This window comes from Paramixta manurensis, from assembly GCF_013285385.1.
In the GTDB taxonomy this organism is placed as follows: Bacteria; Pseudomonadota; Gammaproteobacteria; order Enterobacterales; family Enterobacteriaceae; genus Paramixta; species Paramixta manurensis.
Map to the genome: position 1 here is coordinate 1950939 of NZ_CP054212.1, position 56619 is coordinate 2007557.

At 54.9% G+C, this 56619-nt stretch carries 54 protein-coding genes (2 of these 54 running past the window's edge); 32 read left to right on the forward strand and 22 right to left on the reverse strand.

Annotation, left to right across the window (positions count from 1 at the left end; translation table 11 throughout):
* Together PMPD1_RS09555 and ldcA are read right to left on the reverse strand one after the other, a co-directional pair.
* Positions 1-645, reverse strand: partial view of an MBL fold metallo-hydrolase gene (locus PMPD1_RS09555; RefSeq protein WP_173633816.1) — the 5' portion only. Its footprint begins 39 nt before the window's first position; only the first 645 of its 684 coding nucleotides appear in the window; its start codon is at positions 643-645; the stop codon falls past the left edge of the window.
* 24 nt (positions 646-669) lie between these two features.
* Positions 670-1593: a muramoyltetrapeptide carboxypeptidase gene (gene ldcA / locus PMPD1_RS09560; RefSeq protein WP_173633817.1), complete on the reverse strand. Its 924-nt coding sequence runs from the start codon at positions 1591-1593 to the stop codon at positions 670-672.
* 327 nt (positions 1594-1920) lie between these two features.
* Here ldcA and emtA point away from each other — a divergent pair, with 327 nt between their 5' ends.
* Positions 1921-2547: a membrane-bound lytic murein transglycosylase EmtA gene (emtA, locus tag PMPD1_RS09565; RefSeq protein WP_173633818.1), complete on the forward strand. Its 627-nt coding sequence runs from the start codon at positions 1921-1923 to the stop codon at positions 2545-2547.
* Positions 2548-2585: 38 nt separating this feature from the next.
* Here emtA and PMPD1_RS09570 read toward each other — a convergent pair whose 3' ends face one another.
* Entirely contained in the window at positions 2586-3320 is a 735-nt protein-coding gene (locus tag PMPD1_RS09570) for a flagellar brake protein (protein ID WP_173633819.1), read from the reverse strand.
* A gap of 212 nt (positions 3321-3532) precedes the next feature.
* On the opposite strand from PMPD1_RS09570, the gene PMPD1_RS09575 reads away from it, so the two are divergent.
* Complete coding sequence (locus PMPD1_RS09575) at positions 3533-3730, forward strand: ElaB/YgaM/YqjD family protein (RefSeq protein WP_173633820.1); 198 nt, start codon at positions 3533-3535, stop codon at positions 3728-3730.
* A gap of 10 nt (positions 3731-3740) precedes the next feature.
* A complete protein-coding gene (locus PMPD1_RS09580) occupies positions 3741-3989 on the forward strand; it encodes a GlsB/YeaQ/YmgE family stress response membrane protein (RefSeq protein ID WP_173633821.1) in 249 nt (82 codons plus the stop codon).
* A 50-nt stretch (positions 3990-4039) separates the two neighbouring features.
* Here PMPD1_RS09580 and PMPD1_RS09585 read toward each other — a convergent pair whose 3' ends face one another.
* The 3 genes from PMPD1_RS09585 to PMPD1_RS09595 all read right to left on the reverse strand — a co-directional run bounded on the left by PMPD1_RS09585 (position 4040) and on the right by PMPD1_RS09595 (position 9373).
* A complete protein-coding gene (locus PMPD1_RS09585) occupies positions 4040-6178 on the reverse strand; it encodes a TonB-dependent siderophore receptor (protein ID WP_173633822.1) in 2139 nt (712 codons plus the stop codon).
* Between the two features lie 304 nt (positions 6179-6482).
* A complete protein-coding gene (treA, locus tag PMPD1_RS09590) occupies positions 6483-8159 on the reverse strand; it encodes an alpha,alpha-trehalase TreA (RefSeq protein WP_173633823.1) in 1677 nt (558 codons plus the stop codon).
* Positions 8160-8710: 551 nt separating this feature from the next.
* Positions 8711-9373 (reverse strand): GntR family transcriptional regulator, encoded by a 663-nt coding sequence (locus PMPD1_RS09595; RefSeq protein WP_173636173.1) that lies wholly within the window; start codon positions 9371-9373, stop codon positions 8711-8713.
* Positions 9374-9502: 129 nt separating this feature from the next.
* On the opposite strand from PMPD1_RS09595, the gene PMPD1_RS09600 reads away from it, so the two are divergent.
* The 7 genes from PMPD1_RS09600 (at position 9503) to PMPD1_RS09630 (ending at position 16528) form a co-directional block, all read left to right on the forward strand.
* Positions 9503-10186, forward strand: coding sequence for a DUF2848 domain-containing protein (locus PMPD1_RS09600; protein WP_173633824.1), 684 nt, complete (start codon positions 9503-9505; stop codon positions 10184-10186).
* Positions 10187-10196: 10 nt separating this feature from the next.
* Positions 10197-11564, forward strand: coding sequence for an amidase (locus tag PMPD1_RS09605; RefSeq protein WP_173633825.1), 1368 nt, complete (start codon positions 10197-10199; stop codon positions 11562-11564).
* On the forward strand, positions 11561-12193 hold the full coding sequence (locus tag PMPD1_RS09610; protein ID WP_173633826.1) for a DUF4286 family protein: 633 nt from the start codon (positions 11561-11563) through the stop codon (positions 12191-12193). The genes PMPD1_RS09605 and PMPD1_RS09610 overlap by 4 nt, the downstream gene beginning before the upstream one ends.
* Positions 12193-13518 (forward strand): MFS transporter, encoded by a 1326-nt coding sequence (locus PMPD1_RS09615; RefSeq protein ID WP_173636174.1) that lies wholly within the window; start codon positions 12193-12195, stop codon positions 13516-13518. Before PMPD1_RS09610 ends, PMPD1_RS09615 begins: the two co-directional genes overlap by 1 nt.
* 439 nt (positions 13519-13957) lie before the next feature.
* Positions 13958-14854 carry an ABC transporter substrate-binding protein gene (locus PMPD1_RS09620; protein WP_173636175.1) on the forward strand — a complete coding sequence of 299 codons (897 nt, stop codon included), beginning with the start codon at positions 13958-13960 and terminating at the stop codon, positions 14852-14854.
* Positions 14851-15774, forward strand: a complete 924-nt coding sequence (locus tag PMPD1_RS09625) for an amino acid ABC transporter permease (RefSeq protein WP_173633827.1) — start codon at positions 14851-14853, stop codon at positions 15772-15774. The genes PMPD1_RS09620 and PMPD1_RS09625 overlap by 4 nt, the downstream gene beginning before the upstream one ends.
* Positions 15767-16528 (forward strand): amino acid ABC transporter ATP-binding protein, encoded by a 762-nt coding sequence (locus PMPD1_RS09630; RefSeq protein ID WP_173633828.1) that lies wholly within the window; start codon positions 15767-15769, stop codon positions 16526-16528. Before PMPD1_RS09625 ends, PMPD1_RS09630 begins: the two co-directional genes overlap by 8 nt.
* 81 nt (positions 16529-16609) lie before the next feature.
* Here PMPD1_RS09630 and PMPD1_RS09635 read toward each other — a convergent pair whose 3' ends face one another.
* The 5 genes from PMPD1_RS09635 to PMPD1_RS09655 form a co-directional block, all read right to left on the reverse strand.
* Positions 16610-17044, reverse strand: coding sequence for a hypothetical protein (locus tag PMPD1_RS09635; protein WP_173633829.1), 435 nt, complete (start codon positions 17042-17044; stop codon positions 16610-16612).
* Complete coding sequence (locus PMPD1_RS09640; protein WP_173633830.1) at positions 17022-17411, reverse strand: polymorphic toxin type 44 domain-containing protein; 390 nt, start codon at positions 17409-17411, stop codon at positions 17022-17024. Before PMPD1_RS09640 ends, PMPD1_RS09635 begins: the two co-directional genes overlap by 23 nt.
* A gap of 177 nt (positions 17412-17588) precedes the next feature.
* Positions 17589-18905, reverse strand: a complete 1317-nt coding sequence (locus PMPD1_RS09645; RefSeq protein WP_173633831.1) for an MmgE/PrpD family protein — start codon at positions 18903-18905, stop codon at positions 17589-17591.
* Positions 18902-20059 carry an amidohydrolase gene (locus PMPD1_RS09650; protein WP_173633832.1) on the reverse strand — a complete coding sequence of 386 codons (1158 nt, stop codon included), beginning with the start codon at positions 20057-20059 and terminating at the stop codon, positions 18902-18904. Before PMPD1_RS09650 ends, PMPD1_RS09645 begins: the two co-directional genes overlap by 4 nt.
* An 11-nt stretch (positions 20060-20070) precedes the next feature.
* Complete coding sequence (locus PMPD1_RS09655) at positions 20071-20601, reverse strand: GNAT family N-acetyltransferase (RefSeq protein ID WP_173633833.1); 531 nt, start codon at positions 20599-20601, stop codon at positions 20071-20073.
* 270 nt (positions 20602-20871) lie between these two features.
* On the opposite strand from PMPD1_RS09655, the gene PMPD1_RS09660 reads away from it, so the two are divergent.
* The 3 genes from PMPD1_RS09660 to PMPD1_RS09670 are packed head-to-tail and all read left to right on the forward strand — an operon-like array spanning position 20872 to position 24508.
* A complete protein-coding gene (locus tag PMPD1_RS09660; RefSeq protein ID WP_173633834.1) occupies positions 20872-21942 on the forward strand; it encodes an iron-containing alcohol dehydrogenase family protein in 1071 nt (356 codons plus the stop codon).
* A 47-nt stretch (positions 21943-21989) separates the two neighbouring features.
* Entirely contained in the window at positions 21990-23291 is a 1302-nt protein-coding gene (locus PMPD1_RS09665; RefSeq protein WP_173633835.1) for an LLM class flavin-dependent oxidoreductase, read from the forward strand.
* Positions 23292-23308: 17 nt separating this feature from the next.
* Positions 23309-24508: an aminotransferase class I/II-fold pyridoxal phosphate-dependent enzyme gene (locus tag PMPD1_RS09670; RefSeq protein ID WP_173633836.1), complete on the forward strand. Its 1200-nt coding sequence runs from the start codon at positions 23309-23311 to the stop codon at positions 24506-24508.
* A 78-nt stretch (positions 24509-24586) separates the two neighbouring features.
* On the opposite strand, the gene PMPD1_RS09675 is transcribed toward PMPD1_RS09670, so the two are convergent.
* Both PMPD1_RS09675 and PMPD1_RS09680 read right to left on the reverse strand, forming a co-directional pair.
* The gene (locus tag PMPD1_RS09675; RefSeq protein ID WP_173633837.1) at positions 24587-25891 is read right to left on the reverse strand and encodes a PQQ-dependent sugar dehydrogenase; all 1305 of its coding nucleotides are present in this window, start codon (positions 25889-25891) and stop codon (positions 24587-24589) included.
* Complete coding sequence (locus PMPD1_RS09680; protein ID WP_173633838.1) at positions 25884-26327, reverse strand: DUF2231 domain-containing protein; 444 nt, start codon at positions 26325-26327, stop codon at positions 25884-25886. Before PMPD1_RS09680 ends, PMPD1_RS09675 begins: the two co-directional genes overlap by 8 nt.
* 339 nt (positions 26328-26666) lie before the next feature.
* On the opposite strand from PMPD1_RS09680, the gene PMPD1_RS09685 reads away from it, so the two are divergent.
* Together PMPD1_RS09685 and PMPD1_RS09690 are read left to right on the forward strand one after the other, a co-directional pair.
* Entirely contained in the window at positions 26667-27062 is a 396-nt protein-coding gene (locus PMPD1_RS09685) for a CidA/LrgA family protein (RefSeq protein WP_173633839.1), read from the forward strand.
* Positions 27062-27778 carry an LrgB family protein gene (locus PMPD1_RS09690; protein ID WP_173633840.1) on the forward strand — a complete coding sequence of 239 codons (717 nt, stop codon included), beginning with the start codon at positions 27062-27064 and terminating at the stop codon, positions 27776-27778. Before PMPD1_RS09685 ends, PMPD1_RS09690 begins: the two co-directional genes overlap by 1 nt.
* A 39-nt stretch (positions 27779-27817) precedes the next feature.
* Here PMPD1_RS09690 and cynR read toward each other — a convergent pair whose 3' ends face one another.
* The gene (cynR, locus tag PMPD1_RS09695) at positions 27818-28705 is read right to left on the reverse strand and encodes a transcriptional regulator CynR (protein ID WP_173633841.1); all 888 of its coding nucleotides are present in this window, start codon (positions 28703-28705) and stop codon (positions 27818-27820) included.
* Between the two features lie 250 nt (positions 28706-28955).
* On the opposite strand from cynR, the gene cynS reads away from it, so the two are divergent.
* The 5 genes from cynS to PMPD1_RS09720 all read left to right on the forward strand — a co-directional run bounded on the left by cynS (position 28956) and on the right by PMPD1_RS09720 (position 33488).
* Positions 28956-29426: a cyanase gene (gene cynS / locus PMPD1_RS09700; protein ID WP_173633842.1), complete on the forward strand. Its 471-nt coding sequence runs from the start codon at positions 28956-28958 to the stop codon at positions 29424-29426.
* A gap of 177 nt (positions 29427-29603) precedes the next feature.
* Complete coding sequence (locus PMPD1_RS09705; RefSeq protein ID WP_173633843.1) at positions 29604-31073, forward strand: peptide MFS transporter; 1470 nt, start codon at positions 29604-29606, stop codon at positions 31071-31073.
* An 85-nt stretch (positions 31074-31158) separates the two neighbouring features.
* Positions 31159-32100, forward strand: a complete 942-nt coding sequence (gene ghrA, locus PMPD1_RS09710; protein WP_173633844.1) for a glyoxylate/hydroxypyruvate reductase GhrA — start codon at positions 31159-31161, stop codon at positions 32098-32100.
* Between the two features lie 57 nt (positions 32101-32157).
* Positions 32158-32895, forward strand: a complete 738-nt coding sequence (locus tag PMPD1_RS09715; RefSeq protein WP_173633845.1) for a phosphatase — start codon at positions 32158-32160, stop codon at positions 32893-32895.
* 32 nt (positions 32896-32927) lie between these two features.
* Positions 32928-33488, forward strand: coding sequence for a TorD/DmsD family molecular chaperone (locus PMPD1_RS09720; RefSeq protein ID WP_173633846.1), 561 nt, complete (start codon positions 32928-32930; stop codon positions 33486-33488).
* Between the two features lie 6 nt (positions 33489-33494).
* Here PMPD1_RS09720 and PMPD1_RS09725 read toward each other — a convergent pair whose 3' ends face one another.
* A complete protein-coding gene (locus PMPD1_RS09725; protein WP_173633847.1) occupies positions 33495-34868 on the reverse strand; it encodes a CoA transferase in 1374 nt (457 codons plus the stop codon).
* A 196-nt stretch (positions 34869-35064) separates the two neighbouring features.
* Here PMPD1_RS09725 and PMPD1_RS09730 point away from each other — a divergent pair, with 196 nt between their 5' ends.
* Both PMPD1_RS09730 and exaC read left to right on the forward strand, forming a co-directional pair.
* Complete coding sequence (locus tag PMPD1_RS09730) at positions 35065-35778, forward strand: glutamine amidotransferase (protein ID WP_173633848.1); 714 nt, start codon at positions 35065-35067, stop codon at positions 35776-35778.
* Positions 35779-35966: 188 nt separating this feature from the next.
* A complete protein-coding gene (exaC, locus tag PMPD1_RS09735) occupies positions 35967-37487 on the forward strand; it encodes an acetaldehyde dehydrogenase ExaC (RefSeq protein WP_173633849.1) in 1521 nt (506 codons plus the stop codon).
* Positions 37488-37550: 63 nt separating this feature from the next.
* On the opposite strand, the gene PMPD1_RS09740 is transcribed toward exaC, so the two are convergent.
* The 5 genes from PMPD1_RS09740 to PMPD1_RS09760 form a co-directional block, all read right to left on the reverse strand.
* Positions 37551-38861: an MFS transporter gene (locus PMPD1_RS09740; RefSeq protein ID WP_173633850.1), complete on the reverse strand. Its 1311-nt coding sequence runs from the start codon at positions 38859-38861 to the stop codon at positions 37551-37553.
* A 96-nt stretch (positions 38862-38957) separates the two neighbouring features.
* On the reverse strand, positions 38958-39599 hold the full coding sequence (locus PMPD1_RS09745) for an N-carbamoylsarcosine amidohydrolase (protein ID WP_173633851.1): 642 nt from the start codon (positions 39597-39599) through the stop codon (positions 38958-38960).
* A 9-nt stretch (positions 39600-39608) separates the two neighbouring features.
* Positions 39609-40361: a maleate cis-trans isomerase family protein gene (locus PMPD1_RS09750; protein WP_494338257.1), complete on the reverse strand. Its 753-nt coding sequence runs from the start codon at positions 40359-40361 to the stop codon at positions 39609-39611.
* Positions 40358-41179 carry an alpha/beta fold hydrolase gene (locus tag PMPD1_RS09755; RefSeq protein ID WP_173633852.1) on the reverse strand — a complete coding sequence of 274 codons (822 nt, stop codon included), beginning with the start codon at positions 41177-41179 and terminating at the stop codon, positions 40358-40360. Before PMPD1_RS09755 ends, PMPD1_RS09750 begins: the two co-directional genes overlap by 4 nt.
* Positions 41176-42324: an FAD-dependent monooxygenase gene (locus PMPD1_RS09760; protein ID WP_173633853.1), complete on the reverse strand. Its 1149-nt coding sequence runs from the start codon at positions 42322-42324 to the stop codon at positions 41176-41178. Before PMPD1_RS09760 ends, PMPD1_RS09755 begins: the two co-directional genes overlap by 4 nt.
* A gap of 337 nt (positions 42325-42661) precedes the next feature.
* Between PMPD1_RS09760 and PMPD1_RS09765 the strand changes: the two genes are divergently transcribed.
* From PMPD1_RS09765 to PMPD1_RS09790, 6 genes are all read left to right on the forward strand, one after another.
* A complete protein-coding gene (locus tag PMPD1_RS09765; RefSeq protein WP_173633854.1) occupies positions 42662-43714 on the forward strand; it encodes a 2,5-dihydroxypyridine 5,6-dioxygenase in 1053 nt (350 codons plus the stop codon).
* 85 nt (positions 43715-43799) lie between these two features.
* Positions 43800-44270 carry a MarR family winged helix-turn-helix transcriptional regulator gene (locus PMPD1_RS09770; RefSeq protein ID WP_173633855.1) on the forward strand — a complete coding sequence of 157 codons (471 nt, stop codon included), beginning with the start codon at positions 43800-43802 and terminating at the stop codon, positions 44268-44270.
* A 46-nt stretch (positions 44271-44316) separates the two neighbouring features.
* Positions 44317-44850 (forward strand): (2Fe-2S)-binding protein, encoded by a 534-nt coding sequence (locus PMPD1_RS09775; RefSeq protein ID WP_173633856.1) that lies wholly within the window; start codon positions 44317-44319, stop codon positions 44848-44850.
* Entirely contained in the window at positions 44840-48409 is a 3570-nt protein-coding gene (locus tag PMPD1_RS09780) for a molybdopterin cofactor-binding domain-containing protein (protein WP_173633857.1), read from the forward strand. Before PMPD1_RS09775 ends, PMPD1_RS09780 begins: the two co-directional genes overlap by 11 nt.
* Entirely contained in the window at positions 48409-48966 is a 558-nt protein-coding gene (locus PMPD1_RS09785; RefSeq protein ID WP_173633858.1) for a nucleotidyltransferase family protein, read from the forward strand. The genes PMPD1_RS09780 and PMPD1_RS09785 overlap by 1 nt, the downstream gene beginning before the upstream one ends.
* A complete protein-coding gene (locus PMPD1_RS09790) occupies positions 48966-49940 on the forward strand; it encodes an XdhC family protein (protein ID WP_173633859.1) in 975 nt (324 codons plus the stop codon). The genes PMPD1_RS09785 and PMPD1_RS09790 overlap by 1 nt, the downstream gene beginning before the upstream one ends.
* Before the next feature lie 30 nt (positions 49941-49970).
* Here PMPD1_RS09790 and PMPD1_RS09795 read toward each other — a convergent pair whose 3' ends face one another.
* Positions 49971-51044: an iron-containing alcohol dehydrogenase family protein gene (locus PMPD1_RS09795; RefSeq protein ID WP_173633860.1), complete on the reverse strand. Its 1074-nt coding sequence runs from the start codon at positions 51042-51044 to the stop codon at positions 49971-49973.
* A gap of 312 nt (positions 51045-51356) precedes the next feature.
* On the opposite strand from PMPD1_RS09795, the gene PMPD1_RS09800 reads away from it, so the two are divergent.
* From PMPD1_RS09800 to PMPD1_RS09815, 4 genes are all read left to right on the forward strand, one after another.
* A complete protein-coding gene (locus PMPD1_RS09800) occupies positions 51357-52784 on the forward strand; it encodes a purine-cytosine permease family protein (protein WP_173633861.1) in 1428 nt (475 codons plus the stop codon).
* Positions 52785-53009: 225 nt separating this feature from the next.
* A complete protein-coding gene (locus tag PMPD1_RS09805) occupies positions 53010-53984 on the forward strand; it encodes a LysR family transcriptional regulator (protein WP_354292836.1) in 975 nt (324 codons plus the stop codon).
* A 125-nt stretch (positions 53985-54109) separates the two neighbouring features.
* Positions 54110-55402: an MFS transporter gene (locus PMPD1_RS09810; protein WP_354292838.1), complete on the forward strand. Its 1293-nt coding sequence runs from the start codon at positions 54110-54112 to the stop codon at positions 55400-55402.
* A gap of 58 nt (positions 55403-55460) precedes the next feature.
* Positions 55461-56489: a 4-hydroxythreonine-4-phosphate dehydrogenase PdxA gene (locus PMPD1_RS09815; RefSeq protein WP_354292840.1), complete on the forward strand. Its 1029-nt coding sequence runs from the start codon at positions 55461-55463 to the stop codon at positions 56487-56489.
* A gap of 52 nt (positions 56490-56541) precedes the next feature.
* Here PMPD1_RS09815 and PMPD1_RS09820 read toward each other — a convergent pair whose 3' ends face one another.
* Positions 56542-56619 carry the final stretch of a nucleoside deaminase gene (locus PMPD1_RS09820; RefSeq protein WP_173633862.1) on the reverse strand. 393 nt of this gene lie beyond the right edge of the window, so only the last 78 of its 471 coding nucleotides appear in the window; its start codon lies beyond the right edge, outside the window — the gene reads right to left on this strand; its stop codon occupies positions 56542-56544.

A 56619-nucleotide genomic window follows, 5' to 3' on the forward strand; every position in this document is an offset into this window, starting at 1 on the left:
TCGCTCATCAAGCGTGAATTGTTCCGCATCATCAATTGCCGCCAGCCACTGCTCCAGCGTAACTTCTTGCCAGGAAAGATGACCCCACGTGTGACTCATCAGCACCACGTCCGGGCGTAAGGTACGGTAATGGCTCAGCGTCTGTGCTAAATCCGCCTGGTTACTCTCCTCACTGCGCACCGTTGCCCAACGGCCATGCGCTCGCGTCAACGTCGCGCCGACGAACAGATAGGTTTTCCCATAAGGTGAACGGTAGAGAAAACTGGTACTCCCCGGCGTATGTCCGGGCGAGGGCAACACATCAAAGTCGCCAAAATGTTGCTCGGCAAAGTTAAAGGTCGCGTCCGGCTCCAGTACCCGGCTCACCGGCCCGAGCGCACGCGTATGACAATAGAGTGCGCTATTAAAACGTTGCTGAAGTGTGAGCCCGATGGGAGAGGCTTCGTGCCAATGCGTGAGGTAATGGCGCATCACACCGCCGAGCTCTGCCAATGCCTCCAAATCTTGTGGGTGCCCAAGGCGAGAAATCACCAAATTGCCACGTGGATGACGCAACATAAAGCCATGCATCATGCGTTGTTGGTCTGGCGTTTCCTCAATAAATTCCGGCGTGGAGATCCACAAATCGTCATATAACGCTTTCATTGTTCTCTCCCGGCCTTGAAAAAATTAGCGCAAAATTGGATGCCCGGTGAGCGTTAATTGCGCCATGCCCTGATTTACCTGTACCTCGCCCTTGGCGCCAAGCGGTAGGGTGACCGTATCGTGGTCATGGCCGAAATCAAGCCCGCTAATCACCGGTAATCCGGTGATGTCCCGTACGGTTTGCCATACCGTATCGAAATTGAAACCATTGTCGTAATCAGTTAAGTTCGCCCCGGTGAAACTGCCAGTGACGATGGCGCGTTGCCGGGCCAATATGCCACTGTGATGGAGCTGCAGTAGCATGCGTTCGGTACGGAACGGGTGCTCATTCACATCTTCAATCACCAAAATGCCGTTATCCGGCGTGGGTAACCAAGGTGTGCCAACCAGCGTCATAATCATCGCCAGGTTACCGCCCCATACGGTGCCTTGTATCGGCGAAACATCCGGTGTTGCGCTTTGCCATTGCAAGGTTACTGTAGGCGATGTAATGGCGCGCCAAAAGTGTTCCAGCGTGAAATCAGATAAAGTCTCAGCGCCGAAGTTGCCGCTTAACATTGGGCCGCTAAAGGTGACTAAGCCGCTCTTCGCCAGCAGCGCCAGTTGTAAAGCGGTAAAGTCACTGTGGCCGCAAATGATCGGCATCTTTGAAGAAAATCGTTGCCGTAAGCCCGCAAAATCAACCTGATCCAATAGGCGCGTGACACCGTAACCGCCACGAATCGCCAAAATAATATCCGGCAAATGATCGAGCCGCGCCAGACCATTAATATCCTGTAAACGCTCGGCGTCGTTACCGGCAAAGCGCTGAAAGCGGCGCGTTATCGCCTCGGTATTTTCTACCGTATGACCCCATTCACGCAGACGTGTGACCGCACGTTCTGCGGCAATTTGGTTGTGGCAATAACCAGAAGGCGCAATCAATCGGATAAGGTGCGAAGTAGACATAAGCGTAAATTTTCTCCGTTAATGCGTGCAATCCCGACGAAGTGCGTGAAGATCCGCAGTAAGGTGGTGAAACGGCTTTCCCGCGTGGTGTCGCAGACAGAACTGTGACACGGCATCCATTTTTTGAGCAATGTCGGCTTTTTAAGCGCCGCGTCAGGAATCCTTTTTCCCTCTTTGCGGTCCAATTAACCCGATAATGACGAAAAGTGGGCGCTAAGTCATCATTGCCCGCTGTTTTCTAAGCAATTCAGATAAACGGTAATAGTTAAAAGCGGGTCGCCAGGTAACATTGGCGAGGACTATACAAGCTCCGGGGAACAACACAGCGTGAAAATCCGTTCGCTTATTCTATCTGCGCTTTTGCTGGCAGGCTGCGCCAGTGAGCCTCCAAGGCAAACACCACCTGAACCACAGACGCCGTTAACCAAGGCGCCGCCGCAAAAAGTTTCCCAGGCATGGTCGTTATTTACTGAAAATGCCGCCAGCCACTATGGCGTTGATGAGCGATTAATTAACGCCATTATTAGCGTTGAGTCTGGCGGTAATCCTACGGTAGTGAGCCGTTCTAATGCGGTGGGTTTAATGCAGATTAAAGCCTCAACGGCAGGGCGAGAAGTGTACCGCGCGCAGGGGCTCAGAGGTCAGCCTTCCAGCGCCGAATTGCGCGACCCGGCGCGGAATATTGATATTGGCACTGCCTATATTCGCTTATTACAACAACAGGCGCTGGCCGGTATCCACAACCCTGAAACGATGCGTTATGCCACTATCGTCTCCTATGCAAATGGCGCTGGCGCATTACTGCGCACTTTCTCATCGAATCGCGATCGCGCTATTGCGATGATTAATGCCATGTCGCCGGATGAGTTTTACCATCATGTGCAGGAGAAACATCCGGCCGCGCAGGCGCCACGCTATTTGTGGAAGGTCACCACCGCTTATCGCACAATTTAAGCGTCGAAGCGTCAGCGTGGCCGGTCAGCGCATGAAGGTTACTGAAAGCGGTTTGCTTTGTCGCGCGCGAGGCGTTCCAGTGCAAAAATCACCTGCTGTAGTTGGCGTTCCTGGCCGGGCGCCAGGCGGGTAAAGCGGAAACTCAGGCGCGGTATGCTCAGGGTTTCATTTTTACTGCTTACCGTCGTGCGTTGACCAATTTGTAATAACTGGGCATCCACCTCGAAATGTCCATATTCCCCCAGTTCGACACGTAACTGCTTCAGGGTTTCTCCCAGGCGAAGGTTTTCCGGCAACTGGCCATCAACCAGTACGCCGATACCGCCGAGGGATAAATCTTGTAAACGAAAACGGGCCGGCGTGCCGTCAGGCCATTGCGTATGGCAATAAAATACCGGGTCGAGCGGCGCGTGAACACGGAAAAACTCGCGGCGCTGAATTTGCCATAGCACGTCCGGCAGCGGCGCGCTGAAAGCCGGTAGCCCTTCGTAGGTATCTGCGTGCAGAGTGGGTAGGGCGAATTCTACTTTCGCGCCCTGTGTTTCCGCGCTGATATGCAAATTCTCTGCGTCCAGCGCAACCTGGTTATCATAGGTATTGCTGCCGTAGTCAATCATCAATTGTTCACGATCGACAAACAACAGGCGGCTAATAAACTGGCCGCGGGTATGTGAAACCATGACCGGCGTTTGGTCACGTAAAATATCGCGCAACACACCTAATACGGCTAATGTACCACGCTTAAGGTACTGTTCTTTATCGACCTCTTTCACTTCCTGCTCCAGTTGGATTATTCAGCCATGATGTAGAGACACGGTTATCGCTTTGTTATCGGCCATTGTGCGGCAGACTTTAGCCTGAAAAGGTTGATCTGCTTAAAATACGCTCGAAAAGAACGTCGTAAATCACACGGTTAGAAACTTCGCCTATACTTACCCTCAGCAAGTTGAGCACAACACGAGTAGGAATCGACAGGAGACGCGGAATGTTTTCAAAACGAGACGTTCGTAAAGGTCTGGACACTGTCCAGACACGTTCACGTGATATCGGCGGCGATATTCGTGATGAGTTACAACAGGCAGCAGGGTGCTCTTGCACTTATTTAAAGAATAACCCATGGGCAGGGGTCGGGCTTGGCGCCGCGCTTGGGTTAGTCGTTGGCGTGTTAATTAGTAAAAAATAAGGAGCAGGATATGGGAATCCTTTCATGGATTATTTTTGGGCTGATCGCCGGTATTATCGCAAAATGGATTATGCCCGGTAGGGACGGCGGCGGGTTTATCATCACCGTGGTTCTGGGGATTATCGGTGCGGTCGTCGGCGGTTGGATCAGTACCTTCTTTGGCTTTGGTAAAGTCGATGGTTTTAACTTCGGTAGCTTCGTGGTCGCGGTAATTGGTGCGATTGTGGTGCTGTGGATTTACCGTAAAGTCAGAAGTTAACGTTACGCTAACTGAATCCAAAAGGGAGGCTAATGCCTCCCTTTTTACGTTTAGAAATCGTAGCCAATCGTGGCAACAATCGAACGTTCCGCGCCCCAGTAACAGTAGCCGGTGCCGTAGCAGGCGGCGACATACTGACGGTCAGTAAGGTTATTCGCATTCACCTGCACAAATGCCCCTTTTAGTTTACTGTTCCAGGCACCTAAATCGGCGCGTACTGAAGCGTCAAACAGGGTGGTGGAGGGCAGACGGCGGGTATTTTCGTTATCAGCCCACTGCTTACCAATGTAGCGAACGCCAGTGCCGACGCTGATACCGTAATCAAACTGATAACGCGCCCACGCGGTAGCAATCGAACTTGGCGTTACATACGGCGTATTACCACTATTGCCATCCACCGCATCTTTAAAGCGCACCCGGTTCCAGGTATAGCCCGCAAGGGTGCTCAAACGAGGCGTCAACTGAGTATGCGCCTCCAGTTCAACGCCCTGAGAGTGCACCTTACCGGCGGGGACATAGGTGGCAGTGATAATATCGCGGTTAGCGACATTTTTTTGCGTCAGATCGTAAACCGCCGCGGAGTACATATTATTAGTGCCAGGCGGTTGATATTTAACCCCGGCTTCATATTGTTCGGCGGTGGTGGGTTTCAGCAAGTTACCGTCAGGGCCGGAGAGCGCAGCCGGGGTAATCGCCTGGCTGTAGCTGACATAAGGCGAGATACCACTGTCGAAAGCATACAGCAACGCGGCGCGTCCGCTCACATGATCGTCGGAACGGCGGTAATGGGTATGGTCGGTATCATTGGTGTTTTGCGACACAATCCGATCGTAGCGCCCGGACAGATCAAGGTGCCATTTATCCAGTGTCATCTCATCTTGCAGATAAGCGCCGGTCTGGTAATAACGGCGCGTTGATTGATGCGCACTGATACCCGGAATGCTCAGGCCCGCATCGGTCCAGAGATGATTGCCGCCGATGCCGGTTACCGCGTTCAGCGGGTCGGCAAACGCGCTGGCATCCCACAATTTATTGCGATACTGATGATATTCACCGCCGAGCACCACTTTATGCTCCAGCCTGCCGGTGGCGAAATCTGCCTCCAACTGGTTATCTATCGCCACCGCATCCAACGAAGAGCGTTCCCCGGAATAATAGCGACTGAGTGAGTTACTATTACCGATCCAACCAATTTGATACACCTGATCCTGATTGACATTGGAGTGGGTATAACTGGCATTAGAGCGAAACGCCCAAGTGTCATTAAAACGGTGAGAGAACTGGTAACTATAGATCTGCTCGCGACGTTTAAACTGGTCGAGCGAGCTTTCGCCATCGTAAAACCCATTGCTTAACTTATAGCCGTTATGGCGGATGATACTGCCTTCGCCGGGTACCGCACTATGATAGCCGCCAGAGGGATCTTTTTGCAGATAGGCTTTTAACTCAAGCGAAGTGTCTTCATCCGGTTGCCACAGTAATGATGGAGAGATGGCATAACGCTCTTCGCGTGTATGGTCATATTGTGTATCGCTATCACGCGTCACGCCGGTTAGACGAAATGCCCATTGATCATTAATCGCATTGGTATAATCGAACGCGCTACCGGTGGTGTTATTGGTTCCGCCCATCAGACGGAAATGCCCCTCTTCGCTAAATTGTGGACGTTTAGAGGTCATCATTACCAGCCCGCCGGGAACGGTCTGACCATAGAGCGCGGAAGAGGGGCCTTTAACCACATCCAGTCGCTCCAGGAACCAGGGATCGATTTGTAGCGCGTTATAACTGCCGCCATCGCTCATCAACCGCAGGCCATCAAGGAAGGTATTATCGACATCGCCGCCATGGAAGCCACGCAGTGCAATGGTTTCATAACGGTTGGCGCCCCCGGCGAAATTGGTAAATACGCCGGGGGTATAGTTTAGCGCCTGGTTAACGTTAAGCGCGCCTTGATCTTCCATTTGCTGGCGCGTGACCACTGAAACCGACTGACCGGTAGTGATTAACGGCTCGTCGGTTTTGGTCGCGCCTTTACTGGTTTTTGCCGTATAGCCTGAAGTGGGAGAATCCGCCGTTTCAGTTGGTTGTGCGCTAACAACCAGTGTCCCTTCAGCGAAAGAAAGCGCGGGCATCGCCAGCGCAAATGAGCAAAGTAGAGCAGAACGCTTTACTGTAAAAGCCATTCTCATGGTTTATTCCTAATCTGACCTGTGTGATAAAAGCCGGAAACGCAGAGGTTTTTGACGGCGCGAACCGAAAGATAAATACTTATTACTCGTCTATCTATAACTCTAATGATAATTATTATCTTTCTCGTTTACCGATTCAAGCATTGATTTTATTAATATATTCTCTTGTAAACAGCAGGGGTATGCAGGCGAGATGCGCAAGATAGAGAAGAGAAAGTTGTGGTGGAGGGGTAACATTCTGCCGGAAGAGCAGGAGGTCCACAGAGGGGCGAGGCTCAACCCGCCCCTCTAAGCTAATGAAAAATCACGGAGCGGATGGTTTTAAATCGCCAACATTATTACAGGTAACGTCTTTCGGACAGTACATATCCATCAGTTTCAGCGTCACGCCATTTGTCCAGCCAAAACCGTCCTGCAATGGATATTCACCGCCGCCCCCGCCGCCTAAACCTTTCCCTTCAACCACGTATTTTTCCACCAGTTTATGTTCCCGGTCATAAGTGGTTTGTACGTTGTTGAGGAAACGCAGCCCAATCTCTTTAGCCAGCGTTTGCTTGCCGTAGTGGTTCAGACCTTCAACCGCGACCCATTGCAACGGTGCCCAGCCGTTTGGCGCATCCCATTGCTGGCCGTTATTCACATTGGTGGTGACTAAACCGCCTTCTTTAACCAACTGTTTTTCAACCGCGGCGCTGGTTTTATCGGCCTGGTCAGGCGTGGCAACCTGTAGATAGAGCGGGAACAAGGCTGCGGCGGTCAATTGAGGCCTTATGCGCGCTGTTTTCCAGTCATAATCGGCATACCAGCCCGCCTGCGCATTCCATAAATAGCGATTAATTGCCGCCTGACGTTTTTCCGCCAGGGCGGCAAACCGTTGGCTGGCATCCGCTTGTCCGGCGACTTTACTGGCATGAGAAAGCGTCTGTTCGAGGTGGAACAACAACGCATTGAGGTCAACCGGTACAATTTGCGTGGTATGAATGGTCGAAAGGTCGTTAGCTTTCTCAAACCAGCGTGAGCTAAAGTCCCAGCCAGACGCAGCGCCGGAGCGTAAATCACGATATAGCTCAGCTTTATTACGGTTTGGCGCTTTCTGCGCGGTCGCAATATCGTCCATGTAAGATTCGGTACGCGGAACATCGCGTGCATCCCAATAGCGGTTCAGCAGCGTGCCATCTTTCAGCTTAACCACACGCTTATCGGCGTCGCCAGCTTTCACCTTGTCGGCATCGGCCATCCAATAGTTGTACTCCTTTTGCAACTGCGGCAAATACTTGCTGTAGACGCTCTCTCCATCATGCTGCGCCAACAAATCAACCATCAAGCTAAAGAACGGCGGCTGCGAGCGGCTGAGGTAATAGCTACGGTTACCATTTGGAATGTGGCCATATTTATCCAGTTCGTACGCGAAGTTATCCACCATATCCTGTACGCGATCCCAATGGCCGCTCTCCGCCAACCCTAGCATGGTGAAATAACTATCCCAGTAATAAACCTCGCGGAAACGACCGCCGGGAACCACATACGGTTTCGGTAACGGCAGCAGTGAATCATGCGGGCTGGCTTTATCGGTGGTACGAGTCAGCACCGGCCACAGGCCATTGATATGTTCGCGCAGACTTTGACCGGCAGGCGGGACATATTTTTCGCCGGCGCCGGGCAGAATAAAGTTACCGGCAACAAAATGCTTAAGGTCGAAATTCCGTTGATTCTTCTGCATCCGCCAGTCTGCGAGGATCGAAGCGGGATCATATTTAGGTACCGCATCGGCAAAGGTTTTTTGGTCAGGATAAAATTTCGCGGCCTGAACCGCATAGTAGAGCGGGCCTAGCACAATGTCTGGCGGTTGTGGCGCGTTGCTCAACATATGCTGACTTTGGTCGGCTTGCGCCCAGGCATTTGCGCCCGCTAAAGCGGCGCTGATAAATAAAGGTAGTAGCAGAGCACCTTTCCATTGACGGTTAGCGACGGTTTTCATCATGGGTTCTTCTCCTTGTCCAGACCAAGCATGGTCTGTAAGTTATTGACCATGCTAAAAACTTTAGACGAGATTTTATTTTTTTCCTGCAAGCGGCGCGGGAAGTGTGAGGTGGGTACGGCTTTTTGGTGGGATGCTGGCTGAAAAGAACCTTCAGCCAGGCTGACCTTTTGGCTGCGGGTAATAGGGTGCTCACCTTAACCTGGTGCAGCGGTGTGGGTGTTGACCTTCCCGAGGCATTAGCGCCGCTGAGACTGAACCGGTTTCCAGGACGAGGCGACACGACGTCGCCGAGAGCAAGCGCCGCGTCGGGAACGCGTCGCGCCCGGTCCGTCGGAAAATGGTGAAGGCGAAGGTACCCGCGCCGCGGGCGAAGCGCCTGCCGGTAGCGCGGATTGTTAAGGGCCACGCTTATGGCCCTTGACTCGCTCGCCCTTCAGGCGAGAGAAACGCCGTTGATTTTTCAGATTTCAGCAACCGCTAGAAACCAACCCCCCGTTAAGGTCAACGGCGTTCCGGCCACCGCTCCGCGCCAGACGGCGAGAGAAACGCCGTTAGCGTGCCACCAACGCTTGTTTAAACGACATAATATGCGCGCGCGTTGCGCTATCAGCCGCAGTTGCATCGCCCGCCGCTAACGCCTCAATTATCGCGTTATGCTCATCAATAACCTCATGCATATGCACTTCATTCGATAAGGTTGTCGCCCAAAAGCGCTGCGCCTGGGCGTGAATCACACTGAGAATATCAATTAAACGACGATTGGCGGCGACGGTGGCTAAATGGTGATGAAATTGCCGATCCAATAACATCATATTGATACGGTCACGCTGCTGACGCGCCCGATCAATTTGCAGATTCAACTGACGCAAATAGCGAATATCTTCTTCACTGATGCGTTGCACGGCGAGACGAATACACAGTGCCTCATTCGCCAGGCGAACCTCGATCAGTTCCAACGCATCATCAATCGATAATGGGGAAACCATCACCCCTTTGCGCGGAATCACCTGAAGCAATCCTTCGGCTGCCAAACGATGAATCGCCTGATTAATTGGCGTGCGGCCCATCTCCAGATCGGCCATGACCTGCGCGGTATTTAAATAGTCTCCGGGCTTATAAACCAAGGTAATGAGGGCCTGTTTAAAGCGTAAATAAGCCAATTCGTTTAGCGATAGCGTGCGCGTATTTTCCGGGAATTCAGTTCCGCTCTCCATAACTTCGCTTCTCACTTTTTACTCCCGCAATTTGAACTCTTCCACATTCTACACAAAAGATGGCACAAAAATCGCCTGTTTTAAGCTAGAGTGAAATTTCACAGTGATTTTTAACAAAGGTTTTACACGATGAAACTGCATTTTAGCCGTGACAATGCTGCAAATGATTTGATTGAAGTTGATATTAATCAATTAATTATAGCAGGATGGACTGGAAGGGATCGTGAAGCCATCATGCACCACATTAGTGAGCTGGAAGCGCTGGGTGTGCACCAACCTAGTGCAGTGCCACTGTTTTATCGCGTGGCAACCAATCAACTTTCACAACAACAACAGATTGAAGTCGTCGGCGGTAATACCTCCGGAGAAGCGGAACCGTTTGTGTTTACCCATCAAGGCGAACTGTATGTTTCGTTGGCGTCTGACCACACTGACCGCCAGCTGGAAACCCATAGCGTGGCGTTATCCAAACAGATTTGCGTTAAACCTGTTGCGCATCAAGCGTGGCGGATGCGTGAGGTCGCTGCGCATTGGGACCAGCTAATACTGCGTGCCTGGATCCGCGAGCAGGGCGAGTGGGTGCTGTATCAAGAGGGCACGCTCTGTGCATTACGTACCCCGTTTGATTTGCTGGAGAACTATCTCGCCGGTCAGCCGCTACCGGAAAACGGCCTGGCGATGACTTGCGGCACGCTGGCGGCGATTGGCGGCATTCGGCCCGCGACCGAGTTTCGTATGGCGCTGGTTGATGAGCAACGCGGATGCAGTATTACGCACCACTATCGCAGTGTTGAACTGCCGATTATTGCCTGAGGAGGAGCCGATGACACGTTCTCTGTTGCAGGTAACCCGCGCGCTGGCGGCGGGTGAAGTGGATGCCGCCACGTTGACCGAACAGGCGTTAAGCGCAATCGGAGATACGCAAGGTGAGGGGCAGTTAACCTTTACCCGGCTGTATGCGCAAGAGGCGCGGGCGGCAGCGGCGCAGGCGGATAAACGTCGCCTTGAGCAGCGTCCGCGCAGCCCGCTGGATGGCGTGCCCATTTCGATTAAGGATTTGTTCGACGTTGCCGGGGAGCCGACAACCGCCGGTTCGCGTGTGCTATGTCATGCAACGGCGGCATCAAAAGATGCGGCGGTGGTTGCTCGCCTACGGCAGGCTGGCGCGGTGATTGTCGGTAAAACCAATATGACCGAGTTTGCCTATTCCGGATTGGGCGTGAATCCGCACTACGGAACGCCCGCCAATGCCTTCGATCGCGCACAACGCCGTATTCCCGGCGGCTCCTCTTCCGGCGCGGCCGTTTCCGTTAGCGACGGGATGTGTTTTGGCGCAGTCGGTACCGATACCGGCGGGTCGGTACGTATTCCGGCGGCACTGAGCGGCCTGACCGGCTATAAACCGACTGCCCGCCGTATTGATCGTGCCGGGGTCCTGCCGCTTTCTCCGGCACTGGATGCCGTAGGCGTGATTGCGCATGACGTGCGTAGTTGTTTACTGCTGGATAGCGTCATTGCCGATACTCCATTGTTAACCCAAGAAAAATCCTTACGTCATGCACGTTTTGCCTTACCACAAAGCGTGGTGCTGGAGGGGCTAGACGCCGGGGTAGAAACCGCCTGGCACGCGGCACTCGACACCCTGCGTCAGGCGGGGGCCACGCTGGAGTGGTTGCCGATGGAGGAGTTTAACGAGGTCGCGGGCTTCAACGCGGGCGGCGGTTTTACCGCGCTGGAGTCCTGGCAGTGGCACCGCACATTAATTGAGCAGAATGCCGCGCAGTATGACCAACGGGTACTTTCGCGTATCCGTCGCGGCGCGGAGTTAACCGCAAATGATCGCCAACTACTCGAGCGGCAGCGTGCCGACTGGCAGTGCCGGGTGGCGCAAAGGCTGAACGGCTATGATGCGATGCTGATGCCAACGGTACCGGTTATTGCACCGACTATCGCTGAACTGGAGGCTGACGAAGCACACTACTTTGCCCTCAATGGCGCGATGCTGCGCAATCCCTCGTTGATTAACTTCCTTGACGGCTGTGCCGTCTCTTTACCTTGCCATACCGCAGGTCAGGCACCGGTCGGGCTGATGTTGGCCGGTTTACCGCTGCACGATAACGCCGTAATGAGCTGGGCGCTCTGCATTGAACACGCGCTGGCACACTCACACACCACGGGAGACACCCCATGAATACTGCTGCTCAGGGAATGCTTTTTGTTGCGACGGATGTAGCACCGGCCGAAGAAGCCGATTTTAACCAATGGTATGACCGCGAACATGTCGAGGAGCGCGTCGCGATTGAAGGGTTTCTCAGCGGAACGCGCTATCAAGCGCTCGACGCCACGCGAAAATATTTAGGGCTGTATAAAACGCGCACGTTGGCAACCTTTCGCAGTGCAGCCTATCACGCGGCCTTTACCCGACAAACTCAGTGGTCGGTCACTCACCTGAATAACATGGTCAACCCGATGCGCCGGGTGTGTGCCATTGAGGGGCGAGTCGGGATCGGCACCGGCAGTCATCTCAGTATCCTGACCTGTCATACACCACTGTCCAGTGAAGAGGCTCGTCATTTAGGTGAACGGATGCTACGTGAGAACGGTTTTATCACCTCAAGCCTCCTGTTACCGGACGCCGAACTCAGCACGCCGCTGCCAAAAGAGGCTGCCGCGCCGCGCGCAATGAACGCCATGCTGCTGATTGAGAGCCGAGAAGCCGCATGTGGCGAGCGGCTTGCAGAACTGGCGTGCCGGGAGATTAATGCCGAGGCGCAATTTTACGCGCTGAGCTGGCAACTCACCCACCAGGAGAGAACATGATGAGCCTGTCAAACACCGACCATCCGACGCATAAGACGCGCGCCGAAGAGGCGACCAGCCAGCCGCCAAAAACCGGTCGCCTGGCGGCGGCCAGCGCAATCGGCACCGCGCTCGAATGGTATGACTTCACGGTCTATAACATCATGGCGGCGCTGATCTTTAACCATGTGTTCTTTCCTTCGTTCGACCCGCTGGTGGGAACTATCCTCGCCTTTTCAACGTATGCGGTAGGCTATGTCTCGCGCCCGATTGGCGGCATGCTATTCGGCCATCTCGGTGATGTGCTGGGGCGACGTTTTGTACTGGTTACTACGTTAGTGATTATGGGCGTGACCACTGGCTTAATGGGCCTGCTGCCGGGCTACGCCGCTTGGGGAATTTGGAGCCCACTGCTACTGGTTTCCTTACGGTTTATACAAGGTATCGCCTTGGGCGGAGAGTGGGCCGGCGCGGTACTGCTGGCGATGGAGCATGGCAAAGCGCACCAACGTGGACGCAATGCCTCATTCGCCCAGGTTGGGCCATCGTGCGGGACATTGCTGGGCACCATTTTTATTACGCTTATCACCGTCGCGCTTTCCACTGAACAGTTTCAGCTATGGGGCTGGCGCATTCCCTTCCTGTTGAGCCTGGCGCTGGTGATCTTTGGATTATGGCTGCGCCGTGGCGTAGGCGAAACGCCGGCCTTTTTGCAACTGGAAAAGAACCACAGCACCACCCACACGCCGATAAAAGAGGTGTTTTTACACCATCCGCGCGCCTTGCTGATTGCCGGTGGCTCGCGGATTGGTTCCGATGTGTTGTATGCGCTGGTGGTGGTATTTACGCTGACCTATGTCACCACGGTACTGCACCTGCCACGTCCGTTAGCCTTAACCGCTACCATGCTGGGGGCGATCGGGAATGCGATTACCGTACCGCTGTTTGGCGCGTTATCGGATCGGCTGGGACGTCGCCCGGTATATATTGCCGGGGTGCTGTTGGCGATGGTATGGGCGTTTGTCTTTTTTATCCTGCTGGATAGTACGCATCCGGTGCTGATTTGCTTGTCAGTGATTGGCGGGTTACTGATTCATGCGGTGATGTACGGCCCGCAAGCGGCGTTTGTCACTGAGCAGTTTCCGGTACAGGTGCGTTATGCCGGTTCTTCACTGGCCTACACGCTGGCAGGCATTATTGGCGGTGGTTTCGCACCCTTGATTATTACCAGTTTATATAAAGAGAGCGGCAGCACGCTGTGGGTCTCGGGATATGTAATATTAACGCTATTGATAACCTTAGTTGCATTATGGAAGGCGAAAGAAACCGCGCATCAGCCGTTGTGATGCCGAAAAATGCGCCCAATCGGCCCAGGCTGATTGGGCAATCAATCCGTACTGCTGGATGTCGTCACCAGGCCGGTTATCGGGCTACCGCCGTTAGACCAAAAGGTTATGGTTAAGAAAAAATCGTCACAACGTCGTGCAACATCCCATCGGACCGCCTACAGACTAACCCCGCTTTAGATAACGCCTGACGCGCGATGCCCGTTTGAGCAACGCAGGACGCCTCCGCTGCCGGGTTCTATTGCTGATAATCGGCAATCGATAGCTGTTTTTTGCATTTGTGATCGCTGCATATCTTCACTGAGAATGTCACCAGAACGTTAAGAGGATGAAAAAACCTTTCGCCGCGCGGCTAGCGGGCGGCACAGGTGAAAAATACATCGCTACCTCAACGCTTTTTCCCGACGGGAAATATTTCAATATCAGGAGAAAGGTTCCAGTGAAATTCGCCAAAGGAATAACGCTTTTCGCCCTTGCTTTGGGGGCGCACACCGCGTTTGCCGCCGAACCAGCCGTCCCGACAGCCAGTTCATACCATGTTCAACCCGATCCGCAATTAAAAAGCCTGCTACCGGCTGATGTGGTTAAGCGCGGTTATGTTGTGGCGGGCACCAACCCCAATACGCCGCCGACCACCTTCTATAAGGAAGACAACAAAACGCTGGCCGGGCGTGAAATCGACATTATGAATGCGGTGGGCGAACGGTTGGGTATCCAGGTACAGTGGCGCGATACTGGCGGCTTTGACAACATCATCCCAGGTTTAAAAACCGGTCGCTACGATGTCGCGCTCTCGAATGTTAACGCCACCACCGAACGTTTGAAACAGATCGACTTTGTCAGCTACTACGATGCCAGTCGGCTCGGCATTATTTCCCGTAAAGATGCCAATATTCCGCCGTTTAAAACGCTGGACAGCGTGTGCGGCAAAGAGAGCGGCGCCGGTTCGGGCACTACCCAGGTTACGCGCCTGGAGGAGGCTGGCAAAGCGTGTGAAGCGGCAGGCAAACAGCCAATAAAAGTTTCGATCTTTCCCGACCGCCCGGCAGGCGTGCAGGCAGTCGTTAGCGGACGCGTGCCGATGTTCCTTGGGCCGTATGAAGGCTTGTTGTGGCAGGTGAAAGTGATTAAGCCGCTGACCATGAGCGGTATCATCACCGTTAATGATGCGCCGGTTTCGATTGCTTTCTCGAAGGATTCTGCGTTAGAGCCTGCGGTACAGGCTGCGCTTAACTCGCTAATAAAAGACGGTAGCTACCAAAAAATCCTCGATAGCTGGGGCATCGGCTTTGGCGCGGTCAAAGAAGCCAAACGTAATCAAGAGATTTTTAAATGAGTGAGTTGCAGGGCCACACCGATGATTTAAAAATTGTTGGCAAACGCTACTATGGACGCTGGCTGAGCGCGCTGGTGGTACTGCTGTGCGTGGTGGCAATGGCGCACTCAATGATTAATAACCCACGCTTCGAATGGAGCGTGATTGCGGAGAACTTTACCGGCGCATCGATCTTGCAAGGCGTCATTATGACCCTGCAACTCACCGCGATTTCGGTCATTCTTGGCTTCGCGTTTGGCACCGTGCTGGCACTAATGCGCCTCTCCTCTAACCCGGTATTGGTCGCGGTCAGTTGGGCCTATACGTGGTTTTTCCGCGGTGTGCCAATGCTGGTGCAATTGTTCCTCTGGTACAACATTGCCGCGCTCTATCCTTCAATTTCACTCTCACTACCGGGGCTGGGCGAAATCTGGAGCGCGCAGTCCAACGCGTTAATCAGCCCGTTCAGCGCGGCGGTAATCGCGCTGGTGATGCATCAATCTGCCTATGCGGCAGAAATTGTGCGTGCCGGAATTCAAAGCGTAGGTAACGGTCAATTGGAAGCCGCGCGCGCATTAGGTTATCGACCGGCACAGATTTTCCGTCACACCGTATTACCGCAGGCGATGCGTGCAATAATGCCGCCCGCCGGTAATGAGATTATCGGGCAGTTGAAAACCACGGCGGTGGTGTCGGTGATTTCACTACAGGATGTGCTGTTCTCTGCGCAGATTATCTATCAGCGAACCTATGAAGTCATCCCGCTGCTGCTGGTGGCGACATTATGGTATCTGTTGATGACGTCAGTCTTATCGGTTGGTCAATATTATGTGGAGCGCTATTTTGGCCGTGGCGTAACGCGCCGGGAAAAACGTAGCCTGTTGCAATCACTGCCGGGTCTGTCGGTCTCTAAAGCGGAGAGGAGCGTCAGCAATGGCTGAAGCGATTGCATTACGTAAGGTGACCAAGCGTTTCTCCGGCGTCACCATTCTCAATGAAGTCAACCTCGATATGCCGGCCGGTTCGGTTACTGTTATCCTCGGGCCGTCAGGTTCGGGAAAATCTACGCTGCTGCGTTGCATTAATCATCTGGAAAAACTGGATGGCGGAACCATTCGCATCGGCGGTGAAATTATTGGTTATCGGCAGAAAGGGCAGGCGCTGCATGAGCTGAACAGCCGTGATATTGCCCGCCAACGCGCCGAAATTGGTATGGTGTTTCAGCAGTTCAATCTGTTTCCGCACCGCACTGTGCTGCAGAACATCATTGACGCGCCTATGCGGGTCAAAAAGCACAGCCGCCAGCAGGCCACTGACAAAGCGCTGGCGTTGCTAAAGCAGGTGGGGTTAGCGGGGCGTGAAGATGAGTGGCCGCAGAATCTGTCCGGTGGGCAGCAACAGCGCGTCGCGATTGCGCGGGCATTGGCAATGGATCCCGGTGTGATGTTATTTGATGAACCGACATCGGCGCTCGATCCGGAACTGGTGGGAGAAGTGCTGCAGGTGATTAAGCAGTTAGCGCACTCCGGTATCACGATGGTGATCGTCACCCATGAAATTGGCTTTGCGCGGGAAGTGGCTGACAATATTGTGTTTATGGAAGGCGGCAAAATTGTGGCGGCGGGGCCAACCGCTGAGGTACTTAATGACCCTGAAAATGGGCGGGTCAGAAACTTTATTGCAACGGTGCTTTAAGCACCGTTTTTTATATAGAAAACCCGAGCCAGGTTGGACGTTCTGTAAAGCTTTCGACTATAAGTCAATTATAAAAGCCCCTTAGTTAATACAAAAAGAGATATGGGCGTTAACTTGGTGGTTATCTATCGAATAGCTAATTGTATTATTAAGAGAATATATCTTCCCACTATACACAACATTGATGTTTTCATTATCAGTAGTATTTATGCTGCTGATACTGCCATTTCCAGTTAGAAACGGTATTTCATCGTTCAGTTTTTTGATAATTACTTTATTGTTTCCGATGATTTCTCCCGCCAAATAAAAGCGATAGATGATTGGTACGGTCGCGTTACCCTCTCTGTTTATGGTGGTGTATAGCCACAGGCGGTCATTAATTTTATAGCTGTGTTGTAGCTCATCTCCAGAACGACTATCGCTTGTATGATTCAGGTAGATGAAACCACCAACCAGAATCAGCAGGAAAATGGTCAAAAGACCATGCATCCATTTAATAACCGTTCTGGTGTGCATACTCAATTCCTTCTCTGATATATCGTTGGTCGGTTGGGTCATCACCATAAGGCGGTTTTTGATACCAGAGCCCCCATTCAGATTTAGAGGTACCTGCATGACTTTGAGCCCATCCAGCTCCCATTAAAAGGATATTTTCAGGTATACCTGCTGCTGTGCCGGTTGCGCCAAAATTGAAATTTCCAAAGTTGGCAAAGTAAGGGTCGAATTGTTTGTAATCCCAACGCCCACGGTTCCTGACCATTGTATAGAACCAATAATAAGTTGCTGCTGTTGCCATGTTTCTGGGCATGCCATTTCTACGGGCTTCGCGCATATTATTTCTGATTACCTGCGCGCCGGGGCCGATGGCTGGTACTGATGCCATAAAGTCGCCTCTATCCTTGTGAACGATGAGGTTATCCTACTAAGAAAGTTTGCTTCAAAAAACTATTGATTTAAATCTACTTATCACGCGGCTGAAATACTGACGGAATAACAGAGCCTTATAGGCGCATAAGAAAAACCTCCGGCTATGCCGGAGGATATTTTTTAGGATAGCTGGTCAAACGCGAAGAAAATGGAGCAAGACGTTCAAATCAGACGTCGAGCGTAGTGTGCTGCACTGCAACAATTGTTGCTGACGCGCTGGCGTTTCCTGTTGCAGCGCCAGATGCAGTTTACCCGCGACATCAACCGGGTCCGCCAGTGATTGCTGGCGTGTACGTCGTTGCGAGAGTTGCGTGCCATCGCGCAAGGTTAGCGTCACTTGATGAAAGCGTAACGCCGGATTAAGTGTGTCCGGCGGCGCGGCGGGGTCCGGTACGCGGCGTACTTTGGCAGCCAGCGGCATCACTGCCTGGTTCAGTGCGCCTTCAGCAAAATCTTGCAGTCGGAGATCGTCATACATCAGCATGGCGGCAATCACATACTCCAGGCTGAAACGTGCTTCGATACCGTCGGTGGGAACACGTACCGACGCCGCGATGTCGCCGCCAGGCGGAAAAGCGACGCTAATCCCGACAATCTGATCCAACAGATGTTCAACCGAGTGACCCGCAGCCAGCCACTGGCGGCGTAAAATACGCGTTGCCTCTGCCGCGCTGTGCGTACCGGCGCAGGTCGGGAAAGGTTTAAATTCTAACCCCGGCGTGCTGATACGCCATGGCTGCCCCCAATCCGCCAGTAATTTTTCCGGGGATGCCTGTTGATTGCTACTGGCAGTGATAAACGCCTCAATCACGCCTGTCGGTCGGCCAGCGATTCCGGCTAATGTTAGCTGTGCGGCGGTAACCGCGCGTTCGGCGGCAAAACCGGCGTGCAGGGGTTTCACCGCGGAGCCAAACTGCGCGCGCAAACCGCTTGCCTCGGTAGCGGCAATCCCCAGCAGGGAAGCGGTGGCAATTTCGTCGAGCTGTAACAAACGCGCCAACGAGGCAGCGGCGGCAATCGTGCCGAGTGTCGCCGTATTGTGGTAACCCAACGCGTAATGCTGCTGGCTAACGGCGAGGCCGAGACGACCGGCTACTTCTACCCCGATGATATAGGCGTCGAGAAAAGTATCGACATCGGCAGGGTGCTGCTGCAGCCAGGCAAACAGCGCGGGTAAAATCACGACGCTGGGATGGCCACGAAAGTCAGGATGAAAATCATCAAAATCTAAAGCATGGCCCGCATAGCCAAGCAGTAGCGCATTGCTGCGTAGGCTGCCATCGCCATATACCGTGCGTAAGGCGGGTAAACCGCTATCCGGTACCTGACCTTGTAAGACAGGCCAGGTGACCGCCAGCAGATCGCAAACGCCGACCCGCGCAGCTTCGCGCGCCTCGGCATCGGGTTGGCTATGAACCAGACGTTCAACCAGCGCGGCGGTTAATGTCATGGCTGAGTACTCTGCAGGTTATGCAATGCCGCTACCGCCAGATTGGCGAGATAGCGTGATGTGGGGAACAGCACCTCATCATTGACCCGAAAGGCCGGATGATGCAGCGCATAGGGTTCGCCGGTACCAATCATCATAAACGCGCCGGGGAGTTGCTGTTGGTAAAAGGCAAAGTCTTCGCCAATCGGGCTGGCTTCCACCACCCGCGCGTCAAAACCGCTTTCTGTCGCCTGCTGCAACGCAAAATCCGCCCAGTAGGCATCATTCACCACCGATGGCGGCCCGGCATGCCAGTTAAAGCGGACTTCCGCCGCAAAGGCGGCGCCAATACCCTCTACCAGTTCGCGAAAGCGTTGCTCAATGCGTTCACGCGCGCTTTGTGAAAAGGAGCGCACCGTTCCTTCCAGCCAGGCGCTATCAGGGATAACATTCCAGCTACTTCCGCTATGAATCTGTGTAATCGAGACCACGGCGTTATCGGCGGAAGAGACATTGCGGCTGATCAGCGTTTGGGCGGCGGCGACGATCTGTGCGGCAATCACAACCGGATCGTTGCCCTGATGAGGTTTAGCGGCATGGCTGCCGGTGCCGGTAACGGTGATGTCGAAACGGTCAACCGCCGCGGTTAAAGGCCCGGCTTTACTGCCAATGACGCCCGCGGGGAGCGACGGATCGTTATGGATACCGAAAATAACTCGCGCGTCTTTCAATGCGCCAGCGGCAATCACTTGCGGCGCGCCCTGACCGGTTTCTTCCGCAGCCTGAAACAAAATGCGAACCCGGCCCGGCAGGCTTGCCTCCTGCTGTTTCAGTAAAATAGCGGCACCCAGCGCCGCCGAGCTATGGAAATCGTGACCACAGGCGTGCATCACGCCCGCGCGCTGTGAGCGATAGCTCAACTCGGTTTGTTCGTCGATAGGGAGCGCGTCAATATCACAACGCAGCACCACTAATCGGCCATTTTGCGGGCCCACTTCTGCCACTAAACCGGTTTCCAGCGAGAACGGCAGAACCCGAATCTGATACTTTTCCAGCTGTTGGCGAATGCGCTCGGTCGTTTCAAACTCTTGATTAGAGAGCTCAGGAAAACGGTGTAACTCGTGGCGAAAGGCAACGAGTTGTTCGCCTAACGCCTGGTAATTAAGATCGCTCATCGTCGGGTTCCTCAGGATACCGCCTGCCGCGTCAGCCAGGCGTCATGCGCGGCGGCATTCAGTACTTTTTTCATATACAGGGTAATGTGGCCTTTACCAAGGTCGGTGGTATGCATCGGCTGAAACCCGCGTTTTAGGTACATCTCCTTTAGCCACGGATGGTTGATGGCGGTACCCAGCGAGACCGCAGGCGCACGTAGCTGACCAATCAGAATTTGCTGCTCCAGCAGATCCTGAACCTGGCGACCATAGCGTTGGCCTGCATAGTCAGGATGAGCGCCGAACCAGCCAATATGCGGTAAGTTGAACGGCCCCGGTAGCGGCCCCCACGGATAGCGCACCGTGATGGAGGAAACCATCACGCCATTTGCATACAGCGCATAAACCCCGTGACGTTGCAGGTGAAGCCACGCTTTTTCGCGGTCGGCGCTGGCGGCGTCGAAGTGAATGCCCAGCGCTTTTACCGGCGCATAAGCGGCGTGCATCAGCGCCAGATAAGTTTCAACCTCATCTTCTCTGACCTGACGAAAATCGAGTGACATGCATATCCCCGGAAATACCGCCGCAAGGACGGAATAATAAAGGCAATAATTAGTGTTAATAAGATTAACAGTAAACAGGATAGGTTCTATATCTAAAAAATAACTAAGCTAAGATTATTTTGTGAAATTGAAAACCGTGATTTTTGATTGCTTAAATCGTTATTTACCGTAGTATGCAAAAAATAGACAGCGCTATAACAAATTCGCATTAAGCGACTGAAATAGCGTGGATTTATTTATATTTCTTCCTCTTTTTATCAGGGTGACGCCGTGTTAGCGATCAAATCTCCGCGTGCCTACGCACATGAAGTGGGTTTGCGTGCACGCACCGGTGAGTTTATTAAGCCGTATGCCACGCATATCCGTATTTTTACTTCCCCGCAGGCTTGGCAGGCCGTGAACCCGGAATTAAGCCAAAGCTTAGATGCCAATGGAATTCGCTGGGAATGCGAATATCTGTCTGGTGAATGTACCGACGATGCGATTGCCACCCTCAAAAACCATGTTGAGCAACAGCAAGCCGAACTGCTGCTGGCGATTGGCGGCGGGCGCGTACTGGATACCGCCAAAGCGGTCGGTAGCCAATTGCCCGACCTGAAGGTCGTCAACTTCGCGACAGTAGCGGCAACCTGTGCGGCTTGGTCACCGGTAGCGATCATTTACACCGAGCAGGGCGGCCATGTGCGTAGCCAGCCGTTGGCCAAAATGCCCGAACTGGTATTGGTGGATAGCGAGATAATCGCCCGCAGCGACGTACGTTATCTGCAGGCCGGTATCGTTGATGCTTTGGCAAAATATTATGAGTTCTATCCTTACCAGCGTCACAACCCGAATGATTTAGCGCTGAACCTGAAAGTGATGACCGCGCAGCGGGCGCTGGAGACTTATCGTCAGTTTGGCGCGCTGGCGGTAGCGGCTAACCAGCAACAGCAGGTCACGCCGGCGTTGGTGAAAGTGATTGACGCCAATATCGTGTTGGCCGGTTTGGCGAACAGCGTGCGTGACACCTTGCCCACGCCGGGCTTTGCGCATGCGATTCATAATCGTCTGACCCATCAGCCTGAGCTTCATCACTGGCTACATGGCGAGAAAGTCGGTTACAGCCTGTTGGTGCAATCGCTAATTGAAAATAACGCTGAACCCGATGCGGAACTCTTGGCATTGTTGCGCCAGTATGCGATGCCGCTCCAGCTTCCGCCGCTAACTGGCGATCGCGTGGCGACCATGCGCGCTATCGCTGAACAAATCAAGTTCCCGTCCGCTAGCGCAGAACGCCTGCCGTTCCGTATTTCGCCAGCGGTACTGGAGCAAGCGTTATTGGCGACCGATCGCACCTTTTAACCCGCGCGACGGCGCGCATTTTACTTGTATATTGACCAGGACATTTTATGGACAGTTCAACCCCACAGCGTCACTTACGACTGGGCCTCTTTGTACAACCGGTAGGGCAACATGTCAGTGGCTGGCGTTTGACTGAGCAGCTGGGCGATCCCACCGATATTGACTGGCTGATTACCCTCGCGAAAAAAGCCGAAGCCGGTAAGTTTGACCTGTTTTTTGTCGGCGATGCCCTGGCAACCAGCATGTACCGCCTTCCTTCGACTATGGCGCGTCTGGAGCCGCTCACCATGCTGTCGGCGCTGGCGGTGAACACCAAACGCATTGGTCTGGCGGCAACCGCCTCCACCACCTTTAGCGATCCGTTCACCATGGCGCGTAGTTTCTCTTCGCTCGATCACATCAGCCGCGGGCGCGCCGCCTGGAATGTGGTGACCTCATTTTCTACCGATGTCGCGCGTAACTTTAGTCGCAGCGACATGCCGAATCATGCGGAACGCTATGCGCGGGCGCGTGAGTTTCTTGAAGTGGCCTATAAGCTGTGGGAAGGCTGGGAAGAGGGCGCGGTACAGCCGAACAAAGAGACCGGCCAATACTTTATTGATGACAAAATTCGGCCAATCAACCATCAAGGCGAACATTTCCAGGTTCAGGGGCCGTTGAATATTACCCGCTCGCCGCAGGGACGGCCGGTGATTATCGAAGCCGGTTCTTCTGCCGATGGGCAAAAATTGGCGGCCGAAACCGCCGAGGTGGTGTTTACCGCCGCGGCCAGCCTGGAAGAAGCGCAGGCCTTCTACCGTTCGCAAAAAGATCAGGTTATTGCCGCCGGGCGTAACCCGGACCATGTGGTGATTATGCCAGGCGTGATGCCGATTATTGGCCGCACACGCGCTGAAGCGCAGGCCCTGTGGAAAGATTTAAATGCGCGCGTCGATATCGATAATGGCCTACGCCAATTATCGCTACGTTTCAATATGGATCTCAGTCACTATCCGCTGGATGGCCCGGTACCGGAAGTTCCGTTGGGCGAAGGGAATCAGAGCCGGGTGAAACTGATGACCGAATTGGCGAAACGTGAAAATCTCACCCTACGCGAATTAGCGGCGGTCGCCGCCGGTTCACGAGGTCACCGCGTCATTGTCGGTACCGCCGAAGATATTGCCGATGATTTTGAGCGGTGGTTGGCGCAGGGCGGCGCGGATGGGTTCAATATCATGCCAGCGATTATGCCAGAGCAGCTAGACCTGTTTATTGAATGTGTGATCCCGGAGCTGCGCAGTCGTGGGCTGTTCCGCGATGACTACGCGTTCGCCACCCTCCGTGAAAACCTCGGTTTGCCGGTTGTGTAATGACACAGGAATATAACATGGTCACTTTATCGAAGCGTGTACAGTCGGTGTCGCTTTCAGCCAATGCGGCGGCGCGTCAGTTGACGCGTCAGCTTAAAGAGCAGGGCGTGGATATTATCGATCTCACTACCGGCGAGCCGGATTTCGATACCCCGGCCCATATTCGTCATGCGGCGGTGGTGGCGATGGAGGCCGGGGAAACCCGCTATACGCCGACCAACGGCACTACGCCATTGCGTAGCGCAGTAAAAGACAAACTGGCGCGTGAAAATAACTTGACCTATGAGTTGGCGCAAATTGCGATTGCTAATGGCGCCAAGCAGATTATTTTTAACGCCTTCGCTGCGACGCTCAACGAGGGCGATGAGGTGATTATACCGGCGCCTTACTGGCCAACTTTTCCTGACAGCGTGCGTTTCAACGGCGGCGAAGCAGTGGTGGTAGCCTGCCCGCTGGCGCAGCAATATAAATTGCGACCGCAGCAGTTGGCCGAGGCCATCACGCCTAAAACACGCTGGATGGTGCTTAATACGCCGGGTAATCCTTCGGGCATGGTGTACCAGCGTGATGAGCTTATCGCGCTCGCCGCCGTGTTGCGAGACCATCCTAACGTATTGATTATGTTGGATGAGCTTTACGAGCACATCCTGTTTGATGAGCGTCAGCATGTGAGCCTGCTACATGTCGCGCCGGATTTGGCGGCGCGTACTCTGCTGGTGGGCGGGGTATCGAAAACCTACGCGATGACCGGCTGGCGCATTGGTTTTGGCGCCGGCCCGCAGCAATTAATTGATGCGATGACGGTGGTGCAGTCGCAAAACAGTTCCGGCGCCAGCGCCGTCAGCCAGGCGGCGGCGGTCGCCGCATTGAATGGTGGTCTGGCGTTTTTGCCCGCGCAGCGTAACGCTTACCAGCAGCGCCGTGACGCCATTATGGCATTGCTGAGCCAAATTGAAGGCATTGAGGTGCTGAACCCGGAGGGCGCCTTTTTTATCTTTTGCCGCTGTGCCGGTCTGTTGGGTAAAACCCGCCCGGATGGTAAGCCATTGAGCAGTGAACAAGATGTGCTGAACTATTTGTTGGAGCAGGGCGTTTCCGGCGTGGCGGGCGCGGCTTATGGTTTATCGCCATACTTTCGCCTGTCGATTGCCACCGATATTGAAAGCGTCATCCGGGCTGGACACCGCGTGGTGCATGCGTGTGCCGCATTGCGTTAAGCGGCATTTACCCGTTTATCTGATACAGAAAAGGCCCGCATTCCATTCGCCGGGCCTTTCGTTTCACCCTGTCGAACTTTACTGCGCGCTGACGCGCCAGATGGTGTTACCGACATCATCGGCGATAATTAACGCGCCCTGGTTATCCTGCGTCAGGCCGACCGGCGCGCCATAGAGCTCTTTCTCATCGTCAGAAACAAATCCGCTGACCACCGTTTCAGGTTTGCCAATCGGTTTACCGTCTTTAAAGGCGACATACGCAACTTGATAACCATTGAGCGGCGAGCGATCCCAACTGCCGTGCTCGCTGATAAACGCGCCGCCCTGGTATTTCTGCGGCAATAGATGACCGGTATAGAACCACAATCCGAGCGGCGCGACGTGGGAGCTAAGCGCATAATCAGGCTTGATCGCTTTGGCGACCATATCCGGACGTGGCGGCATGGCGCGGCGATCAACATGCTGACCGAAATAGCTCCACGGCCAGCCGTAAAAGCCACCGTCCTGCACCGAGGTGAAATAGTCTGGCACCAGGTCAGCGCCAATTTCATCACGTTCATTTACCACCGCCCAGAGTTTGCCGGTCTGTGGTTCCCATTGTAACCCCGTCGGGTTACGGATCCCGCTGGCGAACACCCGGCTGGCGCCGCTGGCAACATCAACTTCCAGCACTTTCGCACGGCGGTACTCAACATCCTGTCCATTTTCAGTAATGTTGCTGTTCGAACCGACGCCAACATACAGTTTTTTCCCATCCGGGCTGGCTAACAGCGCCTTGGTCCAGTGGTGGTTAATGGTATTCGGTAGATCGGCCAGTTCGGTACCCGGCGCGCTAATATGGGTCTCTCCCGCCTGATAGGGATAGCGCATAATGCTATCGGTATTGGCGACATATAAATTATTACCGATCAGTTGTACGCCAAACGGTGAATGGAGATTTTCGAGAAACCGGTGTTTTTCCCAGCCGTGATCTCCTTTCCGCAGCAGCGTAATGCTATTGCCGCCTTTCCCACCTTTCCCGGACTGATTTTTTACGATACCGGCAATAAACTGTTTCGGCGTGGTTAACGGCTCGGTTCCCGGACTGTTGCTCTCCACCACTAAAACATCGTTATTAGGCAGCACATAGACCTGGCGCGGGTGCAGCAGGCCATCAGCCATTTTTTCCACTTTTAGCCCCGCCGCCACTTTTGGCTGCGCATCGGCTTTCCAGCCAACCCCGGCAGGGACTTGCATTGGCGGCATCAGGAAGTCTTGCGCTTTCGGCAATATCGGGTCCGGGCCAATTTGCTGATCGGGTGACAGTTTCGCTTTTTCATCACAGCCACTCAGTGCCAGCGAGAGCGCGAATGCTACCGGAACCATCAGGAAACGTTTATTCATGGCGATCCCCTGTTGAGTAAGTCTGGCTGCAAGACATCAGCAAAGCGGCAATCAGCAAACAGGCCACGGTAATAACCGAGTAAATAAGGTTTTGCGGCGCGACCGCATAAGCGTCGCGGCTGTGAACAAAGGCATTAAAAATAGCGGCAATAATCGCCACAACATTTAACCAGAAAGCGATTTTAACCGCCGAAAGCTGTGGCCAGGCGTGACCGACCCAAACCTGAAAGAGATTAATTAAGCGGGGAATAATGGCGGAAATAAGCCCCAGTGTAATTAGCCAACTGGCGCTTTTTTCCCACATCACGTTAGTGCTATAGACATAAATAATATCGAAGACCAGCGCGGCAATAAAAAAACCATAGGGTATTGGATTGAGTAATTCATAGATTACCGTCGCCAGCGAACCGCGACGCGATAGAACATTTGTATTCATTATAAATTCCTTGAAACAGAAATTAACGACGAAGGTTGCGGAAGCAGTATGCGGTTTTTGTTAACAATCTGGAAACATGATATGGGGAATTCACTTTTGCATAAATGGATATAGCGCCGAACCCAAATGCCTGTCCTCCCGCCTTCTCTGCAACGCAGTTTTGCATTCCGTGATGTTCTCAGGCGGCCAGATGTCGCTTAACCTGGCAACCGGTATTGTCCGTAATTGAAGGCGCAACCGTCGTTGTGATCTGATTGGGCGCTACCCCAAAGCGTTTTTCGGCTGATGCTGTTTGACAGTATCCATCACTAAAAGACATTTAATGCTGAGATAAATATTATGGTGAATGCGTTTGCTTTACTGATCGTTGCTCAACTGATCGGTGAATTATTACGTCGGCTATTACATCTACCGCTACCTGGCCCGGTCATTGGCATGTTTATTCTTGCATTGGCAATTATCTTTCGCGGCGGAAGTAAAAGCATCGACCAACCCGATAATGCGCTGAAAAAAGTTGCCGAAGGATTGATCGGTAATATGGGCATTCTTTTTGTTCCTGCCGGAGTAGGCATTATTACCGAAGGAGGGCTGCTCCGAACCTATTGGTTACCCATACTGATTGGGCTGGTCTGTTCAACTATTCTCGGGATGTTAGCGACGGCGCTGGTGATACACCATTTATCGCGGCGTGAGAAAACGACGCCTGAACCGATGGCGTTGCGGAGGCACCCATAATGTCAACGGTACACGCGCTCTGGACGCCAATGGCGCTGAGCCCCTTACTCTGGCTGGCGCTCACGTTGTTATGTTTTATCGCCGGGAAAAAGATCCAGCAGTTGTGCGGCGGATCACCGCTGTTTAACCCGGTATTGATCGCCATTGTTTTCATGGCGATTCTGCTAAAAGCGACCGGCACGCCCTATGATATCTATTTCAGCGGCGCGCAGTTTATCAACTTCCTGCTGGGGCCGGCGACCGTTGCGCTGGCCATTCCCCTGGCGCTGAATACTGCGCATATTAAAAGCAGTTTCCGCGAACTGGCGCTTGCTCTGTTAGCCGGCTCACTGACCTCAATTATCACCGGCGCCTTGCTGGTATGGCTGCTCGGTGGCGAGCGCGCGGTGGCATTATCGATGGCGGCAAAATCGGTTACCACGCCAATTGCCATCGCACTGGCGCAACAAGTCGGCGGCGTACCGGCGCTGACAGCGGCACTGGCGATTGCCGGCGGGATCGTGGCGGCCTCGGTCGGGCAAACGGTGTTACGTTGGTTTAATATCCGTGACTGGCGCGCGCACGGCTTTGCGGCAGGCGTGGCGGGCAGCGGCGTCGCGGCGGCGCAGATTGCGCCATTGAATGGGCTGGCGGCAGCGTTTGCTGCAATCGGTATTGGCCTGAATGGTTTGCTCACTGCGTTGCTGGTTCCGCTGATGGCATGGCTTTGGCAGTAGCGCGCTGTGGCATAGCATGGTTAGACCTGGCGACAGTCGTCAGGTTACCGCGTTATCTGCCAATGCGTGTGCCACCTCAATAAACGCTTTTGTTGCCGCCGTTTGCCAGCCCCCTTTTCGTTGCATTAACACGGCGGTTCTTTCCAGTTGCCAACCTTCAACCGGAATAGCGACTAAATCAAGATGTTGCGTGACGATGGCGGCGGGCAGTAAGGTTGAAAGCGGCCGTCGACGGATGACATCCAATACCACGCTAATCGCATTTATTTCCATCTGCACCTGCGGGCGCAAACCGGCCTGGCGGAAGCTGCGATCGATTTGTTCACGGGTTGCAAAACCCGTGCGCAGAAGAATCAATTTCTCATTATTGAGATCATCTAGCGTGACATGGCGCTGCTGTGCCAACGGGTGATGGTGCGCGACCACCAAAGCCAATTTCTCAGTTAACAACCTGCGCGATGCAATGTCCGGCGCGTTACCGCCATCAAAAGCGATACCGACATCCAGCTCATCATTAATTAACAGCTCTTCTATTTTTTCCTGTGAAATTTCATGGATCTGCAAAGTGATATTGGGAAAGCGCAATGAAAACTCAGCAACCAGCGGCCCGATAAAATAGGTGGTAAAGGTCGGCGTAACGCCAATCCGCAGGGAGCCACGACTAAGATCTGCTACATCATGAATGGCCCGTTTTCCCTCATCCAGCGCCTGAAATGCGCAACGAACATACTGTAAATACACTTCGCCAGCATCGGTTAAGCAGATGGTACGCCCGCTACGATCAAACAGCGGAGTACCCAGGCTTTCTTCTAATAGCTTGATCTGCTGTGAGAGGGCGGGCTGGGAGATATGTAACGCCGCCGCTGCACGCGTAAACCCCTGATGTTCCGCTACCGCGAGAAAATAACGGATATACCGGACATTCATGATCGCGACCTATAAGTTTTTTGAATTAATAATATTATAAATGAGTCTTTTATCTTATAGGTTTACGGCGCTAACCTCTATCCCTCTTATGGCCCACAAGCCGGTGATGTATCGGCGTTACAGGTTTCAGGCATTGGAGAGTGGAAAGTCAGCGCGCTGGATGGCCACACGCAACAATGGGTTTCCTTGATGGAAAACCTAGAGACATCCGCTACCCCGACATTATGTTAATCATCGACAGGAGTATGTTATGAGCCAGACACTCAGTAACCCCAACGCCCGTAATGCGTTGACCGACCTGATTATTAATACCAAGGTAAAAAAGAATCTGACATTTGAAGAGATTAACCAACATACCGGTTTAAGCGTGGCATTTGTCACTGCCGCACTGCTGGGACAGCATCCGCTACCGGAGCAGGCAGCGCGCGCTGTCGCGCAGAAGCTGGATCTGGATGAAGATGCCATTCGTTTGCTGCAAACTATCCCGGTACGCGGCAGTATTCCTGGCGGTGTTCCTACCGACCCGACCATCTACCGTTTTTATGAGATGGTGCAGATTTACGGAACCACGCTGAAAGCATTGGTCCATGAGAAATTTGGCGATGGTATTATCAGCGCCATTAACTTCAGACTGGATATCCAGAAAGTGCCGGACCCGGAGGGCGGTGAGCGGGCAGTGATTACGCTGGATGGTAAATACTTGCCGACCAAACCCTTCTAATTACAATATGGCGGGTAGCCCTATCCGCCATGCGTCTAGCCAGTTTTGCAGCACATCGCCGATAAAGTAGCCGGAAAAAAGAAAAATAGCCGCGCTACCCTCTCTTTTCCTGCACAAATGGGCAATTAAGCCGCATAATAATGCGTTTTATTTGGCAGGAAAATCACAGAGGTCAGTTTGAAACAGGCAACAAACGCGCAACCGCACGGCATTCCGGCCGGAACCGGGGCGCTGTTTTTTATTCAAATCTTCGCCACGCTAGGCTTCGCGGTACTCTATTCCACACTGGTGTTGTATGCCACTAAACGTCTTGGGTTTAGTGAAGGGCAGGCCAATGCAATGATGGGCGTCTTCGGCGCGTTCAACTATGGGTTGCACTTGTTCGGCGGCTATTTAGGCGGTCGCTACCTCAGCAACCGCAACCTGTTTGTGTTGGGCATGGTGCTACAAGTCGCCGGTTGCTGGGTGCTTTCCGGCCAAAGCGCAGAGGGCCTCTATTGGGGGCTGGCGATGTTCCTCACCGGCAGCGGCCTGAATGTGACCTGTATTAATATGATGCTGACCCAGCGTTTTTCTCCGGAAGATAACCGCCGTGAGAGCGCGTTTCTGTGGAACTACGCAGGCATGAACCTCGGGTTCTTTATCGGTTTCACCGGCGCCGGTTATTTCCAGCTTGGCGAACACTATCAGGCACTGTTTTTGTTTGCCACGGTGGGCAACGCCTGTGCGATTGTGATTTCTTTACTGCGCTGGAAAATCCTTGCGGATATTGATACGCCACTACTGCATGTCGGCAAGCGTCAATTCTTTGGCCGGATGTTAATTGGCCTGGCGGTGTTGGTGGTGCTGGTCCCCTTAATTCGCCTGCTGCTTACCCATGCGGATTTTACCGGCTCGTTTGTTATTACACTTGGCGCGGTGATTTTTCTGCTGCTGTGCCTGACGACGTTGCGCCATCGTCCGCGTGCAGAGCAGCGCCGAATGGCGGCTTATTTGATCCTGGCGTTAGGATCGCTGGTGTTCTGGATGCTGTATCAACTGGCGCCGATGGGGTTAATGCTGTTTGTTGAACACAATATCAACCTAACGGTCTACGGCATTCAAGTGGCGCCGCAGTGGGTACAAAACATTAACACGCTGGTCATTGTGTTTGGCGGCCCGTTGCTGGCATTGGCGTTCCGTAACCTACGTGAGCGTGGCTGGCGGATTGATATTCCATTGCAGTTCGCTTCTTCGCTGTTCTGCATTGGTTTAGGCATGTTGGTGCTGCCGCTAGGCATTATGCTGGCGGGCGCGGACGGTATTGTGGCGTTTAAATGGATTGTGGCAAGTTACCTGCTGCAAAGTATCGGTGAATTGCTGATCTCGCCGATTGGCTACGCGATGATCGGTAAACTGGCGCCGGCGCGTTACCAGGGCATTATGATGGGATGCTGGATGATGGTGACCGGCGTGGCGTCGGTACTGGCCGGGTACGTTTCCGGTTGGATGCCGGATAATGCCGGTAGCTCTGCGGCGCTCACCAATCCGGGTTATAGTCATGTCTTCAGTCTGCTGGGCTGGGGCTCAGCCGCAGTCGGCGTGGTGATGCTGTTCTTAATCCCGCTGTTGCGTAAATTAATTCTTCAAAACGAAACCCACGCGTAACACGATTAGGGCATCATTGATGCCCTAATAATTTCACTTGCCAGCGCCGTTGTTTTCCCCGAGCCTTGAGAAAAAAGGAGGAAACGTGGACATCATTTTTTATCACCCATCTTTTAATGCGCAAAGCTGGCAACAAGGCTTAATGCAGCGGCTGCCGCAGGCGCGTGTGCGTTGCTGGCACGCTGGCGATAATGCGCCAGCGGATTATGCGCTGGTTCGCACGCCGCCGGTAGAGATGCTGCGCGGGCGCAGCGATTTGAAAGGGGTTTTCGCGCTGGGCGCCGGGGTGGATGACATCCTTAACCAACTGCATACCCACCCGGATATGATCGCGCCGCAAGTACCGTTATTCCGGCTTGAAGATACCGGTATGGTGCAGCAGATGCAGGAGTATGCGGTGTACACGGTGCTGGGTTGGTTCCGCCGGTTCGATGAGTATCATCTGCAAAAACGTCAGGCCCGCTGGCAGCCGCTCGCCAATTTTTCACGTCATCACTTTACGGTCGGCATTCTTGGCGCAGGGGTATTGGGGCTAGGCGTGGCGGAAAGCCTTAAAGGTTGGGGGTTTCCGCTACGTTGCTGGAGCCGCTCGCCAAAACTGCGAGACGGTATCGAAAGCTTTTATGGCACGGAACAGTTGCCGGACTTCCTTAGCGGCACGCGTGTTTTAATCAACCTGCTGCCGCATACGCCGCAGACCAAGGGTATTATTAATCAGCAACTATTGAGTCAGTTAGCGCCAGGAGCATTTGTTCTTAATCTGGCGCGCGGCGCGCATCTGGTTGAGGAAGACCTGCTGCTGGCGTTAGAGACCGGGCAGGTCGCCGCCGCCGCGCTGGATGTGTTTGCCGAAGAGCCATTAAAGGCGTCGCACCCTTTTTGGGCGTATCCGCGTATCGCCATCACCCCGCATAATGCCGCCGTAACCTTACCGGATGCCGCGATGGATTATATCGCGCAGGCGATTTCTTTGCGTGAAGGGGGGGAAATGCCTGCCGGACGCGTTAACCTTCAGCGCGGTTATTAAATCTATTATCGGCAAGGAGATGCTATCCTTGCTTTTCATATTAAGGAGGAGTCAGCCATGTATCCCGTAGACCTGCATATGCATACTGTTGCCAGCACCCATGCTTACAGCACGCTACATGACTATATCGCCCAGGCGAAAGCAAACGGAATTAAACTGTTCGCGATCACCGATCACGGCCCGGATATGGCCGATGCGCCACATTATTGGCACTTTGTGAATATGCGCATTTGGCCGCGGTTGGTCGACGGCGTTGGCATTTTGCGCGGTATTGAGGCCAATATTAAAAATACCGCCGGTGAAATCGATTGTACTGGTCCGATGCTGGATACGATGGATTTAGTGGTGGCGGGGTTTCATGAGCCGGTGTTCCCGCCACAAGATAAAGCCACCCACACCGAAGCGATGATTGCGGCCATGGCCAGCGGGAACGTGCATATCATTAGCCATCCTGGCAATCCTAAGTTTCCGGTCGATATTCCGGCGATTGCCGAAGCGGCGGCGCGTTACGACGTGGCGTTGGAGATCAATAACTCTTCATTTACCCATTCGCGCTTAGGCAGCGAACCGAATTGCCGGGCGATTGCCGCGGCGGTGCGTGATGCGGGCGGGCGGTTATCATTAGGTTCGGACTCGCATACCGCCTTTACCCTGGGGCATTTCGACCATTGTTTGCGTATCTTACGGGAAGTGGATTTTCCTGAAGATCGCGTGTTAAATGTCACGCCGCGCCGTCTGTTGGATTTCCTTGAAATGCGCAGCGGTAAACGAATTGATGAGTTTGCTGATTTGTGACCCTGTCACGTTAACCTCTGGATGGACTGTGTATGAATGAGTTTTCCATTATCTGCCGCGTACTGGGATCGTTATATAATCGCCAGCCGCAAGACCCGCTGCTGATGCCTCTGTTTACCCTGATTCGTGAAGGCAAACTGGCGCAGCACTGGCCATTGGAGCAGGGTGAGTTATTACAGCGATTGCAACAGCATAGCGACCCGCAAACGCTTGCCGCCGACTATAACGCGCTGTTCGTTGGCAGCGATTGCAAAGTGCCGCCTTATGGCTCGCAATGGGAGAATGGCCCGCAAGAAACCGAAGTGCGCCGCTTTTTGCATGCGCGCGGTATGCCGTTAACCGACGCGCCTGCCGACCATTTTGGAGCATTGTTACTGGCCGCGTCCTGGCTGGAAGACCAGTCAGAAGCCGATGAGATTCAGGCACAAATCACCCTGTTTGATGATTATTTACTGCCATGGTGCGGCGCCTTTCTCGGCAAAACTGAAGCGCATGCGACGACGGTTTTTTATCGTACGCTGGCGGCCATTAGCCGCGAAGCGCTTCAGGCGATGCGTGACGAGCTTGAAGAAGAGGGCGGCGTGGCAGAGTAATCGCCGTCAATAGAGCCAGCCCGGCGCGGCAGAACCAAGTGGCGATGGCCCGCGTGACCAGAGTAGCGGAGTACCGGGCAGCGATACCGGCGGGCGAAGCCGGTAACCACACCCCCACGGTGTTATTTCTAACTGCTCCAACTCGTCGGCTGCTGGCGCAGGCCCGAGGCCGTGCGGCTGTATTGCATCAGGGTAAGGATGGTCGGTTAACAGGCAGGCGGTACGCGCCAGTGACAAACGGGCGATAAAACCGGTGTGGCGCGCCAGACGTTGACGCATTCCTTCCAGTACCGCCGCCGCCATCAAATAACCGGTGGCATGATCCAGCGCCTGAACCGGCAGCGGCACCGGCGCATCGCTCATTTTCCACTCACGTCCTCTGGCCGCAATGCCGCACCCCATCTGAACCAAGCTGTCGAATCCGCGCCGATTACGCCACGGGCCGTTCCAGCCCCAGGCATTCAGGCTAACATCAATCAAACCGGGCGCTAACTTTTGCCGTCGTTCAGCATCATAACCGAGCAAGGTAAGCGCATCTGCCCGATAGCCATGAACCAGCACATCGGCTTGTGCCAGCAGTGCTTCGAATTGGCTTCTGCCGGTAGCGGATTTTAGATCGAGACGCGCGCAACGTTTACCTGGCGTGATCTCTTCTTCGAGCGTTGGCTCTTCCCAACTCGGCGGATCGATACGCAACACATCGGCGCCCAATCCGGCCAGAAAGCGCGTGGCGACCGGCCCGGCGATGATGCGGGTCAAATCCAGAACGCGTACGCCAAGTAGCGGACGGGCGGTGGGTAAACGCCAGCGTGGTACGGCTGCTTCGGGCGTTAAGCTTTGGTCGATCAACGCTTCACGCGCGACGCTTTGCCCCTGCGGGTGTTGCTGCCATTCGGCCAGCGTCCGCATTTGCGCCGCACAACCGCCGGCGGTGATAATCGCCTCCTCCAGCGCCTGTTTAGCCTGGCGGCTTACCGTGGCCGCCAGGCTTTGACGGTTGGAATGCCGGCCCAGTACGCTCTCCATTGCGGCCCGATGATGAGGGGCGTTGGTATGCAAACGGATCCAACCATCACGCGTCGCATAGTCGCCAGCGAACGGGTCCCACGATGGAGGCATGGCGCGCCTGAACGGATGAAAGGTGGAGTGAAACCAACGTGATGCAAGGCGAATATCCACCGCAATCGGGCGCGGGTTGCCTGTCAGTTCATTCACTGCCTGTGCCGCCAGCGCGATGCTGGTTGCGGCTAACTCGCTCACCGGATAGGCGGAGCTCAACGCCTGCTGGCCATTAAGCGTGAACGTCGGTAACGGCGTGTTTGCGTTACGTAATGCGTGCCACATCTGGCGCCAGAGCAGATTAGCGAAAAGGTTATCCATGCTGTTCTCCTTTCAATTCTCCCATCTTGGCATATGCGCAAAACGGCGACGAGCGGTACGTGTCATTTTCTCTTTTTAACCAAGGACCGAAGAAAAAGTAATGAGACGCGCGCGCCGGAACCTGTCACACTAACCACCCGACTGCTTCCCTGATGGGAAGCCCCTATTAGGTCATCAACCAGGATAGTGATTCGGTATGTCTCAGCTTGTTCCACGCCCGTTAGCCATTATTCAACTCGAAACACCCCCCGACGCGGTCAGCGCACTGATCGGCGAACAAACGCAATGGTTTGTCGACGCGCTACAACTTCAACCGGAAGATTATTTGGTGGTGCGCCCGCATCTGGGCGAAACATTACCCAACGATCGGCAGATTAGCGCCGCGATCCTCAGCGGTTCCTGGGCGATGGTGACCGATCACGCCGAGTGGAGTGAGCGTACCGCCGCCTGGATACGGGCGGTGATCGACAGTCAACTCCCTGTGTTGGGGGTATGTTATGGGCATCAGCTAATGTCGTATGCGCTCGGCGGCACGGTGGCGGATAATCCACACGGCTGGGAGCGCGGTTTATTACCGGTGGAACGCATCACGACGGCGGGCGAGGATCCCTTACTTGCGGCGCTACCGCCGCAGTTTTCCGCTTGGTTATCTCATCGCCAATCGGTGGTTAAAGCGCCGCCGGGGGCGCAAGTATTGGCGCGTTCAGCGCTGGATAACTGCCAAATTATACGTTACAGCCCGCGGGCGCTTTCGCTGCAATTTCACCCGGAGTTTAACCGGACGATTATGACCGCCTGTCTGCCGGGCGAGTGCGCTGATGATGGCGCCAACCTAACCGGGCCGGATTGGGCGCGCGAATTACTGTTACGTTTTTGGCAACAGGCGCGTCCTCAACAAGCCAGCGCTTGATCTGCGTGGCGTGGGCAGGGATAACTTGCTCCGCCATGCCCTGTTGTTCTGCCATCTCCCTTTTCCCCGATTATTTCCGGCGACTTCACAGTTTCCCCCGGTGCTATCTGACATCCTCCGTTTTATCACTCATGTTAATAGTGAGTTATTTATTTGTTAAAACCGGTTGGATTAACAGGAGAAACACCATGCGTTACGCCTATCCAGGTCAGAAAGATTCGCTGATTACTTTGCAACAGCGCTATGGCAACTTCATTAACGGTGAATTTGTTCCGCCAGTAAACGGGGCGTATTTTACTAACACCTCGCCGGTTAATGGTTCAGTCATTGGTGAATTTCCGCGTTCTGACAAAGATGATATTGAGAAAGCCCTTGATGCGGCCCATGCGGCAGCGGAGAGTTGGGGAAAAACATCGGTACAAGAGCGCTCTCTGGCGTTGTTGAAAATTGCCGATCGACTCGAACAGAACCTTGAGCGTATTGCGGTAAATGAAACCTGGGATAACGGCAAACCAGTACGTGAAACGCTGGCGGCGGATTTACCGTTGGCTGTCGATCATTTCCGTTATTTTGCCGGCTGCTTACGCGCCCAAGAGGGCACCTCGGCAGAAATTGATGAATTCACTGCCGCCTACCATTTTCATGAGCCGTTAGGCGTGGTGGGGCAGATTATTCCGTGGAACTTCCCGCTGTTAATGGCCGCCTGGAAACTGGCACCCGCCATTGGCGCGGGCAACTGCGTGGTACTGAAGCCCGCCGAGCAAACGCCGCTCTCAATCACGCTATTTGTGGAATTGATTAACGATTTACTGCCGCCGGGCGTGATTAATGTGGTACACGGCTACGGGCGCGAAGCGGGTGAAGCGCTGGCGTCAAACCCACGGATCGCCAAGATCGCCTTTACTGGTTCAACCGCCACCGGCGGACATATTCTGGAACTGGCGGCGAAGAGTTTGATTCCCTCCACCGTCGAACTGGGCGGCAAATCGCCGAATATCTTCTTCGAAGATATTATGCAGGCGGAAGCATCCTTTATCGAAAAAGCGGCGGAAGGCGTGGTGCTGGGCTTCCTCAATCAGGGCGAAGTCTGTACCTGCCCATCGCGCGCATTGGTGCAGGAGTCAATATACGAACCCTTTATGGCGGCGGTACTAAAACGTATTAAAACCATCAAACGCGGCGATCCGATGGATAGCGAAACCATGGTTGGCGCGCAGGCGTCGCAGCAGCAGTTTGATAAGATCTTGTCCTACCTGGAGATTGCCCAGCAAGAGGGGGCGGAAGTGCTGACCGGCGGCGGTATTGAGCAATTGAGCGATGAATTAAACGGCGGTTATTACATTCAGCCAACGCTATTAAAAGGCCACAACGGCATGCGTGTGTTCCAGGAGGAGATTTTTGGGCCGGTGGTGGGGATCACCACTTTCAAAGATGAAGCGGAAGCCATCGCAATTGCTAATGACTCAATCTACGGGCTTGGCGCCGGGGTATGGACGCGGGATATTAACCGGGCATACCGCGTTGGGCGTGCGATTAAAGCCGGGCGGGTATGGACCAACTGCTACCATCTGTATCCGGCTCATGCGGCGTTTGGCGGCTATAAAAAATCGGGGATTGGTCGTGAGACCCATAAGATGATGTTGGACCATTATCAGCAGACCAAAAATTTGTTGGTAAGTTATAGCATCCAGCCATTAGGCTTCTTCTAAACCTGTGGTTCTCGCCCCTGGTTCAGGGGCGAGAGAGGCCGTTTACATCTGATCTTACTGTGGTTACCGGTTAACTAACTTCGCCGGCAATGCGACCACCAACAACGAACTCAGCAATAAACAGACGGCAAAGACCCATAATGCGCCGCCGCTACTGCCGGTTAAATCCAATGCCAGACCCATAATCGAATTACTCACCAAACCGGCGATATTGGCCACTGAACAAGCCAACGCGAAACCGGTTGCCGCAGCGGTGCCTTTCAGAAAGGTGCCGGGCAGGCTGAAAAACACCGGGACCGCGCCAATGATCGCCGCCTGCGCAATTGAGAACAGCAGCACAGTGGCGAACACGTTATGCGAGAAAAAGGTACTGACCCCCATCGACACCGCGCCAATAATAAAAGGCACAATAATATGCCAGCGGCGCTCGCGGAAGCGGTCAGAACTGGCACCGATAAACAGCATACCAAACAGCGCGGCGATGCTGGGCAGTGCGGTCAGCATCCCAATATGGCTAATATCGGTGACTCCGGCATTTTTAATAAAAGTCGGCATCCAGAAGCCCATTGCGTAGGCACTCAGTAGAATCGAGAAATCGATACCGCCCAGCATCCACACTTTCAGGTTAAAAAAGCCATCACGGAAGTGATGTTTGGCATGGCTGGCCTCAGCATCATCGCTATCCAGTTCACGGGCTACCTGCGCTTTCTCACTCTCACTCAGCCACGCGGCTTTCTCCACCGTATCCGGCAACACCCAAAATGTCAGTACGCCCAGTAACATGCTGGGGATCCCCTCCAGCAAGAACAGCCATTGCCAGCCATGCATACCGTGGGTTTGATCGAAATTCGACATGATCCAGCCGGAAAGCGGGCCGCCAATCACGCTGGAGAGCGGCAGGCCGATCATAAACAGCGCAATGATGCGGCTACGGCGATACGAGGGAAACCATTTCGTCAGATAGAACAGCACGCCGGGCAGGAAACCGGCCTCCGCGACGCCGAGGAAAAAGCGAATCACGTAAAACTGCATCGGCGTGGTGACAAACAGGGTGCCTGCCGAGAGCAGCCCCCAAGTGATCATAATCCGTGCGATCCACATCCGCGCGCCAACGCGCTGCAAGATCAGGTTACTTGGCACTTCAAACAGAATATAACCCACGAAAAATAACCCGGCGCCGAAGCCGAAGGCGGCCTCGCTTAATTGTAACTGGCTGGCCATTTGCAACTTAGCAAGACCGATATTGATTCGGTCCAGATAGGCGGCCAAATAGCAAAGGCACAGAAAAGGAATCAGCTTCCAGGTGATTTTACGATAAATCGCCTGTGAGCCTTCTGCCGTAATGGCAGACGTGCGGGTGAAAACAACAGTCATAGCTTTGTCTCCGGACGCGATGTTGTGGCCCAGTGTGGGCGGGTGCTTTTGGATATAAATATTGTTATGCAGCACTCCGTGCAGGTGATTCCCTCCCTAACGGCGGGAGGAAAATTGTCCGAGATAGTCGAGCGCGGCGGTTTTACTCACCACGTCGCCATATTTGCTGTCGATATCAAACAAATTGGCGTGATGCGGTTCATCATGGCGATCGCCCACGCATTCGCGTACCACGATGGGACGAAAGCCGTGCTGTAACGCATCGACCGCCGTCGCGCGCACACAGCCGCTGGTGGAACAACCGGCGATAATGACCGTATCAATGCCTTCACTCACCAGTAACGACGCCAGCGCACTGCCAAAAAACGCGCTGGCATACTGTTTACTCACCACCACCTCGTCAGGGAGTGGCGCCACTGGCGGGCAGAACGCCGCCAGCGGGTTTCCTTCCACCATATCGCGCATCACCGGCGCCTTTTTCACCCACACGCCACCATCACGCTGATGCTGTGCGTGGTAGCGAATATTGGTATGGATCACCGGTATTGACGAGCGGCGGGCCTGCGCCAACAGACTTTCGGCTTCCGCCACCGCGCTGACCACGCCCGGCGCATAGAGCGGCGCGCCCGGCGTGGTGTATCCCTGCATAAAGTCGACCATCAGCAGTGCCGGACGCACGCCGAAACCGAGGCGATTTCCCCAAACGCCTAGGTAGTTATCCGCTGCGGATGTGCTCATTGCGCCTCCTTAATATGCGCCAGAGAGCAGGGCGCCTGCGCCAGGCACCACCGCCTCTAGCTCTAAGGCTTTCAGCATGGCGTAAGTGGTGGCAATAGCGGCGGTCACCACCGGTTTACCGGTTTGTGCTTCCACCGTTGCCACCGCGGGCAGTGACGGCATCTGTACGCAAGCCGAGAGCACTATCGCATCGACATCGGTGGTATCCAGCCCGGCGACAATGGCGGGCAGTTTTGCCGGATCGTGACGCGCAACGTCGAGGTTGTTTGGGATCTCCAGCGCGTGCCACACGCTGACCTCAATCCCTTCATGGCGGATATAATCCACCACCATTTCGGTGAGCGGTTTCATATAAGGCGCTACCAGCGCGATGCGTTTTGCCCCCAATACTTTCAGGCCATCGACCAGCGCCCCGGCGCTGGAAATAACCGGCGCGGCCGCGTTATTTTCGCGCGTGACCGCGGCCAAACGTTGTTGTGATTCACGGTGATAGCCGCGCCCCATCGACATAATCGCCACCAGACAGGCATAACCCAACACGTCGACCTGCGCGTCGGAGAGTTCCAGCGCGCAACGATCAGACTCTTTATCCATCGCCGCCAGCTCCTCTTTGGTGACGTGCTTCATGCGCATCCGGCTGGAGTGAAAAGTAAAGCGTTCCGGGCGAATAAGCTGACGCGCCGTCAGCATCGCCGGAATTTCGGTTTCCATGGTGATATTGGAACTGGGCACAATTTGCCCGATACGATAAAGCGTGCTCATAGGTGTGCTCCGGGGGTTAGCGGCTGTCCGTAGAAAGTGCCAAAGGCGGCGAAAAATCCGTCAAAATCATCCCATGGGATCATGTGACCGGCGTTGGCGGCATGGGTGATTTCAATGGTCGGCAATAGCGTGCGAATCTCAGCTTCATCTTCCGGCTGGATCACACCGCCTTTACCTGCTGCCATCAGCAAGGTTTTGGCCGGTAGCTGAGGGAAATATTGATGAATATCGAGCTGGTGAAAATCGTCATAGGCACGGCGAATCGCCGGTTCATAGCAGGTATGCAGCCATTCGGCGCGTAAGTTACGCTGCACCTCGCTCCAGGTCGGGCAGTATTCGCGCATCGCCTCGCCGCTGATACCACTTAGCGACTGACGGATGGAGTCGACATACCACGGCCATTTGCCCGGATACGCGCGCCGGCCCGGCCCGGAAACCGGCGGGTCGATTAACGCCAGGCTGAGCACTGGCGCGGGCTGCAGCACCGCCGCGCGCATAATAAAGCGGGCGCCCATTGAGTGACCCAGCAGATGATAATTCTGCAACCCTAACGCGGCGGCAAAGGCATTAATATCTTCCGCACAGCTTTCGGTGCCGTAATCCAGCCCTTCACCGCTGGAGGAGAGGCCGCGCCCGCGCACGTCCAGCACCCAGGTATCGAAGTGCTGGCCAAACACCTCGGCGACAAAGCCCCAAGTGATGGCCGGGCTGGTAATGCCGGGGATCAGTAACAGCGCCGGTCCGCTGCCGCCGTAGCGCAAATAGTGTTGGCGAATACCGTTGGCCTGTACATTGCCGCCATAGAGGAACGTACTCATGCGGCGTTCTCCGATTTCAGCGGATGGCTGTACAGGTCGTAACCGTAGACCCATGCCGGATCTTCTTGCGTGCGCAGGAACGTATTGGCATTGGATACCGCTTGTACGCGTGAGGCGCGCTCTTTGCGGTTGCTCTCGTACAATTTAAAGGCGGTACTGTAATCGTTAAGCCCGGTTTCCTGTAGGCAGCGCGTGAGCATTGCGGCGTCTTCAATCGCCATCGCCGCGCCCTGCGCCATATGCGGTTTCATCGGATGGCAGGCATCGCCTAATAGCACTATGCGGCCTTCGCTCCACAGCGGAAGCGGTTTACGGTTCAGCAGCGGCCATTTCGTCACTTGCTCGCTGCTTTCAATCAACGCCTGCACTACCGGATGATAATTGGCGAAGGCTTCATACATCTCTTCACGGCTGCTGGGCACGAAACTGCCCTGGAAATCCCATGCCGGGTGCGGTACGCCGGAAACGTAATAGTATTCGTCGCGCTTGCCGGTGGTGTAATAGACCATCAGATGACGATCTTCCGACCACCATTTCACACAATCCTCAAAGTTGAGGTTATATTTCGCCAGTTGCTCGCCGCGAATCAGCGCGCGGTGCGCAACCCAGCCGCTGTAGCTTGGCGCTTCCGGGCCCAGCAAATGCTCGCGCAGTTTTGAGTTGATCCCATCGGCGCCAATCACAATATCCACCCGGGTTTCACTGCCGTCGGTAAAGCGCAGCAGCACCTCGCTGCCGCTGTCTTCGACCGATTGCAGGCATTTGCCGAAATGGATGCTCTCCGGTTTTATTGCCGTCATCTGCAAGGCTTGCAAATCGCCACGGTGCACCGTGACATAGGCGGCGCCATATTCGCGCCGTGCGAACTGCCCGAGAGGGATACGGGAGAGGTAATCGCCGGTATCGGCATCGCGGCTAAACCAGAAATCGGGATGAGAAGCCATGGCTTCCAGCGGTTTCTCAATACCAATCTGTCGAAAAATCTTCAGTACATTTGGCCCCATATGGATACCGGCGCCGAGACGGGAAAACGACGGGCTCTGCTCATAGAGATCCACCTGAAAACCGGCTTTTTGCAGCAGGGCTGCGGCGGCAGCGCCGCCTAAACCGGCACCAATAACGGCAATTTTTTGCTGACTACTCATGGCATTTCCTCAAATCCAGTCCAGTGAAAACGTTTATTTAGCGAGCGATGAGGTGTTCATCATTTGCGCTAATTTAAAGTGTGTACACTAAATATTTTTAAGTCGCCAACGCGTTAATGACATTTTGAACTTGCGTCACAATTGGCGAATTTTTGTTGTGATGATGTTAAACATAGCGCTATGAAGGGTTAAAATAGGGTTTTCTTATGATGAATGGTTAGCTGTTGCAATCGAGAGGATAAAGACTCTATAAATCATATAAAGCGTACTCACTTAATTACGGTTAATGTTTGTACAAATGGAAATCCCCCGCAATCCCGGTAGGTGAGGAGAGAACATGGCGGTAAATAACAGTCAGTTGACAGAGATGTTTGAACGCGTGTTGGCGCTTTCAAAAGTCGATAACACGCAAAGCGTCGCCGTGTTGAAAAGCCACTACTCTGATGCGCGTACCGTGCAAGCGGCGACCGACGCTGCGTTACGCTTAGGCGCTAAGGTGTATATCGTCGAATTACCCTCCTTCAACCACCCGCGGGCAATGGGTAACGATATGACGGCGTATTGCGGCGATACCGCCTTGACCGGTAACCTGGCGGCGCAACGTGCGCTGGAAGCGGCGGATCTGATCGTCGACACTATGATGCTGCTGCATTCGCCGGAGCAGGAGCAAATCCTCAAAACCGGTACGCGCATTTTGCTGGCGGTCGAACCGCCGGAAGTGTTGGCGCGAATGCTGCCGAATGAAGAGGATAAGGCGCGGGTACTGGCTGCCGCAGCGGTGTTAGAAAAAGCGCGCATTATGACGGTGAAATCCAGCGCGGGCAGCGATTTCCGCGCCCCATTAGGTCAATATCCCACCGTCACCGAATACGGCTATGCCGATGAGCCAGGGCGTTGGGATCACTGGCCGAGCGGTTTCCTGTTTACCTGGCCAAATGAAGAACAGGCGGAAGGGGTACTGGTGCTGGACGTCGGCGACATCCTTTTGCCGTTTAAAAGCTATGCGCGCGAACGCATTACGCTGGAAATTGAAAAAGGGTTTGTGACCCAAATCCATGGCGGCTTTGAGGCGGAGTATTTGCGCGATTATATGCGCTACTTTAACGACCCGGAAGTGTACGGTATCTCGCATATCGGTTGGGGATTACAGCCACGCGCACAGTGGACGGCGATGGGGCTGCACGATAAAAACGATGGTATGTGTATGGATGCGCGCGCGTTTTACGGTAACTTCTTGTTCTCTACCGGCCCGAATACCGAAGTCGGCGGTACGCGTAAAACGCCCTGCCATATGGATATTGCGCTGCGCCGTTGTGATATTCGCGTGGATGACCAACTGGTGGTGGCAGAAGGCGAAGTGGTGGCGCCAGAGGCGTCGCGCGTGCGCTAAAAAAACGGTAAAAGGGAAGACGACGGCTGCCGGAGAAGAGAGAATGTTCTACTCTATCCGGCAGCGATTTTAAAAGGACATTACTATGAGCAGTCAGCCAGCGCGCCCTGATGCGGATGAGGGATACCATTTTACCGACCAGGTCGGGCATTTGTTACGGAAGGTCTACCAGCGTCACGTGGCAATCTTTCAACAGCATGTGGGCGATTCACAGTTAACGGCGGTGCAGTTTATTACCCTGTGCGCCATACGTGACATGGGGCCGAGCGCGCAAACCGACCTGGTGCGCGTCACGGCGGTTGATCAGGCGACGATACGCGGCGTGGTTGAGCGCCTAAAGGCGCGGGAACTCATCGCCCTGAGTCCCGACCCGCATGATAAACGGAAAGTGATTGTTTCACTCACGCCGCAGGGGGATGCGCTGATCAACCAAACCGTGCCGCATGCGTTGCAAATTAGCGAATTAACCTACGGCAAGCTGAATGCCGCCGAACGTATCGCGTTGGTTTTTCTGCTCAATAAAATGCTGGATGATAGCGACCAGCCGCACTACTGAGGCGTGAATAGCGTACCGCCTCTCTTTATCAAGGCGGAGAGAAATCATGAGGGATACGGCGAATATATCCGCCAGCACCAACCAGGAACACACCTTTACCTTAACCGTTAATAGTGAGGTTCGGCCGGTTCAGGCCTGGCGCGACACCTCGCTGTTACTGGTGTTGCGCAATCAATGGGGGCTGAACGGGCCAAAATTTGGCTGTGGCCTTGGCGAATGCGGCGCTTGTACCGTGATGATTGAGGGGGTTGCCGCCCGCTCCTGTGTCATCCCGGCTTATGGTGTGCGCGGTCGCGCCATTACCACTCTCGAAGGGCTGGGCCAGCGCACGGCGTTACATCCGGTTCAACAGGCGTTCATTGATGAGCAAGCCGCGCAATGTGGTTACTGCCTGAACGGTATGATTATGACCACCGCCGCACTATTGCGCCGCAATCCCACGCCAACCGACGATGAAATCCGCCAGGCGCTGGCGGGAAATTTGTGCCGCTGCGGTACCCATCTGGAAATTTTACAAGCGGTTAAACGCGCCATTCAGCTCTCTCAGTCTGCTACACAGGACCTTGCCGATGACCAGTAAACCCAATCTTCCGACGCAAAAAGAGCTTTTGGCGCGTAGCGGGGTGCTGCTGGTAGTGAATGAGGTGCAGCCGCCGCCGGGTTTAGTACCAAAAGGCCAAACGCCAACCCTTAAGCCGAAAGAGCAGGGGCTATTTATCGCGCTGTGTAACAGCGGTGCGGTGTATGCGTTTAACGGACATGTGGATTTAGGCACCGGGGTGAAAACCGCGCTGACGCAAATTGTCGCCGAAGAGCTCTATTTGCGGATGGACCAGGTCACCATGGTGCTCGGCGATACTCAGCGTGCGCCAAATCAGGGCGCTACCATTGCCAGCGCCACACTACAAATCTCTGCGGTTCCGCTGCGCCAGGCGGCGGCGGAAGCGCGCCATTGGCTAATCCAGCAGGCGGCAACCCGGCTTAACGTTGCGCCGGATTCGCTGAGTTTGCTCGATGGCGTGATCGGCACACCGAAGGGTGAAACGGTCAGTTACGGCGAACTAATCGGCGATCAACACATTGAGTTAACCTTTAGCGGCGAAGCGCCGCTAAAACCACAGGCCGATTATCGGCTGGTGGGAACCAGCTCGCCGCGCGTCGATATTCCAGCCAAGGCGACCGGGGAGTTGACGTGGGTGCATGATATGCGTTTGCCGGGCATGCTGCACGGGCGGGTAGTGCGCCCGCCGTATGCCGGTTATGACAGCGGCAGCTTTGTCGGCACCAGCTTGTTGAGCATTGATGAAAGCTCCGTCGCCCATATTCCCGGCGTGGTGGCGGTGGTGCAGATACAGGATTTTGTCGGTGTGGTGGCGGAGCGTGAAGAGCAGGCGATCCGCGCGATGCAGGCGCTAAAAGTGGAATGGAAGCCGTGGCAGTCGACGTTGCCCAATCTGAGTGATGTTGAGCAAGCTATTCGCGATAACCCACGCAGTTCGCGGGTGGTACACGATACCGGCGGAGTGGATGAAGCGCTGAACAACGTTAGCCAGCGTTTTACCCGCAGCTATTTATGGCCGTATCAAATGCATGGCTCAATCGGCCCCTCCTGCGCGGTGGCGGATTATCAGTCAGAGCGGGTTAGCGTATGGTCGGGCACGCAGAATCCACATCTGCTACGCGCCGATATCGCCTGGTTACTGGAGTGTGACGAACAGAAAATTGAAGTTAGCCGTATGGAGGCCGCCGGTTGCTATGGGCGCAACTGCGCCGATGATGTGGCGGCAGATGCGGTGCTGCTATCGCGGGCGGTCGGCAAACCGGTTCGGGTACAACTGACGCGTGAGCAAGAGCATGTCTGGGAGCCGAAAGGCACCGCGCAATTGATGGAGGTTGACGGCGGGCTGGACGCGGAGGGTAACCCGACGGTGTATGATTTCACCACCTCCTATCCCTCTAACGGCGCGCCTACGCTGGCATTGCTACTGACCGGGCGCGTGGATCCGGTGGCGCTGGCGTATGAAATGGGCGATCGCACGTCAATCCCGCCGTATGACTATCCGCAGCTCCGCGTCACCATTGAAGATATGGCGCCGATTGTGCGCGCTTCCTGGCTGCGCGGCGTCTCGGCGCTGCCTAACACCTTTGCCCATGAGTCCTATATGGATGAGCTGGCGCACGCGGCGGGTGTCGATCCGGTTGAGTATCGTCTGCGCTATATCAAAGATGAACGAGCGGTGGAGTTGATGAAGTCCACCGCCGAGCGGGCGGGCTGGACGCCGCGTATCGCACCGCAACAAACCGCCAGCGAAGACGGCGTGTTACGCGGGCGCGGGTTTGCCTATGCGCGTTATATTCACAGCAAATTCCCCGGTTTCGGCGCCGCCTGGGCGGCTTGGGTGGCTGATGTCGCCATTGATAAACAGAGCGGCGAAGTGGCAGTCACCCGCATTACCGTCGGGCACGACGCCGGGATGATGATCAACCCTGATGGCGTGAAGCATCAGATTCACGGTAACGTGATCCAATCGACCAGCCGGGTGTTAAAAGAGCGGGTAACGTTTGAAAACAATATCGTCTCCAGCCAGGAGTGGGGCGGCTACCCGATTCTGACCTTTCCTGAGTTACCCGCGGTCGATGTGATGATGATGCCGCGCCCTTATGAGCCGCCGTTAGGCGCCGGAGAGTCGGCCTCGGTACCCAGCGCGGCAGCCATCGCTAACGCCGTGTTTGACGCCACCGGCATTCGCTTTCGGGAACTGCCGATCACCGCTGATCGACTGCGTGAGGCGTTAAATGGCCCCGATCCGCAACCGCAGCCCACGTTACGCGCGCCGGTGAAACTGGCTAAACGGCGTAAAAAATGGTTGTTCGGCGGCGCGGCGGGATTAGTCGGCGCGGTGTTGGGTATTGCCACTAACGCGTTGCCGTGGCGTGCGGAGATTGCGCCGGTTACGCCGCCTGGCGCAGGCAGTTGGTCGGCGGCAACCTTAGAGCGCGGACGGCAGGTTGCGGCGGCGGGCGATTGCGCTGTCTGTCATACCGCTGAGGGCGGCGCGACCAATGCTGGCGGCCTGAAAATGGATACCCCGTTTGGCACGCTTTACAGCACCAATATTACCCCGGATAAGCAAACTGGCATCGGCAACTGGTCATTTACCGCGTTTGACCGCGCCATGCGTCAGGGCATTAGTCGCGATGGGCATCATCTGTATCCGGCCTTTCCTTATACGGCATTTCGGAAAATCAGTGATGCAGATATGCAGGCGCTGTATGCCTGGCTAATGTCGCAATCCCCGGTGGAACAACGTCCGCCGGAGAACGATATGCGTTTTCCTTTCAATCTCCGTCCGTTGATGGCGGGCTGGAACGCATTGTTCCTCGGGCGCGGCGAGTATCAGACCGATACGCAGCAAAGCGCGGAGTGGAATCGAGGCGCGTATCTGGTTAACGCCGCCGGGCATTGCGGTGCCTGCCACTCGCCGCGCAACCTGCTTGGCGCGGAAAAAAGCGGCCAGGCTTTTCTCGCCGGCGGTTGGGTTGATGGCTGGGAAGCGCCGCCGCTCAATGCGCTTAGCCAAAACGCTCAACCGTGGACTGAGCAGCAGTTATATACTTATTTGCGCCGTGGGTTTGATCCGCAGCATGGCGTGGCCGCCGGGCCGATGGCGCCGGTAGTCAGCCACTTGGCGACCTTACCGGAGAGCGATGTGAAGGCGATGGCGGTCTATCTGGCGTCGCTTAATCGGCAACCCGCGCCCGAACCTGCCGCGCCGGTCGAATTAAAAACCGCCTACAATACCGCCGCGGGTGAACGTTTGTTTAATGGCGCTTGTCAGGCATGCCACAGCGCCAGTCGCGGCGGGCCGCAGTTGTATGGCGTTAGCCCGGATATGGCCTATAACACCAGCGTGCGCAGCGCTTCGCCGGATAACTTGCTACAGGTGGTGTTACACGGCATTGATAAACCCGCCACGGATGAGTTGGGGTATATGCCGGGCTTTGCCGCTAGCCTGTCCGATCGCCAGGTGGCGGACATTGCCGCTTATCTGCGCCAACGCTATGCGCCGGACCAGCCGCCGTGGCCGGACCTGGTTAACAAAGTCGCCCATGTGCGCGCTAACCCAGGGAGTCACTGATGGAGATTGGCATCATACTGTTAGCCGCCGGAACCAGTTCGCGCTACCGGGCGGCCTGTGGCCGACATAAGTTACTGGAACCTTTGAATGGCGAACCGCTGTTTAGCCATACGCTGCGCCATGCAGTGGCGGCAGGCGGGCCGGTTACCGTGCTATTACGCCCGGAGGATAAGGCGCTGCAGCAGTTAGCGCAGGGAACGCCTCAGTTACTGATTGAAAGCCGTGGGATGGGCGAAACCCTGGCGGCAGGCGTGCGGGCGCAAGCCGCGAGAGATGGCTGGGTGGTTGTACCCGGCGATATGCCGTGGCTACGGCCTGACAGCATTCGCGCGGTCATTGCCGCGCTGGCTGAGCACTCCATCGTGCGGGCGTACTACCGTCAACAGGCCGGGCACCCGGTAGGCTTTCGCCGCGAGCACGGCGCGGCGTTAATGGCATTGCACGGCGATGAAGGCGGGCGCAGTTTGCTGCGCCGGGTGCCACTCTGTCAATTAGCGCTGGACGATCCCGGCTGCGTGCGCGATGTCGACCTGCCGGATATGCTGGGAGAAGGGTGATGCAATCGCTCGATCAGCGGGTGATTCTGCGCGCGCTAGAATGGCAGCGGCAGGGCGAGCCGGTCTGGCTATGTACCGTGCTTCATACGTGGGGTTCCGCGCCGCGTGTACCGGGCGCGATGCTGGTTGCCAATGCCGCTGGCGAAACCTGCGGGTCGCTCTCCGGCGGCTGCATCGAAGAGGATTTTTTGCAGCGTTTACGCAGCGGAGCGTTTCAGCGTGCCAGCCAAACGGTGCGTTACGGTGCCGGTGTGGGAAACGACACCACCCGCTTGCCGTGCGGCGGCATCCTCGATGTATTAATCGAATACCTACCGCCGGATGAGATAAGCGCCTGCCATCTGGCGGCAATGCACGAGGCGCTGGCAGGGGGGCGACCCTTACTCAAGCAACTGCGTTTAGGCGAGTGCGCCCGGCTGGAGCGTTGCGCGCCGGATGTGGTGTTACCGCAACGCGCGTATGACAGCGAAAACGTCCTGCTCCCGGTCGGTTGTGTTACGACGCTACTGGTTGCCGGTTACTCGCCGGTGGCCTGTGAATGTGTACGCATAGCGCTGATGCTCGGTTTTCAGGTGTTGGTCTGTGAACATCGCGCTGAGCAGTGGCGGCAGTTAGGCGAGGATTTTCCACACCAGCCAAACTTGCAAACCCTGCAACAACATCCGGCGCGTTATCTGGAGCTACAGGGCGCAACGGCCGGAACGGCGATTGTTTCGTTGACCCATGACCCGCGTATTGATGACCTGACGATGCTGGAAGCGGTTAACACTGCGGCCTTTTACCTCGGCGTGATGGGGTCGGCGAAAAATAGCCAGCAACGCCGCCTGCGGTTACAACGCATCGGGGAATGGGATGAAGTGACATTGTCACGCATTCATGCGCCAATTGGCCTCGCTATCGGTAGCAAAACCCCGCCGGAAATCGCGTTAGCGATTATGGCCGATGTGGTGCGGATAAAAAACGGCAAACTTTAATCTGGCGGTCGGCAACCCGACCGCATTTACTTAGCGGGTAAAACTATCGACCCGCGCCAGTGCCTCTGAAAGCTGCGCTTCTGTTACGTGAAACGGCATATTCGCCATATCCGGCGCAGCAAGCGCCGCACGAATAATTGCCGTGCGTTCGTGTTCGCTAAGCGTTGGAGCGATGGCCGCCAGATTGAGCGGCACCGAGCAGGCGCGGGCTAGCTCAATCGCCTGTTGTAACTCTTCATCGCTGCGCTGTTCCAGCGCCAGCAGGCAGAGATTACCGTACCCCACCAGCAAACCGTGACCAAAGGCGCGAGTTTTGTCACAAACCGTGAAACCTTCATAGAGCGCATGGGCGGCGGCGGCATGTGCACCGCTACTCATCAACGAGGTTAAACCGGCAAACAAAAAGATTGCATCCAGCGCCTGCTCAAATTCGGGCGTGGCGCGTTGGTCGATTATCGCCTGACAAGCGGCTGCCGCATGGGAGGAAATTAACTGGTAGCAGATCTCGCTGTTGGCTTTCGAGGAGGCGGCAAAGCCATTCGCAGCGTCGCCCTGATAAATCGCGCGAAATTCATACCATTTCGCCAGTGTATCGCCCAGCCCGGCGGCTAACCAACGAATTGGCGAGCGTGCCAATAGGGCGCTATCAATCATCACCGCCGCCGGTGCAACCGGCAGGTGATACAGATCGAGAAAGTGTCCATCTTCACGATAACGAATCGACAGCGGCGTTACCGCCGCACAGGTTGCCGCAATGGTGGGAACGGTAATCACCGGTAGGTTGGCGTGAAACGCGACCGCTTTACCGGTATCGAGCGCCTTACCTCCGCCTACCGCGATAATCACGTCGCTACGGCTCTCTGTCGCCATCTGCGCCAGCCGTTCAATCTGTACCGGCGTACACTCACCGCCATACCACTCCTGCGCGGTTTGGGTCAGCCCGGCGGCGCGCAACTGTTGAGCCAGCGGTTCGGCTACCGCCGCCAGCGCCTGCTGCCCGCCAAGGACAAACGGGCGTTTCCCGAGAGTGGCGCAGACCGCGCCAAGCTGATTCAGCACACCTCCACCCCGTAGCACTTGCGCGGGAAACCTGATGTTTTGCATATCGCTTTCCTTAATCCAGTTGAAACCCGAAGTCTGGAAGCATACCGGCACTTTGGTCACGGAGATTCGACCGGCATGCGCTGTTTTTGCGTATTACCTCTCACTTCTTTCACAACATCATTTTTTGCTATGGCTGGCTATCTTGTCGCCTTAGCGGAAATATGGCACGCTGCCATAGGGTTGTATATACAAGAATAGTCAATAATGACGGTGAAGACAGCACCGCCGGGCAACCCTTAAAGGCCAACACAAATCACGGGCTACCAGGTCCCACCATCATGCGTTACCGAACCTATCCGGCAAGGAGTTACAATGTCGACAGCTACGCCTGCACGCGAGACCTCCGATCTCGCAGATAAAAAACTGATTGAAAGTCGCAGTATTGACTATATTCCCGACAGTGAACGCCACGGGCACGTATTTAGCCAGTTCACGCTGTGGTTCGGCGGGAACCTGCAAATCACGGCCATTGTCACTGGCGCGTTAGCGGTGGTGTTGGGCGGCGATGTGGTGTGGTCGATTATTGGTCTGCTGGTTGGGCAGATTTTAGGCGCGGCGATTATGTCGCTGCACGCCATCCAGGGGCCACGTCTTGGTTTACCGCAAATGATTACCAGCCGGGCGCAGTTTGGTGTCTATGGCGCGGTTATCCCGCTGGTGTTGGTGTGCCTGATGTATGTGGGTTTCTCCGCTAGCGGTACGGTGCTTGCCGGGCAAGCATTGGCGCACCTAACCCACCTCAGTAATAACGCCGGGATTCTGTTATTCGGCGCGATTATTATTGTCGTGGCGGTGCTGGGTTACCGGCTGATCCACGGCCTGGGTAAAGTGGCAAGCGTCGTGGGTATCGCCACCTTTATCTATCTGTTCTTTCGTCTGCTGGTTGCCAATGACATCGGCGCGTTGCTGGCGAATAACCATTTTTCGCTGCCGATGTTCTTGCTGGCGGTGTCATTGTCATCTTCATGGCAAATTGCGTTTTGCCCCTATGTTTCCGACTATTCTCGTTACTTACCGCGTGATACATCGGCGGGGAAAACGTTCTTTGCGGTGTTTAGCGGCACGGTATTGGGAACGCAGGCTTCAATGACATTGGGCGTAGTGGCTGCCGCCTTGGCAGGTAAAGCCTTCGCCGGAAATGAAGTGGGGTACATTGTCGGGCTGGGTTCAACCGGCACCATGGCGATGGTGCTCTATTTTGCCATCTGTTTTGGTAAAATTACCTTCACCACGCTGAATGCTTATGGCAGTTTTATGTCACTAACCACCATTGTCTGTGGTTTCCGTAAAACTGTGTCGATCAGCCAAAACGGACGTTTGCTGTTTGTAGTGCTGATGGTGGGTCTTTCCTGCGCTATCGCCATCATTAGTGAGCCGTCGTTCCTGAAATCCTTTACCCAGTTCCTGCTGTTCTTGCTGGCGTTCTTCGTGCCGTGGAGCGCAATGAACCTGATGGATTACTACTTTATTTCCAAAGGGCATATGGACATTCCGGCGCTGGCCGATCCGAACGGGCGCTATCAACGCTGGAACCTAAAAGGCATTACTACCTATATCCTTGGCGTGCTGGTGCAGTTGCCGTTTATCGCCAATGGGTTCTATACCGGTAAGCTGGTTTGGCTGTTTGATGATAACGACATTTCGTGGATCATTGGCTGGGTGTTTACCGCTATTTTCTACCTGCTGATACGCCGTTTTGATCGCCATCCGCCGTTAACCCGCACTCTCTATCCTTCCTGATGGTTTTAATGGGGCGTAGTGTTACGCCCCACAACCGTTTTCTTACGTTCGATTGTGACTTTCTGTGGTAAATCACATTTCAGAGAAAAGTTTTGCGTTGAGCGTAACTTTTTTTAACATTGCTATTTCTCGTCTAATCGCTGGTTGGTTATACCTGTTGCACTAGCTTACACGCTGATTGGTGTGTGAATTTTTGTTAAGTGATAACACCGGACGGGAAATACGATGACCAAAAAAGAAGCGGTAACCTTTTCAGCGCCGGAGCATGAGCTGCGGCTCCCGCGTGGGATGCGTTTAGATTTGGTGACGCTGCGGCTGTTTGTGGCAACGGCGGAGCAAGGAGGCGTGACGCGCGCCGCCGGGCAGTTGCATTTGGTTCCCGCCGCCGCCTCGCGCCGGATCCGTGAACTGGAAGAACAGTTAGGCATCGCGCTGTTTATCCGCCAGCCGCACGGTATGGCGCTCAATGATGCCGGGCGCGCGGTGCTGGCCCATGCCCGCAGTATGCTGCATTCCGTTGACCGGATGCAGGAAGATGTGATGGCGTTTATGCAGGGGAATCGTGGCGTGGTGCGCATTGCCGCCTGCACCTCGGCGGTTCTGCAATTCTTGTCGGAAGATATTCAACGCTGCCATCTGCGCTATCCCAATATCCATATTGATTTGCATGAAATGAACAGCGAAGGCGTAGTGCAAGCGGTGCAACGCGGCATTGCGAATGTCGGTATCTATGAGCATTCGGTGACCCACGTTGCTTTACCCCATTTACCTTATCGGGAAGATCGCTTATGCATTGTGACCCAGGCAGCCCACCCGTTGGCGCAGCAGGCCAGAAGCGGGGCGCGTATTACGCCAGAGCAGGCGCTACGCCATGATGTGATTGGGCTAACTGAAGGCGCTTCGATCTCGATCATCCTCGGGCGGCTGGCGGAGCAGGCCGGGCTGCCGCTAAAGATGCGGATTCGCGTTGGCAGTTTCGACAGCATGGCGGCGATGATCGCCTCCGGTATTGGCATTGGGCTGATGCCGGAGACTGTCGCGCGCCAGATCGCAGGCGACCGGCGTTTTGCGCATTTACCGTTTGACGGTGCGCTGGCGGTACGCCATTTTTCTCTCTGCCATCAGCCGCACGCCTCGCTGGCGCAAGCGGCAGATAGCCTCATCTCGCTACTTTGTACTCCCGCCCCCGTGCCGCATTGATCTTTCGTCAATCCAGCCAGCACCAATGACAGATAGCTGGCGGGCGAAATGTTATCGCATAGTTAAATCCTGCAAAAAATGCCCGCCATTATCGATGCGCGGGTTGGAGAAAACAGGGGGCCATTTTGAACACGCGTTCTCATGTCAGCCGACATATGCTGACGCTTTTTTGTGCCATGTCTTTTATCTTGTATCTCGATCGGGTCAACCTGGCGGCAGCGGCTGGTCCGCTGAAGGCGGAGCTGGGGCTCAGCAACACTGAACTGGGCGTGGCGTTTTCCGCTTTCGGCTACACCTACGCCATTTTTCAACTGGTTGGCGGCTGGATGGCCGATCGCTATGGCGCGCGTAAAACCATCATTGCCTGCGGCGTGATTTGGGCCATCTCAACGGTGGCAACCGGTTTTATCGGTGGTTTAGTGTCGCTATGTTTGGCGCGTTTACTGCTCGGGATTGGCGAAGGCGCCGCATTACCGGCGCAGGCCAGAGCGATAGCCAACTGGATCCCTCAGCCCAAACGCGGTATGGCGCAGGGGCTAACCCACTCTTTTTCGCGCTTAGGGAATGCGGTAGCGCCGCCGCTGGTGGCAATACTGATCACTTGGCACTCGTGGCGTGCGGCGTTTGTGGCGGTTGGGATTTTGTCGGCGCTGTGGCTGGTGGCGTGGGTTATCTATTTTCGTGATGATCCACGCCTCCATCGCCGGGTATCGCCAGAGGAGCTGGCAACGCTGCCGCTGGCGGAAACGCAGGAGCGTCCCGCCGAGGCCTCTACCGCAAGTTGGTGGGCCACCTTTCGGCGCATGCGGCCAACCATTGGCGTTTACTTCTGCATGGTGTGGTCCAACACCCTGTTCTTTAGCTGGATGCCGATTTTCTTTATGCAATCCCTCCATCTGGATATTAAACACTCGGCCATTTATGCCTCCGGGGTATTTTTCGCCGGTGTGGTGGGCGATGTTTCCGGCGGGGTGATCAGCGATTTTATTCTGAAGCGCACCGGTCGTTTAGCGCTGGCGCGCCAGGGCGTGATTGTGCTGAGCCTGTTGGGAGGGCTGGTGTTTTTTATTCCGGTACTGATTAGTCATAACCCAACGGTGATTGCCGGTTGCTTAAGCGCCGCATTCTTTTTCCTTGAACTGACAATTGGGCCAATTTGGGCGGTGCCGATGGATATTGCGCCGCGTTCAGCCGGGACGGCCAGCGGAATGCTCAACTTCGGCGCGGCGATGGCCACCATCATCTCACCGATTGTGTTCGGCGTAATGATTGATGTAACCGGTAGCTGGACGTTGCCATTCGTTGGCGCCATCAGCTTCTTAATTATCGGCATCCTGATGACGTTGTGGATTCGCCCGGATATTGGGGTTGGAAAGCAACCCGGAACGCTAACCGGACGGCAGTTAACCGCACGGTAACGCCCTTAACGCGGCCGGTGTGCCTGGCTATGGCAATAAAAAAGAGGTGGGAGTAAACATGATGGAGAGAGCGAGACAACCGACATACGACGGCGAGCGGGAAAACGTGACGGATCCCCGGCCGCATATTGCACTAGCAGTTGGCGATCCGGCGGGTATTGGCCCGGAAATTGTAACGCAACTGTTAGCAGACAGTACCCTTGGTCAACGCGCCAGAGTAACGCTGATTGGTAATTTACCCGCGCAACGTGCGGCGGCGCAACAGCGGGGTATCGAAATGCCTGCAGCTAACGATTGGTTAGCGATCCCGCGTTGGGATGGGCTGGAAAAGGCCTTTAGCCCGGCGCAGGTCGGTGCCGAGAATGGCGCGTTTATCCTTGATGCCCTGCGCTTCGGCATTGAGCTGGTACAAAGCGGAAAGGCGGATGCGCTCTGTTTTGGGCCACTGAACAAAGGTGCCATGCGGCTAGGTGGCATGGAAGAAGAGGATGAAATGCGCTGGCTGGCGAAGGAGCTAAATTATCAGGGCGTTTGCGGTGAGTTCAATGTGCTAAATACGCTGTGGACCGCACGGGTGACATCGCATGTGCCGCTATCGGCGGTCGCCGGGCTATTAAGTGCCGAAAAGGTCGCCCGCGCCATTGCGATGTTGACCGACGCGCTACGCGCCGCAGGCGTTGCCGAGCCTCGGATTGGCGTATGCGGGCTTAATCCGCACAATGGCGATAACGGCAACTATGGTGATGAAGAGGGGCGGGTTATTTCACCCGGCATCACGTTGGCAGCGACGCGCGGCTTCCCTGCTCAGGGGCCGTTTCCGGCCGATACGATTTTTTTACGCGCTCAGGCCGGGCAGTTCGACGGTATTGTGTCGATGTACCATGATCAGGGGCAGATCGCCACCAAACTGCTGGGATTTGACGTGGGCGTGACGGTACAGGGAGGGTTACCGATACCGGTGACGACGCCAGCGCACGGTACCGCCTATGAAATTGTCGGGCAGGGGATAGCGAAGACATCGGCGATGCATCATGCCTTCGATCTGGCGTGTAAATTGGGCAATAGCCACCGACGAGCGCGGCGCTAAAAAACATCCGGGCGAGACGCGTGCCTCGCCCGGATGTTATAGCATGGGCAAATTATTTGCTCTGGTTGAGTTGCTGCCAGCGTTGGTAAACCTGAATTGCGGCATCGGCTTTATGCTGCTTCATGGGCAG

Excerpts from the sequence above, each read along its gene's own strand:
- PMPD1_RS09800 (WP_173633861.1), top strand. The coding sequence starts at position 51,357 with ATGTCGACAGCTACGCCTGCACGCGAGACCTCCGATCTCGCAGATAAA.
- PMPD1_RS09610 (WP_173633826.1), top strand. The coding sequence starts at position 11,561 with ATGAATACTGCTGCTCAGGGAATGCTTTTTGTTGCGACGGATGTAGCA.
- PMPD1_RS09690 (WP_173633840.1), top strand. The coding sequence starts at position 27,062 with ATGTCAACGGTACACGCGCTCTGGACGCCAATGGCGCTGAGCCCCTTA.
- PMPD1_RS09585 (WP_173633822.1), bottom strand. The coding sequence starts at position 6,178 with ATGAGAATGGCTTTTACAGTAAAGCGTTCTGCTCTACTTTGCTCATTT.
- PMPD1_RS09780 (WP_173633857.1), top strand. The coding sequence starts at position 44,840 with ATGACCAGTAAACCCAATCTTCCGACGCAAAAAGAGCTTTTGGCGCGT.
- PMPD1_RS09685 (WP_173633839.1), top strand. The coding sequence starts at position 26,667 with ATGGTGAATGCGTTTGCTTTACTGATCGTTGCTCAACTGATCGGTGAA.
- PMPD1_RS09730 (WP_173633848.1), top strand. The coding sequence starts at position 35,065 with ATGTCTCAGCTTGTTCCACGCCCGTTAGCCATTATTCAACTCGAAACA.
- PMPD1_RS09630 (WP_173633828.1), top strand. The coding sequence starts at position 15,767 with ATGGCTGAAGCGATTGCATTACGTAAGGTGACCAAGCGTTTCTCCGGC.
- PMPD1_RS09755 (WP_173633852.1), bottom strand. The coding sequence starts at position 41,179 with ATGAGTACGTTCCTCTATGGCGGCAATGTACAGGCCAACGGTATTCGC.
- PMPD1_RS09575 (WP_173633820.1), top strand. The coding sequence starts at position 3,533 with ATGTTTTCAAAACGAGACGTTCGTAAAGGTCTGGACACTGTCCAGACA.
- PMPD1_RS09815 (WP_354292840.1), top strand. The coding sequence starts at position 55,461 with ATGATGGAGAGAGCGAGACAACCGACATACGACGGCGAGCGGGAAAAC.
- PMPD1_RS09595 (WP_173636173.1), bottom strand. The coding sequence starts at position 9,373 with ATGGAGAGCGGAACTGAATTCCCGGAAAATACGCGCACGCTATCGCTA.
- cynR (WP_173633841.1), bottom strand. The coding sequence starts at position 28,705 with ATGAATGTCCGGTATATCCGTTATTTTCTCGCGGTAGCGGAACATCAG.
- PMPD1_RS09795 (WP_173633860.1), bottom strand. The coding sequence starts at position 51,044 with ATGCAAAACATCAGGTTTCCCGCGCAAGTGCTACGGGGTGGAGGTGTG.
- PMPD1_RS09765 (WP_173633854.1), top strand. The coding sequence starts at position 42,662 with ATGGCGGTAAATAACAGTCAGTTGACAGAGATGTTTGAACGCGTGTTG.
- PMPD1_RS09740 (WP_173633850.1), bottom strand. The coding sequence starts at position 38,861 with ATGACTGTTGTTTTCACCCGCACGTCTGCCATTACGGCAGAAGGCTCA.
- PMPD1_RS09805 (WP_354292836.1), top strand. The coding sequence starts at position 53,010 with ATGACCAAAAAAGAAGCGGTAACCTTTTCAGCGCCGGAGCATGAGCTG.
- PMPD1_RS09650 (WP_173633832.1), bottom strand. The coding sequence starts at position 20,059 with ATGAGCGATCTTAATTACCAGGCGTTAGGCGAACAACTCGTTGCCTTT.
- PMPD1_RS09655 (WP_173633833.1), bottom strand. The coding sequence starts at position 20,601 with ATGTCACTCGATTTTCGTCAGGTCAGAGAAGATGAGGTTGAAACTTAT.
- PMPD1_RS09715 (WP_173633845.1), top strand. The coding sequence starts at position 32,158 with ATGTATCCCGTAGACCTGCATATGCATACTGTTGCCAGCACCCATGCT.
- PMPD1_RS09725 (WP_173633847.1), bottom strand. The coding sequence starts at position 34,868 with ATGGATAACCTTTTCGCTAATCTGCTCTGGCGCCAGATGTGGCACGCA.
- PMPD1_RS09745 (WP_173633851.1), bottom strand. The coding sequence starts at position 39,599 with ATGAGCACATCCGCAGCGGATAACTACCTAGGCGTTTGGGGAAATCGC.
- PMPD1_RS09605 (WP_173633825.1), top strand. The coding sequence starts at position 10,197 with ATGACACGTTCTCTGTTGCAGGTAACCCGCGCGCTGGCGGCGGGTGAA.
- PMPD1_RS09665 (WP_173633835.1), top strand. The coding sequence starts at position 21,990 with ATGGACAGTTCAACCCCACAGCGTCACTTACGACTGGGCCTCTTTGTA.
- cynS (WP_173633842.1), top strand. The coding sequence starts at position 28,956 with ATGAGCCAGACACTCAGTAACCCCAACGCCCGTAATGCGTTGACCGAC.
- PMPD1_RS09635 (WP_173633829.1), bottom strand. The coding sequence starts at position 17,044 with ATGCACACCAGAACGGTTATTAAATGGATGCATGGTCTTTTGACCATT.
- PMPD1_RS09750 (WP_494338257.1), bottom strand. The coding sequence starts at position 40,361 with ATGAGCACGCTTTATCGTATCGGGCAAATTGTGCCCAGTTCCAATATC.
- exaC (WP_173633849.1), top strand. The coding sequence starts at position 35,967 with ATGCGTTACGCCTATCCAGGTCAGAAAGATTCGCTGATTACTTTGCAA.
- PMPD1_RS09680 (WP_173633838.1), bottom strand. The coding sequence starts at position 26,327 with ATGAATACAAATGTTCTATCGCGTCGCGGTTCGCTGGCGACGGTAATC.
- PMPD1_RS09640 (WP_173633830.1), bottom strand. The coding sequence starts at position 17,411 with ATGGCATCAGTACCAGCCATCGGCCCCGGCGCGCAGGTAATCAGAAAT.
- PMPD1_RS09645 (WP_173633831.1), bottom strand. The coding sequence starts at position 18,905 with ATGACATTAACCGCCGCGCTGGTTGAACGTCTGGTTCATAGCCAACCC.
- PMPD1_RS09785 (WP_173633858.1), top strand. The coding sequence starts at position 48,409 with ATGGAGATTGGCATCATACTGTTAGCCGCCGGAACCAGTTCGCGCTAC.
- PMPD1_RS09770 (WP_173633855.1), top strand. The coding sequence starts at position 43,800 with ATGAGCAGTCAGCCAGCGCGCCCTGATGCGGATGAGGGATACCATTTT.
- PMPD1_RS09625 (WP_173633827.1), top strand. The coding sequence starts at position 14,851 with ATGAGTGAGTTGCAGGGCCACACCGATGATTTAAAAATTGTTGGCAAA.
- PMPD1_RS09760 (WP_173633853.1), bottom strand. The coding sequence starts at position 42,324 with ATGAGTAGTCAGCAAAAAATTGCCGTTATTGGTGCCGGTTTAGGCGGC.
- PMPD1_RS09675 (WP_173633837.1), bottom strand. The coding sequence starts at position 25,891 with ATGAATAAACGTTTCCTGATGGTTCCGGTAGCATTCGCGCTCTCGCTG.
- PMPD1_RS09580 (WP_173633821.1), top strand. The coding sequence starts at position 3,741 with ATGGGAATCCTTTCATGGATTATTTTTGGGCTGATCGCCGGTATTATC.
- PMPD1_RS09790 (WP_173633859.1), top strand. The coding sequence starts at position 48,966 with ATGCAATCGCTCGATCAGCGGGTGATTCTGCGCGCGCTAGAATGGCAG.
- PMPD1_RS09670 (WP_173633836.1), top strand. The coding sequence starts at position 23,309 with ATGGTCACTTTATCGAAGCGTGTACAGTCGGTGTCGCTTTCAGCCAAT.
- treA (WP_173633823.1), bottom strand. The coding sequence starts at position 8,159 with ATGATGAAAACCGTCGCTAACCGTCAATGGAAAGGTGCTCTGCTACTA.
- PMPD1_RS09615 (WP_173636174.1), top strand. The coding sequence starts at position 12,193 with ATGAGCCTGTCAAACACCGACCATCCGACGCATAAGACGCGCGCCGAA.
- PMPD1_RS09720 (WP_173633846.1), top strand. The coding sequence starts at position 32,928 with ATGAATGAGTTTTCCATTATCTGCCGCGTACTGGGATCGTTATATAAT.
- PMPD1_RS09775 (WP_173633856.1), top strand. The coding sequence starts at position 44,317 with ATGAGGGATACGGCGAATATATCCGCCAGCACCAACCAGGAACACACC.
- ldcA (WP_173633817.1), bottom strand. The coding sequence starts at position 1,593 with ATGTCTACTTCGCACCTTATCCGATTGATTGCGCCTTCTGGTTATTGC.
- PMPD1_RS09600 (WP_173633824.1), top strand. The coding sequence starts at position 9,503 with ATGAAACTGCATTTTAGCCGTGACAATGCTGCAAATGATTTGATTGAA.